The sequence below is a fragment of the Streptomyces sp. NPDC055955 genome (genome assembly GCF_042270245.1).
In the GTDB taxonomy this organism is placed as follows: Bacteria; Actinomycetota; Actinomycetes; order Streptomycetales; family Streptomycetaceae; genus Streptomyces.
In genome coordinates this window covers 347,847-402,890 of sequence record NZ_JBHJYS010000007.1, presented here as the reverse complement: position 1 = coordinate 402,890, position 55,044 = coordinate 347,847, and the positions used below count along the sequence as shown (strand labels likewise).

The 55,044-nt window shown below is 70.4% G+C and carries 43 protein-coding genes, 2 tRNA genes, 2 pseudogenes and 1 riboswitch (1 of these 48 cut by a window edge); of the genes and pseudogenes, 23 read left to right on the top strand and 24 right to left on the bottom strand.

Going from position 1 to position 55,044, the window contains the following annotated elements; translation table 11 throughout:
* Nucleotides 1–393: 393 nt before the first annotated feature.
* Nucleotides 394–942, bottom strand: coding sequence for a MarR family winged helix-turn-helix transcriptional regulator (locus tag ACFC96_RS17655; protein WP_376613011.1), 549 nt, complete (start codon nt 940–942; stop codon nt 394–396).
* Between the two features lie 110 nt (nt 943–1,052).
* Here ACFC96_RS17655 and ACFC96_RS17650 point away from each other — a divergent pair, with 110 nt between their 5' ends.
* Complete coding sequence (locus ACFC96_RS17650) at nt 1,053–2,348, top strand: MFS transporter (RefSeq protein ID WP_376613010.1); 1,296 nt, start codon at nt 1,053–1,055, stop codon at nt 2,346–2,348.
* Nucleotides 2,349–2,361: 13 nt separating this feature from the next.
* Here the strand turns inward: ACFC96_RS17650 and ACFC96_RS17645 are convergent, their stop codons facing one another.
* Nucleotides 2,362–4,044 carry a SpoIIE family protein phosphatase gene (locus ACFC96_RS17645; protein WP_376255070.1) on the bottom strand — a complete coding sequence of 561 codons (1,683 nt, stop codon included), beginning with the start codon at nt 4,042–4,044 and terminating at the stop codon, nt 2,362–2,364.
* Nucleotides 4,045–4,231: 187 nt separating this feature from the next.
* Nucleotides 4,232–5,656: an NAD(P)/FAD-dependent oxidoreductase gene (locus ACFC96_RS17640; RefSeq protein WP_376613008.1), complete on the bottom strand. Its 1,425-nt coding sequence runs from the start codon at nt 5,654–5,656 to the stop codon at nt 4,232–4,234.
* A gap of 382 nt (nt 5,657–6,038) precedes the next feature.
* Between ACFC96_RS17640 and ACFC96_RS17635 the strand changes: the two genes are divergently transcribed.
* Both ACFC96_RS17635 and ACFC96_RS17630 read left to right on the top strand, forming a co-directional pair.
* The gene (locus ACFC96_RS17635; protein WP_376255074.1) at nt 6,039–6,830 is read left to right on the top strand and encodes a TetR/AcrR family transcriptional regulator; all 792 of its coding nucleotides are present in this window, start codon (nt 6,039–6,041) and stop codon (nt 6,828–6,830) included.
* A 280-nt stretch (nt 6,831–7,110) separates the two neighbouring features.
* Nucleotides 7,111–9,072, top strand: a complete 1,962-nt coding sequence (locus tag ACFC96_RS17630) for a sigma-70 family RNA polymerase sigma factor (RefSeq protein ID WP_376613007.1) — start codon at nt 7,111–7,113, stop codon at nt 9,070–9,072.
* A gap of 25 nt (nt 9,073–9,097) precedes the next feature.
* Here ACFC96_RS17630 and ACFC96_RS17625 read toward each other — a convergent pair whose 3' ends face one another.
* Together ACFC96_RS17625 and ACFC96_RS17620 are read right to left on the bottom strand one after the other, a co-directional pair.
* Nucleotides 9,098–12,370: a BTAD domain-containing putative transcriptional regulator gene (locus ACFC96_RS17625; protein WP_376613005.1), complete on the bottom strand. Its 3,273-nt coding sequence runs from the start codon at nt 12,368–12,370 to the stop codon at nt 9,098–9,100.
* A gap of 71 nt (nt 12,371–12,441) precedes the next feature.
* Nucleotides 12,442–14,547 (bottom strand): asparagine synthase-related protein, encoded by a 2,106-nt coding sequence (locus tag ACFC96_RS17620; protein WP_376613004.1) that lies wholly within the window; start codon nt 14,545–14,547, stop codon nt 12,442–12,444.
* Nucleotides 14,548–15,160: 613 nt separating this feature from the next.
* On the opposite strand from ACFC96_RS17620, the gene ACFC96_RS17615 reads away from it, so the two are divergent.
* From ACFC96_RS17615 to ACFC96_RS17600, 4 genes are all read left to right on the top strand, one after another.
* A complete protein-coding gene (locus ACFC96_RS17615) occupies nt 15,161–16,588 on the top strand; it encodes an MFS transporter (protein ID WP_376255082.1) in 1,428 nt (475 codons plus the stop codon).
* Between the two features lie 107 nt (nt 16,589–16,695).
* Nucleotides 16,696–17,898 (top strand): L-2-hydroxyglutarate oxidase, encoded by a 1,203-nt coding sequence (gene lhgO, locus ACFC96_RS17610; protein WP_376613002.1) that lies wholly within the window; start codon nt 16,696–16,698, stop codon nt 17,896–17,898.
* 420 nt (nt 17,899–18,318) lie between these two features.
* Nucleotides 18,319–19,143, top strand: coding sequence for a tRNA (guanosine(46)-N7)-methyltransferase TrmB (trmB, locus tag ACFC96_RS17605; RefSeq protein WP_376613000.1), 825 nt, complete (start codon nt 18,319–18,321; stop codon nt 19,141–19,143).
* A gap of 66 nt (nt 19,144–19,209) precedes the next feature.
* Nucleotides 19,210–20,556: a PrsW family intramembrane metalloprotease gene (locus ACFC96_RS17600; protein WP_376255088.1), complete on the top strand. Its 1,347-nt coding sequence runs from the start codon at nt 19,210–19,212 to the stop codon at nt 20,554–20,556.
* 13 nt (nt 20,557–20,569) lie between these two features.
* Here the strand turns inward: ACFC96_RS17600 and ACFC96_RS17595 are convergent, their stop codons facing one another.
* From ACFC96_RS17595 to ACFC96_RS17585, 3 genes are all read right to left on the bottom strand, one after another.
* A complete protein-coding gene (locus ACFC96_RS17595) occupies nt 20,570–21,514 on the bottom strand; it encodes an aldo/keto reductase (RefSeq protein WP_376612998.1) in 945 nt (314 codons plus the stop codon).
* Nucleotides 21,515–21,630: 116 nt separating this feature from the next.
* Nucleotides 21,631–22,686, bottom strand: a complete 1,056-nt coding sequence (locus tag ACFC96_RS17590; RefSeq protein WP_376255092.1) for a M23 family metallopeptidase — start codon at nt 22,684–22,686, stop codon at nt 21,631–21,633.
* Between the two features lie 11 nt (nt 22,687–22,697).
* Nucleotides 22,698–22,843, bottom strand: a riboswitch (cyclic di-AMP (ydaO/yuaA leader).
* Nucleotides 22,844–23,102: 259 nt separating this feature from the next.
* The gene (locus ACFC96_RS17585) at nt 23,103–24,209 is read right to left on the bottom strand and encodes a PP2C family protein-serine/threonine phosphatase (RefSeq protein ID WP_376612996.1); all 1,107 of its coding nucleotides are present in this window, start codon (nt 24,207–24,209) and stop codon (nt 23,103–23,105) included.
* Nucleotides 24,210–24,408: 199 nt separating this feature from the next.
* Between ACFC96_RS17585 and ACFC96_RS17580 the strand changes: the two genes are divergently transcribed.
* A tRNA-Met gene (locus ACFC96_RS17580) sits at nt 24,409–24,482 on the top strand.
* Between the two features lie 51 nt (nt 24,483–24,533).
* Here the strand turns inward: ACFC96_RS17580 and ACFC96_RS17575 are convergent.
* Complete coding sequence (locus tag ACFC96_RS17575) at nt 24,534–24,989, bottom strand: tellurite resistance TerB family protein (protein WP_376255096.1); 456 nt, start codon at nt 24,987–24,989, stop codon at nt 24,534–24,536.
* Nucleotides 24,990–25,167: 178 nt separating this feature from the next.
* On the opposite strand from ACFC96_RS17575, the gene mgtA reads away from it, so the two are divergent.
* From mgtA to ACFC96_RS17540, 7 genes and pseudogenes are all read left to right on the top strand, one after another.
* Entirely contained in the window at nt 25,168–27,768 is a 2,601-nt protein-coding gene (mgtA, locus tag ACFC96_RS17570) for a magnesium-translocating P-type ATPase (protein WP_376612994.1), read from the top strand.
* 360 nt (nt 27,769–28,128) lie between these two features.
* A pseudogene (locus ACFC96_RS17565) lies at nt 28,129–28,593 on the top strand (transposase); the annotation flags it as partial.
* 530 nt (nt 28,594–29,123) lie between these two features.
* On the top strand, nt 29,124–29,783 hold the full coding sequence (locus tag ACFC96_RS17560) for a hypothetical protein (protein WP_376229249.1): 660 nt from the start codon (nt 29,124–29,126) through the stop codon (nt 29,781–29,783).
* A 115-nt stretch (nt 29,784–29,898) separates the two neighbouring features.
* On the top strand, nt 29,899–30,117 hold the full coding sequence (locus ACFC96_RS17555; protein WP_376229242.1) for a hypothetical protein: 219 nt from the start codon (nt 29,899–29,901) through the stop codon (nt 30,115–30,117).
* Between the two features lie 120 nt (nt 30,118–30,237).
* Nucleotides 30,238–30,783 carry an RNA polymerase sigma factor gene (locus ACFC96_RS17550; RefSeq protein ID WP_376229240.1) on the top strand — a complete coding sequence of 182 codons (546 nt, stop codon included), beginning with the start codon at nt 30,238–30,240 and terminating at the stop codon, nt 30,781–30,783.
* Nucleotides 30,776–31,771, top strand: a complete 996-nt coding sequence (locus ACFC96_RS17545; protein WP_376229239.1) for a CU044_5270 family protein — start codon at nt 30,776–30,778, stop codon at nt 31,769–31,771. The genes ACFC96_RS17550 and ACFC96_RS17545 overlap by 8 nt, the downstream gene beginning before the upstream one ends.
* 314 nt (nt 31,772–32,085) lie before the next feature.
* Nucleotides 32,086–32,265: pseudogene (locus ACFC96_RS17540) on the top strand (IS5/IS1182 family transposase); the annotation flags it as partial.
* Nucleotides 32,266–32,469: 204 nt separating this feature from the next.
* Here the strand turns inward: ACFC96_RS17540 and ACFC96_RS17535 are convergent.
* The 3 genes from ACFC96_RS17535 to ACFC96_RS17525 all read right to left on the bottom strand — a co-directional run bounded on the left by ACFC96_RS17535 (nt 32,470) and on the right by ACFC96_RS17525 (nt 34,811).
* A complete protein-coding gene (locus ACFC96_RS17535; protein WP_376229238.1) occupies nt 32,470–33,189 on the bottom strand; it encodes a hypothetical protein in 720 nt (239 codons plus the stop codon).
* An 86-nt stretch (nt 33,190–33,275) separates the two neighbouring features.
* Nucleotides 33,276–33,944 carry a hypothetical protein gene (locus tag ACFC96_RS17530; protein ID WP_376229237.1) on the bottom strand — a complete coding sequence of 223 codons (669 nt, stop codon included), beginning with the start codon at nt 33,942–33,944 and terminating at the stop codon, nt 33,276–33,278.
* A gap of 345 nt (nt 33,945–34,289) precedes the next feature.
* Nucleotides 34,290–34,811 (bottom strand): Tn3 family transposase, encoded by a 522-nt coding sequence (locus tag ACFC96_RS17525; protein ID WP_376229235.1) that lies wholly within the window; start codon nt 34,809–34,811, stop codon nt 34,290–34,292.
* A gap of 199 nt (nt 34,812–35,010) precedes the next feature.
* On the opposite strand from ACFC96_RS17525, the gene ACFC96_RS17520 reads away from it, so the two are divergent.
* Nucleotides 35,011–35,664 carry a hypothetical protein gene (locus tag ACFC96_RS17520; protein ID WP_376229234.1) on the top strand — a complete coding sequence of 218 codons (654 nt, stop codon included), beginning with the start codon at nt 35,011–35,013 and terminating at the stop codon, nt 35,662–35,664.
* A gap of 34 nt (nt 35,665–35,698) precedes the next feature.
* Nucleotides 35,699–36,853, top strand: coding sequence for a helix-turn-helix domain-containing protein (locus tag ACFC96_RS17515; protein ID WP_376229233.1), 1,155 nt, complete (start codon nt 35,699–35,701; stop codon nt 36,851–36,853).
* 135 nt (nt 36,854–36,988) lie between these two features.
* Here the strand turns inward: ACFC96_RS17515 and ACFC96_RS17510 are convergent, their stop codons facing one another.
* Together ACFC96_RS17510 and ACFC96_RS17505 are read right to left on the bottom strand one after the other, a co-directional pair.
* Nucleotides 36,989–37,525: an NUDIX domain-containing protein gene (locus tag ACFC96_RS17510; protein ID WP_376229232.1), complete on the bottom strand. Its 537-nt coding sequence runs from the start codon at nt 37,523–37,525 to the stop codon at nt 36,989–36,991.
* 1 nt (nt 37,526) lies between these two features.
* Nucleotides 37,527–38,882, bottom strand: coding sequence for a helix-turn-helix domain-containing protein (locus ACFC96_RS17505; RefSeq protein WP_376229231.1), 1,356 nt, complete (start codon nt 38,880–38,882; stop codon nt 37,527–37,529).
* 231 nt (nt 38,883–39,113) lie between these two features.
* Here ACFC96_RS17505 and ACFC96_RS17500 point away from each other — a divergent pair, with 231 nt between their 5' ends.
* From ACFC96_RS17500 to ACFC96_RS17485, 4 genes are all read left to right on the top strand, one after another.
* Nucleotides 39,114–39,872 (top strand): hypothetical protein, encoded by a 759-nt coding sequence (locus tag ACFC96_RS17500; RefSeq protein WP_376229230.1) that lies wholly within the window; start codon nt 39,114–39,116, stop codon nt 39,870–39,872.
* Nucleotides 39,873–39,947: 75 nt separating this feature from the next.
* Complete coding sequence (locus ACFC96_RS17495) at nt 39,948–40,859, top strand: phosphotransferase family protein (RefSeq protein WP_376229228.1); 912 nt, start codon at nt 39,948–39,950, stop codon at nt 40,857–40,859.
* Entirely contained in the window at nt 40,860–41,552 is a 693-nt protein-coding gene (locus ACFC96_RS17490) for a class I SAM-dependent methyltransferase (protein ID WP_376229227.1), read from the top strand.
* 29 nt (nt 41,553–41,581) lie between these two features.
* The gene (locus ACFC96_RS17485; RefSeq protein ID WP_376229225.1) at nt 41,582–42,160 is read left to right on the top strand and encodes an HAD domain-containing protein; all 579 of its coding nucleotides are present in this window, start codon (nt 41,582–41,584) and stop codon (nt 42,158–42,160) included.
* A gap of 33 nt (nt 42,161–42,193) precedes the next feature.
* Here the strand turns inward: ACFC96_RS17485 and ACFC96_RS17480 are convergent, their stop codons facing one another.
* From ACFC96_RS17480 to ACFC96_RS17460, 5 genes are all read right to left on the bottom strand, one after another.
* On the bottom strand, nt 42,194–43,888 hold the full coding sequence (locus ACFC96_RS17480) for a relaxase/mobilization nuclease domain-containing protein (RefSeq protein WP_376229223.1): 1,695 nt from the start codon (nt 43,886–43,888) through the stop codon (nt 42,194–42,196).
* A complete protein-coding gene (locus ACFC96_RS17475) occupies nt 43,885–44,415 on the bottom strand; it encodes a plasmid mobilization relaxosome protein MobC (protein ID WP_376229222.1) in 531 nt (176 codons plus the stop codon). Before ACFC96_RS17475 ends, ACFC96_RS17480 begins: the two co-directional genes overlap by 4 nt.
* 257 nt (nt 44,416–44,672) lie before the next feature.
* Entirely contained in the window at nt 44,673–45,485 is an 813-nt protein-coding gene (locus tag ACFC96_RS17470) for a DUF2637 domain-containing protein (RefSeq protein ID WP_376229221.1), read from the bottom strand.
* Nucleotides 45,486–45,693: 208 nt separating this feature from the next.
* Nucleotides 45,694–46,980: a DUF3631 domain-containing protein gene (locus ACFC96_RS17465; RefSeq protein ID WP_376229219.1), complete on the bottom strand. Its 1,287-nt coding sequence runs from the start codon at nt 46,978–46,980 to the stop codon at nt 45,694–45,696.
* Between the two features lie 152 nt (nt 46,981–47,132).
* Nucleotides 47,133–47,327: a hypothetical protein gene (locus ACFC96_RS17460; protein WP_376229248.1), complete on the bottom strand. Its 195-nt coding sequence runs from the start codon at nt 47,325–47,327 to the stop codon at nt 47,133–47,135.
* A 131-nt stretch (nt 47,328–47,458) separates the two neighbouring features.
* On the opposite strand from ACFC96_RS17460, the gene ACFC96_RS17455 reads away from it, so the two are divergent.
* Together ACFC96_RS17455 and xerC are read left to right on the top strand one after the other, a co-directional pair.
* Nucleotides 47,459–48,142 carry a helix-turn-helix domain-containing protein gene (locus tag ACFC96_RS17455; RefSeq protein WP_376229217.1) on the top strand — a complete coding sequence of 228 codons (684 nt, stop codon included), beginning with the start codon at nt 47,459–47,461 and terminating at the stop codon, nt 48,140–48,142.
* Complete coding sequence (gene xerC, locus ACFC96_RS17450; RefSeq protein ID WP_376229216.1) at nt 48,139–49,770, top strand: tyrosine recombinase XerC; 1,632 nt, start codon at nt 48,139–48,141, stop codon at nt 49,768–49,770. The genes ACFC96_RS17455 and xerC overlap by 4 nt, the downstream gene beginning before the upstream one ends.
* A gap of 34 nt (nt 49,771–49,804) precedes the next feature.
* Here the strand turns inward: xerC and ACFC96_RS17445 are convergent.
* The 5 genes from ACFC96_RS17445 to ACFC96_RS17425 form a co-directional block, all read right to left on the bottom strand.
* Nucleotides 49,805–49,877 (bottom strand) — tRNA-Lys (locus ACFC96_RS17445).
* Between the two features lie 121 nt (nt 49,878–49,998).
* Nucleotides 49,999–51,543 (bottom strand): amino acid permease, encoded by a 1,545-nt coding sequence (locus ACFC96_RS17440; RefSeq protein WP_376612988.1) that lies wholly within the window; start codon nt 51,541–51,543, stop codon nt 49,999–50,001.
* Between the two features lie 167 nt (nt 51,544–51,710).
* The gene (locus tag ACFC96_RS17435) at nt 51,711–53,942 is read right to left on the bottom strand and encodes a DEAD/DEAH box helicase (protein WP_376612986.1); all 2,232 of its coding nucleotides are present in this window, start codon (nt 53,940–53,942) and stop codon (nt 51,711–51,713) included.
* A gap of 232 nt (nt 53,943–54,174) precedes the next feature.
* The gene (locus tag ACFC96_RS17430) at nt 54,175–54,699 is read right to left on the bottom strand and encodes a hypothetical protein (RefSeq protein WP_376612984.1); all 525 of its coding nucleotides are present in this window, start codon (nt 54,697–54,699) and stop codon (nt 54,175–54,177) included.
* A gap of 132 nt (nt 54,700–54,831) precedes the next feature.
* A protein-coding gene (locus tag ACFC96_RS17425) for a metallopeptidase family protein (protein ID WP_376612982.1) crosses the window boundary here: on the bottom strand, nt 54,832–55,044 show its 3' portion. Its footprint extends 138 nt past the window's final position; only the last 213 of its 351 coding nucleotides appear in the window; its start codon lies beyond the right edge, outside the window; its stop codon occupies nt 54,832–54,834.

Genomic DNA, 55,044 nt, shown 5'->3' with positions numbered 1-55,044 from the left:
TATCAGACTCTTTCGTGTCCGATTTCCTCGGTGCCTTTCAGGTTTCCGCTCCGGCCTTTCGGCTTTCCGCGTTTCCCTTTCCGGCGGTTCCGACTCTATCAGATCCTTTCGGGCCTGACTCCCAGTCAGCGGGGCTTGTCTTCTCGGCTGTTGGGCCGTTCCGACGTCCCAAACTTTAGCGGATTCCCCCGGCGGTTCCTAATCGGGCCGCCGCACCGAAATCGAATTGAATTCGGGCATGCCGAATTCGATCCCGGAGGGAGATCGTGCTGGTGGTTGGGTTGCCGCTTCAGCGGCGGAGGTGCTGTCGCAGAACCGTTACGGCTCCGTGGCAACTCGAAGAACCTTACGTATCGAGGAGGGGCATGTCAACACCCTCCTGGCAACTTCTTTTCAGTCGAGGTCCGTGAGGCGGCCGCCGGCGTCCGGCTGGGCGTCCTCCACGCGGCGCAGCAGCCGGGTCAGGACCTCGCCGAGGACTCCTCGCTCGTCGGCGGAGAGGTCCTGGAGAAGGTCCTCCTCGAACCCGGAGGCGAGGCGCATCGCCTCGAGCCACTTGGCGCGGCCCTCGGTGGTGAGCTCGACGATGACGCGTACCCGGTTCGACTCGTCGCGGTCGCGGGTGACCAGACCTTCGCCGACCATGCGGTCGATGCGGTGGGTCATGGCGGCCGGCGTGAGGCCCAGGCGCTTCGCCAGGTCGCCGGGGCCCATGCGGTACGGGGCGCCGGAGAGTACGAGGGCCTTGAGGACCTCCCACTCGGCGTTGGTGATGCCGAGGTTCGCGGTCTGACGGCCGTAGGCGACGTTCATGCGCCTGTTGAGGCGGCCGAGCGCGGAGACGATCTGCTCGACCTGGGGGTCGAGGTCCTGGAACTCGCGCTGGTACGCGGCGATCTGCTCGTCGAGGGTCGGCTCACTGTCGCCGGGGTTGTCGCCCATGGCCCGCAGTATGGCACGGGCGGCTTGGCGTTGAAGTCCTTCGGTGTGTATTGTTTAGATCCTAACTTTAGCTTCGAAGTCTTCACTTCTAACTCCTAAGGCAGGTGAAAGTGACCAGGGCGATGGGCGCAGCGATGCGTCGGATCCAGGTGGGCAGCGCGCTGAGTTCGTTCGGCGTCGGGTTCACGGTCCCGTTCCTCTATGTGTACGTCGCTGAGGTGCGAGGTCTGGGGGCTGGAGCGGCGGGGATCGTGCTCGCCGCCTTCGCCATGGCCGCTCTGGTCGTCCTGCCGTTCACGGGGCGGGCCATCGACCGCCGCGGTCCGGTGCCCGTCCTGGTCGTCGCCACGCTGGTGGCGGCGGTCGGTGCTCTCGGGCTCGGGCTCGCCGGCGGTCGGACGAGCGCGATCCTGTCGGCGGCGGTGCTCGGTGCCGGCACCGCGGTGATCCAGCCGGCGCTCGCCACGATGATCGTGTGGACGTCCACGCCGGACACCCGTACGCGCGCCTTCGCCATGCAGTTCTTCCTGCAGAACCTCGGCCTGGGCATCGGCGGGCTCATCGGCGGCCAGATCGTCGACGAGAGCCGCCCGTCGAGCTTCACGCTGCTCTTCGGCGTCGAGGCCGTGATGTTCCTGGTGCTCGCCGGGATCGTGGGCTTCGTGCGGATGCCGTACGCGCCGACGATCGGCGGTGCGGTGCCGAAGGATGGCTCCGGGACGGGTGGCGGGCTGCGGGCGCTGCTGCGGCACCGGGCGATGGTGCAGCTGTGTGTCCTCGGGTTCGTGCTGTTCTTCGCCTGCTACGGGCAGTTCGAGTCGGGCCTGAGCGCGTACGGCGTGGAAGCGGCCGGGATCTCCCCGTCGACGCTGGGCATCGCGCTCGCCGCCAACACCGCGATGATCGTGGTCGCGCAGTTCGCGGTCCTGAAGTTCGTCGAGCGGCGCAGGCGGTCCCGGGTGATCGCCGCGGTCGGGCTCGTGTGGGCGATCGCCTGGCTCGCGGCCGGGTACGCGGGTGTGGGGCACGGCAGCCAGGCCATGGCGACGGCGGCGTTCATCTCGACGTACGCGCTGTTCGGTCTCGGTGAGGCGATGCTGTCGCCGACCGTGGCCCCGCTGGTCGCCGATCTGGCGCCGGCCGGGACGGTCGGGCAGTACAACTCGGCGTTCGCGCTGGTCAAGCAGCTCGCTCTGGCCGTCGGTCCGGCGGTCGGCGGGCCCATGGGAGCCGCGCTGCACGGTCCCTACATCGTGACGTTCGTGCTGTTCTCGCTGGGGATCACGTTCCTCGCGGTGCGGCTCGGGCGGCATCTGTCGCCCGAGCAGGACCAGCCGTCACTGGCGAAGAGCCGGATCGTGGCGGAGGGCGGGGCGTCGGCAGAGCCGGTGCCCGCGGCCGTCTGAGGCTCCGTCCCGTTCACGAGGTTCGCGGCAGGGCGAATTCGCACCAGACCGCCTTGCCGCCGCCCGGCGTGCGCCGGGAGCCCCAGTTCGAGGCGATCGTGGCGACGATGGCGATGCCCCGGCCCGCCTCGTCGGCGGGTTCGGCGCGGCGGCGGCGCGGGAGGTGATCGTCGCCGTCGGTGACCTCGATGATCAGTCGGCGGTCGGTGCGGCGGAGTCTGAGGCGCATGGGCGGGGTGCCGTGCTGGAGCGAGTTGGCGACGAGTTCGCTGGCGGCCAGGACGCCCAGGTCGTGCAGTTCGGTCGAGAAGCGCCAGCTGGCCAGTACCCCGGAGGCGAAGGCACGCGCGCGGGGGGCCGCTTCGACCCCACCGAGGAGTTCCAGGGCGGCGTTGCGGAACAGTTCTCCGTCGGTTCCCGTGCGCGCCGGGTGCTGGAGGACGAGGACGGCCACGTCGTCGTCGTGGTCCGCGGTGACGCCTGCCGCGCGGATGAGGCGGTCGCACACGACCTGGGGTGTTCCGGTGGCGCCGGCGAGCGCGTGCTCCAGGGCCGCGACGCCCTCGTCGATGTCCTCGTCCCGGCGTTCGACCAGGCCGTCGGTGTACATGACGGCGGTCGATCCGGGGCCGAGCGGCACCGATCCCGAGGCGTGCAGCCAGCCGCCGGTGCCGAGCGGGGGCCCGGTGGGCTCTTCCGCGCGGTGGATCGTGCCGCTCTCGTCGCGTACGAGGATGGGGAGATGGCCGGCCGACGCGTACACGAGGCGGCCCTCGTTCGGGTCGTGGACCGCGTAGACGCAGGTGGCGATCTGGTTGGCGTCGATCTCGATGGCGAGGCCGTCGAGGAGCTGGAGCACCTCGTGCGGCGGCAGGTCGAGGCGGGCGTAGGCGCGGACGGCGGTGCGCAGCTGGCCCATGACGGCGGCGGCGCGCACCCCGCGGCCCATGACGTCGCCGATGACGAGGGCGGTGCGGCCGCCGCCGAGGGTGATCACGTCGTACCAGTCGCCGCCGACCGCGGCCTCGGTGCCACCCGGCTGGTAGGTGGCCGCGATGCGCAGGTCGTCGGGCTGTTCCAGCTCCTGGGGCAGGAGGGAGCGCTGGAGGGTGACGGCCGTCTCGCGCTGGCGGCGCTCGCTGGCGCGCAGCCGCTCGGCGGCCTCGGCGTGGTCGGTGACGTCCGCCGCGAAGACCAGCACACCGGAGCCGCCCGCTCCTTCGTGTGCGCCTTCTGCGTCGTCGGCCGGGACCGTCACGGGTGTGCAGGTGAACGTGTAGGAGCGGCCGCCGGCCACCTTGCGGGACTTGACCGTGCGCGGCTTGGCGCTGCGCAGGACCTGGTCGAGCAGGGGCAGCAGGCCGAGTTCCTCCAGCTCGGGCAGCGCCTCGCGCGCGGGTGCGCCGGCGGGGCGGTCGCCGAAGGCCGCGACGTAGGCGTCGTTCACGTACGCGACGCGGTGGTCGGGGCCGTGGAGGAGGGCGACGAGGGCGGGGATGCGGTCGAGGACCTCGCGCGCGGGCAGTTCGTCGATGCCGACGGCGAGCGTGGGCGTGTCGCCGTCGGACGCGTGTTCGTGGCGGGCGGCGGGCACGGCGCCTTCCCCTCGCTGGCTTTGTGGGACGCCATGGTCGGACCGCGCTGCCGCGCGGCGCTGCGTTCCGGGGAGCCGGGCGCTCCAGCGCGTGAAGTTCACTGTGGGGAAAGCCTCGTGAGGTCGGGTGGGGGCTCCCCTGCCCGGCCGGGGCCGGGAGCAGCGGGGAAGGGCAACGTGGCGGTCGGTCCGCCCACGGTCTGGGGCCGGCCAAGGTCGTGGACCAGTCTGACCGACCGGACTGACATCCGTCAGACGCCGGTCCTCGAGGGGGAGTTCCCCGGTCCGGTCAGGTCGACCCCTTCGGGTCCCGCGGCGGGTGAGACGGGGGGCTGCCGGGCGGGTTTCCCCCGGCCGCGAGTTCGAACTCCGCACGCGGGCGTTCGAGCGAGCCGAGGGAGACGATCTCGCGCTTGAAGAGCCCGGAGAGTATCCATTCGCTCAGGACACGGGCCTTCCGGTTCACGGTCGGCACCCGGCTCAGGTGGTAGACGCGGTGCATGAACCAGGCAGGGTAGCCCTTCAGCCTGCGCCCGTAGACGTGGGCGACGCCCTTGTGCAGGCCGAGCGAGGCGACGGAGCCGACGTACGCGTGCTCGTAGTCCGTCAGGGGCTCGCCGCGCAGGGAGGCGACGACGTTGTCGCCGAGGACTTTGGCCTGGCGCACCGCGTGCTGGGCGTTGGGCGCGCATTCCTTGCCCTCCTCGCCGGCCGTGATGTCGGGGACCGCTGCCGCGTCGCCCGCGCCCCACGCGTGCGGGGCGCCGTCGACGGCGAGCCGGGCGGTGCAGGTGAGGCGGCCGCGTTCGTTGCGCGGCAGGTCGGTCGCGGCGAGCAGGGGGTGCGGTTTGACGCCCGCGGTCCACACGACGGTGCGGGTCGGGAAGCGGGAGCCGTCGTCGAGGACGGCGATCCGGTCCTCGCAGGATTCGAGCCGCGTGCGCAGGCGTACGTCGATGTTGCGGCGGCGCAGTTCGCTGACGGTGTAGCGGCCCATCTCCTCGCCGACCTCGGGGAGGATGCGGTCGCTGGCCTCGACGAGGATCCATTTCAGGTCGTCCGCGGTGACGTTGTGGTAGTAACCCGCGGCGTAGCGGGCCATGTCCTCGAGTTCGCCGAGTGCTTCCACACCGGCGTAACCGCCCCCTACGAAGACGAAGGTGAGGGCCGCGTCGCGGACGGCGGGGTCGCGGGTCGAGGAGGCGATGTCCAGCTGTTCGATGACGTGGTTGCGCAGTCCGATGGCCTCTTCGACGGTCTTGAAGCCGATGCCGTGGTCGGCGAGTCCCGGCACGGGCAGGGTGCGCGAGACGGAGCCGGGGGCCATGACGAGTTCGTCGTACGTGATCTCGACGGCGCCCGTGCCCTCCTCCTCGGTGGCCAGGGTGGTGAACGTGGCGGTGCGCTTGCCGTGGTCGACGGACGTGACCTCGCCGACGATGACGCGACAGCGGCCGAGGACACGCCGCAGCGGCACGACGACGTGGCGCGGCGAGATCGATCCGGCGGCGGCCTCGGGCAGGAACGGCTGGTAGGTCATGTACGGGTCGGGGGTGACGACGACGATCTCGGTCCGGCCGCTTCTCAGTTCCGGTTTGAGCTTCTGCTGGAGGCGCAGGGCGGTGTACATCCCGACATAGCCGCCCCCTACGACGAGGACGCGTGTACGCGGGACTTCCGGGGCCGTCCCCCGGGAAGAAGCAGTCTTCGGCATCGGCACCACCCCATGACGCATCGGCCACTGGAGTTTGTCCACAGCCTCGGCAAATTGTGTGACCGGCGCTTACGCCGGCCGCCGGGTGGGCGAATTGCCGGAGTACGGGACATAGCCGCAGGTCAACACACATGTGGCGGGTGAGGTGCGGGGGTGCAATCGGGGTGGAATCGCCGCGTACTCCGTTCGGGGGGCGCTCCGTGCGGAACCTGCCCCTTCTGAATTGACTCCGGCTCAACTATGTTCGTGTGCTGTCGGGGTGTCGGGGGATGCGCTGACGGATCCGTCGGACGGATCCGTGGAACTGGTCCGTTCCTCACGCTCCGGCTGCCGATGGCGGGGAGAGTCTCCGGGGGGAGACGTCATTACCGGGGGAACACATATGCACATTCAGGACTCTCAATGGACTTCGACGGCTTCCGCTTCGGCCGTGGCCGGCGGACCGGCCGCCACGGGCGGTAACGGTCGCGGCGCGGGCGACAGTTCGCGCGCGGCGCCGCTCCGGGTGGACGCCCAGCGCAATCTGGAGCACGTCCTGCGCGCGGCGCGCGAGGTCTTCGGTGAGCTGGGGTACGGCGCGCCGATGGAGGACGTGGCGCGGCGGGCCCGGGTCGGTGTCGGCACGGTGTACCGGCGCTTCCCGAGCAAGGACGTACTGGTGCGGCGCATAGCCGAGGAGGAGACCTCCCGGCTGACCGACCAGGCGCGGGCCGCTCTCGGCCAGGAGGACGAGCCGTGGTCGGCGCTGTCGCGCTTCCTGCGCACGTCCGTCGCCTCCGGTGCGGGGCGGCTGCTGCCCCCGCAGGTGCTGCGCGTCGGCGTCGCCGACGAGCGGGCCGACACGGCGGGCGCGGTACGGGACGAGACGCGGGTTCCGCAGCAGCGGCTCGGCGCGGCCCCGCCCGACCTGCGTCTCGTGGAGCAGCGCACGTCCCCGGCCGCCGAGGCCGTACCGGCTGACGACGCGGGGGCCGCCGAGCTGCTCGACGTCGTCGGGCAACTCGTGGACCGGGCGCGCGCCGCGTCGGAGCTCCGCGAGGACGTGACGGTGGCGGACGTGCTGCTGGTCATCGCCACGGCGGCGCCTTCGCTGCCGGACGCCGCACAGCAGGCCGCGGCGTCGTCGCGGCTGCTGGACATCCTGCTGGAGGGGCTGCGGTCGCGGCCCTCGTAGGGGCGGCCGACACCGCGTGGGCGCGGAAGCGGCACCGCGTGGGGCTGGGCTCCGCGACGGACGTGGGACGGCCGTGGGTGACGCATGTGCGTCGCGCGCGGCCAACTCCCGTTTTGGGCACGCTCGTTGACCCCTACCCGTACGAGTGAAAGCCAGTACTTCGTTGTACGAGGTTTCCACGGATGAGTGGTTGACGAGTGCTGGCAGGCGGTGCGGGCCACCCGTGTGGCACTCTTTCCCGCGTGTTCGGGTCTGAGTGTGCGGTCGGGGGCTTTCCGCGATGAGCGTTGACGGGCGGGACGAGCCACTCGAGAGCAGTGGTGCGGGCGGCACCGAGACCGGTGGGCTGCCCGCGCGGCAGGTGCCGAGCCAGAAGGGTCCGCCCCGGGACGGAGCGTCGGACTCCGCGCCCACCGGGCCCGCAGTCCCCGCGGCTCCCTCCGCCGCCCCGGGTGAGAAGCTCTCCGACCCGAGCGTGCCGCAGCAGCGGGAGCCCGGCGTGGTCGCGGGAACGCCCGCCCCGCCGCCCGCGCGGGAGACGGCTCCGGCGGACGCCGATCTGATCGCCCGTATGCGGTCCGGCGACGACACCGCGTACGAGGAGCTGTACCGCCGGCACTCGACCGCCGTCCACCGTTACGCACGCACCTGCTGCCGGGACGCGCACACCGCCGACGACCTCACGGCCGAGGTGTTCGCGCGCATGCTTCAGGCCGTGCGCGGCGGCAGCGGACCCGAGCACGCGGTGCGCGCCTATCTGCTGACCACCGTGCGCCGCGTCGCCGCGGGCTGGACGAAGTCGGCGAAGCGTGAGCACCTGGTCGAGGACTTCGCGGTGTTCGCCCAGCAGGCCGCCCGCTCCAGCGAGGTCTCCGACGACGACACGCTGGATCTCGGCGCCGACGTCCGCGCGATGCACGAGGCCGAGCAGTCCATGGCCATGCAGGCCTTCCGGTCCCTGCCCGAGCGCTGGCAGGCCGTCCTGTGGCACACGGAGGTCGAGGACGAGTCGCCCAGCGAGGTCGCGACACTCTTCGGGCTCGACGCCAACGGCACGCGCGTGCTGGCCAAGCGCGCCCGCGAGGGCCTCAAGGAGGCGTACCTCCAGGCCCATGTGAGTACCACTCTCACCCAGGACGAGGGGTGCGCGCGCTACGCCGACCGGCTCGGCGCGTACGCCCGCGGCAGCCTGCGCACCCGGGCCGAACGCGGTCTGCGCAAGCACCTGGAGGAGTGCGCCAGGTGCCGGCTCGCCGCCGGTCAGATCAAGGAAGTGGCCGGCGGGATCCCTGGTGTCGTGCCGGTCGCGGTCATCGGCTGGTTCGGTGCCGCCGGGTACGCGAAGGTGGTCGCGCTCATCGGGGGCGGCGCCGCGAGTGCGGCGGGCGCCGGTGCGGCGGCCGCGGCGGGCGGCAGCTCCGGAGGGGCCGCGGGCGGTGGCGCCGCGGCGTCCGAGGGGCTCGGCGCGCCCGTGAAGGCGGGTATCGCGGCCGGTGTGGTCGCGGCGGGCGTGGCCGTGGCGGTGGCGATCGCCCTCGCGGGCGACCCGCAGAAGCCCGAGCCGGAGGCGCACAAGGAGAAGCCGGCGGTCACGCAGCCCCTCACCCCGCCGAAGCCGACGCCTCCCCCCGAGCCGAAGCCCGAGCCGCCGGCCCCGAAGCCGAAGCCTCCGCCCGAGCCCGCGCCGAAGCCGACCCCCACCCCGAAGCCGGCGCCGAAGCCCACGCCCGAGCCGACGCCACCCCCGAAGCCGACGCCCGACCCCACCCCGAAGCCCACGCCTCCCGCCCCTCCCCCGCCGCCCGCCCCGGCCGTCTACCAGCTGAACCAGCTGACGTACGGCGGGCTCGGCGACGGCACCGAGCCGGAGATCCGGCCCGGCGAGAGCAGCTGGGTGTGGCAGCGGTGGGGCCTGCGCGTCGCGGACAAGGAGTACGCGAACGGGGTCACCGTCCACGCGCACTCCTCCGTGACCGTCGACCTCAACCGCAGCTGCACCGCGTACGACGCCTTCGCCGGTGTCGACGACATGACGCTCGGGACGGGCGCGATGCGGTTCTCCGTGTACGCGGACGGGGTGCGGCTGTGGAAGTCACCGGTCCTCAGGGGCGGGGACCCGGCCGTTCCGGTTCACCTGAACCTCGCGGGACGCGCGACGATCCGGCTGGTCACGGAGCCGCAGACGAACTTCGGCTCCCTCGCGGTCGGGGACTGGGCGGAGTCCCGTTTCACCTGCCGGTGAGCGTCCCCGGTCGAAGCGCGCGGCCCTAGTCGAAGTGGCGGACGCGTTCCGTCAGGAACGTGACCGTCTCGGCCGCCGTGCGACCCGCCCCCGCGGCGCGCGCTTCGGCGTACCGGGTGGCGCCCAGCGCGGCGGCCGCCGCCGCCTCCAGCGCCTCGATCTCGGCGCGTTCGGGCTGGGGCCGCTCGGCGACACCGCGCCAGCCGTCGGACGCGGCCACCACCCGTACCGCGCCCTCCGTGTCGCCCAGCTGGGCCAGGAAGAGCGCCCCGCGGCCCGCGAGTCCCGCGTTGACGCTCTCCGCGCAGCGGTGCTCGACCGCGTACCGCAGGGCCTCGGTGAGGACCGCGAGGCCGCGCGCGGGCCCCGACTCGGCCGCCGTGATCCGCGCGTCGACGCCGCCGACGAGCGCGGTGAACTGCGGTGGCGGGGTGCCTCGCGACGACTCCGCGGCCGCGTCGTCGCACAGCGCGCGGGCCCGCGCCACCTCGCCGTCCTCCACCGCCATCAGGGCGTTCAGGAGCAGCACGTACGCGTGGGGATCCGGCACCCCGTACCGGTCGGCCTCCCCGATCGCCTCGGTCAGGAGCCCCCGCGCCGCGTCGCGTTCGCCGGAGCGGTAGGCGATCTCGCCGAGCCGGGCGATGAGGAACGGCGCCTCCGCGTACGCGCCGACCTCGTAGGCGAGGCGCAGTGCCTCCTCGAACTCGCCCTTCGCCTCGTCGAACCGGCTGCGCGCGATGGCCGCCTCACCGGCCGCGCTGCACACCTGGGCGCGCATCCACCGGTCCCCGACGCGGCGGCTGATGATCCGCAGCTCGGCGACGTCGTCGTCGACGCCCGTGAGGTTGCCCGGCCCGTCGACGGCCGTGTGCGTACGGAACATCAGGGTGACGCCGATCTCCCACTCGCCGCCGTACACACGGCAGTTGGCGACGGCCTGGTCGAGGGCGGTCCTGACGTTCTCCGGGTTGTCCAGGAAGTGCACGGTGAACGGCCAGATGATGCCGGGGAAGCGTGCTCCCGCGGGCCCGGGCCGAGCGAAGGCGTCGCGCACCCGCATGAGGTACTCCCGGTCGGCCTCGCCCCGCAGGGCGCTCTCCGCCCTGGACTGGGCCACGAAGAAGATGTGCAGGAGGCGCAGCTCCATGAGCGGCCAGTACAACGGGTCGTTCTCGCCCGCCAGGTCGTCCGCGGCGGGGAACGTCCGCCCTTCGCGCGGGGGGACCCGGCAGCCGGACGGGGCCGGGCGGTCCGGGGGGTCCGGGCGGTGCGCCGGAAGCAGCTGCTCCAGGATGTGGCCGACCCACTCGGCGCCCTCCCTGCGGTAGTTGCGCAGCCACCAGAACCAGCCGGTGGAGAGGGCGAGCGCGACCGCGGACTCCGTGTCGCCGGTCACCGTGGAGCGGTGGAGCGCGGCGCGGAGGTTGTCGAGCTCCGCCTCCAGGCGGTCGATCCACGGGAGTTGCTCGGCGGAGCGCAGAAGCGGGTCGGCCTTCTCGACGAGGGCGCGGAAGTAGGTGACGTGGCGGCGCTCGGCCTCGGTACGCAGCTGTGGTGTCTCGGCGGCGCGTTCGCTCGCGTACTCGTGGATCGTCTCCAGCATCCGGTACCGCATGCTGCCGTCGCCCGGAGCGGCCACCAGGAGGGACTTGTCGACGAGCGCGCCGATCAGGTCGGATGCGGGGCCGGTGCAGACGGCCTCCGCGGCCTCCAGGTCCCAGCCGCCGGCGAAGACGGACGCCTCCCGCAGGACCGTGCGCTCCTGTTCGTCGAGGAGGTCCCAGGACCAGTCGACGACGGCGCGCAGGGTCTGCTGGCGGGGCAGTACGGTGCGACTGCCGCTGGTCAGCAGGCGGAAGCGGTCGTCGAGCCGGTCCGCGATCTGGCGGGGGGTGAGCAGTCTGAGGCGGGCCGCGGCCAGCTCGATGGCGAGCGGCAGGCCGTCGAGGCGGCGGCAGATCTCGGCCACGGCCCCGGGGTCGCCATGGACGTCGAAGTCGGGGCGCACGGCCCGGGCGCGCTCCGCGAACAGGCGGTGCGCGGGGTCGGGCGGCAGGGGTTCGACGGGGCGCACGGACTCGCCGGGCACGCCCAGGGGTTCGCGGCTGGTGGCGAGGACCGTGAGGCCGGGGCAGTGGGTGAGGAGGGTCTCGGCCAGCGCCGCCGCCGCGCCGATGACGTGTTCGCAGTTGTCGAGGATCAGGAGCAGGCTGCGCGCGGCGCAGTGTTCGACGAGCAGCGCCACGGGGTCGTCCTGCGGCGCCGTGTGCTCGCTGGTCATCAGGACGGTCTCGCGCAGGCCGAGGGCGCTGACGACGGCGCCGGCCACGGCCTCGGGCTGGTCCAGCGGGGCGAGCTCGGCGAGCCAGGCGCGGGGGTGTTCGGCGGCGGCCTCCTCGGCGAGGCGGGTCTTGCCGGAGCCGCCGGGGCCGGTGAGGGTGACGAGGCGGGCCGCCCGCAAGTCGGAACGGATGGCTTCGAGTTCGGGTTCCCGGCCGACGAACGAATTGAGGCGCGGCCGCAGATTGCCGTCGCGCTGCGGCTGCCGGGACGGCGCCGGGCGGCCGTGGGCGCGGGTGGGGTCGAGCAAGTCGGCGTGCAGGGCGGCGAGTTCGGGTCCGGGGTCCGCGCCGAGGCCGTCGGCGAGGGTGCGCCGGGCGGTCTCGTAGGCGGCGAGCGCGTCGGCGCCGCGGCCCGCGTCACGCAGGGAGCGGATGAGCAGGGCGTGCAGCGGCTCGTCGTACGGGTGGGCGTGCGTGAGTTCGGTCAGCTCCGGTACGACGTCCGCGGCGCGGCCGAGTTGCAGATCGGCCGCCACGCGCGCGCGTGCCGCGTCGAGGCGCTGGGCCTCGGGGCGGGTCGCGGCGGTGCGGTCGGCGAGGTCGGCGAGTGCGGGTCCGCGCCACAGGGCGAGCGCGTCGCCCAGGGAGCGGGAGGCGGTCGCCGGGTCGTGTGCCGTGAGAGCGGCCGTGCCCTCACGGACGAGGCGCTCGAAGACGTACAGGTCCACGTCCTCGGGGCGGGCGGCGAGGCGGTAGCCGCCGCCCGCCTCCGATGTGACGGCGTCCTTGCCGAGGGCGCGGCGGAGCCGGCCGACGAGGGCCTGGAGGGCGGCGGTCGCGTCGGCCGGTGGCTCGTCGGCCCACACGTCGTCGATGAGCGCGTCCGCGGGAGCGGTTCGGCCGGCGTGCAGCGCGAGCGACGTGAGCAGGGCGCGCAGCCGCTGTCCGCCCACGGGCAGGGGTGTGCCTTGATCGTCGTACGCCTCGGTGACGCCCAGAATTCGGTACCGCACGGGTCCATTCTCACGGGTCGGGGCGGCCTCAGTCGCGCGGATTCCGGTTCGGGGGATCGGGGTGCGGCTCTTCAGCGCCCGGCGCCCAGCGCGCCCCGCTGCGGTGCGACGCTCCCCGTGGGGACGGCGCGCTGGCGGGCCGGGGTGCCGGTCCAGCAGGTGCCGCGGCGGGCGATGAGGCGACGCAGCCAGAGTTCGAGGGAGACCAGGTCGGCGAGGCCGTCCAGCGGCAGGACTTCGCCGTCGGCCGCCGCGCGCAGGGCCTTGCGGACGACGCGGGCCTCGATCAGGCCGGTCTGGGCGAGGAGCGGGGTGTCGAAGAGCTGGATGAGGTGGTCGGCAGAGACGCGCAGGCCGGTGCGGGCCGCCGCGGCGGACGACGCGTGCGAGGGCGCGCCCCAGCCGGCGGGGAGTTCGCTGACGCCGGCGCCTTCGAGGACGGCGCGCAGGATGTCGGCGCGGGCACCCGGCCGCACGCGGAGCGCCTCGGGCAGGGCGCGGGAGGCGCGGACGACCTGGTTGTCCAGGAAGGGGGCGTGCAGGCGCTGGAAGCGGACCTCGGCGGCCTGTTCGAGGACGCGCAGGTCGGCCGCGTGGCGGGCGAGGGCGGCGCGGGCCCGGAACGCGCCCGGACGCTGCCCCGGTCCCGGCCCCGGACGCGTCGCGCCGTCCTGGAGGCGAACCGATACTTCGGCGAGGGCCTCGCCCGTCAGCCAGCGCGCGGCGGGCCCCGGTCTCGCCCATGCGAGAGCCGCGAGCGAGGCGCCGACGGCGCCCGCCTCGCCGCCCGGGTCCTCGAAGTTCCGCTGCAAAAGACTCTCCGCAAGGCTTTCGACGCCCGCCCGGTACGGCGTGCGGGCCAGCTTGCGCGCCGCGCCGTACACGCGCGCGGGCACCAGCACGGAGCCGCCGTCCGCCTTGGCGAGCGCGGCGACGGGCTTGACCATGTGGCGTCGGCGCCGGTCCATGAGGAGGTCGGCGAGGCGGGCCGGGTGCGCGTCGAGGACCTGGCGGGCGCCGTAGCCGGTGAAGTGGTCGGCGCTGCCCGACAGGAGACGCGCGCGGTGGCGGGCGGCGGTGATCAGGGAGGGGCCGGGCTCGTCGGTGAGCGGGCCGTCCAACTCGGCGTAGGGGAGGGCCTCTTCGGCCGCGGCGACGACGACGTGGTGCAGCCGCGGGTTCGCGGCGATGGCGCCCGCGCGCTGGAGTTCGGCCTCACGTCCTTCGGCGCCCGCGGACAGGTCGTTGAAGGTGACGGCGAGGAGGCGCTCGCCCGCGCCCGTGCCGTGGCCGAGGACCGTGCCGGGCAGCCCGGGCAGTCCGGCCGCGAGCAGCGCGAGTGTCCCGGACGCGGGCCCTCCGGAGAGGTCGGCGCCGATGCCGGGCACGGGCATGCCGCGGGCGGCGCGCCGCTCGGCGGGGCCCATGCCGGGGACGGGCCCCGGGTCGATGTCGGCTCCGGGGACGTGCCGGGGCGCGGCGAGCCGGGCGCGTACGGCCTCGACGAGCGCGTCGCGCAGGGCGTCCACCGCGCCGGCCGGGTCGGCGGAGGGGGCGGCGACGGCGAGCGAGGCGACCGGTTCGTAGCCGGCGATCTCACGGGCACCGGCGCGCAGGATCAGCGCGTGGCCCGGCGGGATGCGGCGGACGCCCTGGTACGGCGTCGAGTCGTGCAGGGCCTCGGGCACGTCGGGGGCGGCGAGCAGAGCGGCGAGGTGGCCGATGTCGAGGTGGGCCTCGATGAGGTCGGCGAGCGGCAGTGCGGCCGTCGCGTACGCGGTGCCGCCGGCCCAGGGCGTGTAGAACACGGGGCGCGCGCCCGCGAGATCACCGGCGACCATGAGGCGCCTGCCGACCTGGACGACGGCGGTGTAGCTGCCGGACCAGGCGGTGAGGTGACGCAGGGCGCCCCCGCGCGCGGCGAACAGGCCCACCCGCAGCTGCTCGTCGGTGGCGCCGCAGGTGCCGAGTACGGCGATACGGGTCTGCTCGTCGGCGCTGACGATCCTGACCTCGTCCGGGCGCCAGTCGCCGACCGCCCACAGCGGGTCGGGGTCACCCCACAGGAGCTGGGAGCCCACGGGGTGGACGGTCTCCCCGTCGGGGCCGGTCGAACCCGCGGACCCGAGCCGCACGGACCCGGCGGCGGTACTGCTCCACCCCACCAACCACCGCATCGCCGCCTCCACAGGCTGTGGACAGAACCTCGTCAGAAGGAATCAGAGGAAATCACAGGAACAGAGTCCCCATGCTGCCACGAAGGAGGCGTACGAGAGAGGCGACGGGGCGGCACGCGCGCCACCGAATGCGCCCCTTTCGAGCGGCAGTTGAACCCCCCGGGAGCCGCTCGGGACCACCTGCGGCGCCGTGCGGCACCGTCGATATTCGGCCAAATCGGCTGTGGATGGCCAGACCTGTGCACACCACATCGGCCACGGCGCGCGACGCACAGTCCGGGAGGCGCCCTTCACCTCCCGGACCGGTCCGCCGCCCGCGGGGATGAAGGCGGCGGTATCCCCCAGCCCGCTGGATCCAGTACAGCGGGCCGACCCACGCACCATCATGGAAGCGCTCACCCCATGGCCGCAGAAGAGCGCACGTACAGGCGCACGGCCACACGGGCGGAGCACACCGTGACGGCACCGCCCCGGGCACGCACTCCCGTACGGACAATATTCCCGCCATCCGGAACTATGCCCCTTAACGCTTGGGATCCGGCGAACTACGCTGGGTGTACGAATGCCGCGCAGTTATGCCACCGCGGCAGCCGGCTGTGTCGAGGGGTGGCGCATGTCCAGGGAGCAACGCGGGCCGAACGAGAAACTCGGCACCGTTCTCGCCCTCGCGGGAATCAGCAACGCAGGCCTGGCGCGGCGCGTCAACGACCTCGGCGCGCAACGCGGTCTGACGCTTCGCTACGACAAGACCTCGGTGGCCCGCTGGGTCTCCAAGGGCATGGTGCCGCAGGGCGCGGCGCCGCACCTCATCGCCGCCGCCATCGGCCAGAAGCTGGGCCGCCCCGTGCCGCTGCACGAGATCGGCCTGGCGGACGCGGACCCCGCGCCCGAAGTGGGCCTCGCCTTCCCGCGCGACGTGGGGGCGGCGGTGAAGTCGGCGACGGAGCTGTACCGCCTCGACCTGGCGGGCCGCCGCACGGGCGGCGGCATCTGGCAGTCGCTGGCCGGATCCTTCGCGGTGAGCGCGTACGCGACGCCCGCGTCGAGATGGCTGATAACGCCGGCCGACTCGTCCGTCGCGCGCGAGGCGCAGCCGCTGGAGAGCGGCGGGGACAACACACCTCAGAAGGTCGGCCACAGCGACGTCCGGAAGCTGCGCGAGGCGGCCGAGGACGCGCGGCGCTGGGACTCCAAGTACGGCGGCGGTGACTGGCGTTCGTCGATGGTCCCCGAGTGCCTGCGGGTCGAGGCGGCCCCGCTGCTGCTCGGCGCCTACTCGGACGACGTGGGGCGGGCCCTGTTCGGGGCGAGCGCCGAACTGACGCGCCTGGCCGGGTGGATGGCCTTCGACACGGGCCAGCAGGAGGCGGCACAGCGCTACTACATCCAGGCGCTGCGGCTCGCGCGCGCGGCGGCGGACGTGCCCCTGGGGGGCTACGTACTGGCGTCGATGTCGCTCCAGGCGACGTACCGCGGGTTCGGCGACGAGGGGGTGGACCTGGCGCAGGCAGCCCTGGAGCGCAATCGCGGGCTCGCCACCGCCAGGACGATGAGCTTCTTCCGGCTCGTGGAAGCCCGCGCGCACGCGCGCGCCGGTGACGCGCACGCCGCGGGGGCCGCGCTGCGGGCCGCGGAGGGCTGGCTGGAGCGGGCCCGCGACGGGGACCACGACCCGTCGTGGCTCGGCTTCTACTCGTACGACCGCTTCGCCGCCGACGCCGCCGAGTGCTACCGCGATCTGAAGGCACCCCGCCAGGTGCGGCGCTTCACGGAGCAGGCCCTGTCGAAGCCCACGGAGGAGTTCGTGCGCTCGCACGGGTTACGCCTCGTGGTGTCCGCGGTCGCCGAGCTGGAGTCGGGGAACCTGGACGCGGCGTGCGAACAGGGCACGCGCGCGCTGGAGGTGGCGGGGCGCATCTCGTCGGCCCGGACCACCGAGTACGTGAAGGACCTGCTGCACCGCCTGGAGCCGTACGGGGACGAACCGCGCGTGGTGGAACTGCGGGAGCGGGCGAGGCCGCTCCTCATGGCGCCGGCGTAGGGCAGCGGCGTGAAGGTGCCGGTGCAGCAGAACACGCCTACCGCCCGGGTTTGAACGCGTTGTCAGTGGCGCAGTGCAGTATCGGGGGCGGGAGGTGAGGCACGGTGATGACGAGCGGGTACGACTGCGATGTGCTGGTGATCGGTGGCGGGATCGTCGGTCTGTCGACGGCGTACGCCCTCACGCGCGCGGCTCCGGGCACCCATGTGACCGTCCTGGAGAAGGAGCACGGCCCCGCCAGGCACCAGACAGGGCGTAACAGCGGGGTCATCCACAGCGGCGTGTACTACCGCCCGGGCTCGCTCAAGGCCCGCTTCGCGGTGCGGGGCGCGGCCGAGATGGTCAAGTTCTGCGCGGAGTACGGCATCGCGCACGCGGTCACCGGCAAGCTGATCGTGGCCACCGAGCGCGACGAGCTGCCCCGCCTGCACGCCCTGGTCCAGCGCGGCCGGGAGAACGGGATTCCGGTGCGGGAGCTCGGCCCCGCCCAGATCGGCGAGTACGAGCCGTATGTGCGCGGCCTCGCCGCGATCCACGTGGGCACGACGGGCGTCGCCGACTACGTCTCCGTGGCGCGGCATTTCGCCGAGACCTCGGGCGCGGAGATCCGGTACGGCGCGGAGGTGGTGCAGATCGACCGCCGCGCGGAGCGTGGCGTCGCGGTGCGCACGGCCGCCGGGGACATCGTCCGCGGGCGCGTCCTGGTGAACTGCGCGGGGCTGCACTGCGACCGGATCGCCCGGCTCGCGGGGGACGACCCCGCCATGCGGATCGTCCCCTTCCGGGGGGAGTACTTCGAGCTGGCCCGCCCCGAGCTGGTGCGCGGCCTGGTCTATCCGGTGCCGGACCCGGCGTTCCCCTTCCTCGGCGTCCATCTCACGCGCGGCATCGACAAGAGCGTGCACGTCGGACCGAACGCGGTGCCCGCGCTGGCCCTCGAGGGCTACGACTGGTCGACGGTCAGACCGCGCGAGCTCGGCGCCACGCTGGCCTGGCCCGGCTCCTGGCGGATCGCACGCCGGCACTGGAGGTACGGGGCCGGGGAGCTGCGCCGCTCGGTGTCCCGGGACGCTTTCACATCGGCGGTGCGCAGGCTGCTGCCCGCGGTGACCGCGGACGACCTGGTGCCCGCGCCCGCCGGTGTCCGGGCGCAGGCGGTCCTGCGGGACGGGACCCTGGTGGACGACTTCCTGATCCGCGAGGCCCCGCGCACGGTGCATGTGCTGAACGCGCCGTCCCCTGCGGCGACGGCCTCGCTCCCGATCGGCCGCGAGGTCGCCCGACGAGCCCTGGCCGCGCTCGGGTCGTGAGCGCTCGGGGCCGGAGCCTGGGCCCCGACCTCCGGGACCTGAACTTTGGCCCTGGGCCCCGGGTCGTGAGCCTGGGCTCTGAGCTCTTGGTACTGGGCTCCGAGTCCTGGGCTCGGGTCTTGAGCTCGGGTCCTGGCCCCAGGTCTTGAGCTCGGGTCCTGGGCTCGGGCCCCGGGCTCAAGGACCTGAACCTTGGGCCCTGACCTACGGGTCGTGAGCCTGGACCCCGACCCCCGAGACCTGGTCTCGGGCCCTGGGCTCGGGGACATGACCTCCCGCCCTCACCTCCGGGCCCTGACCTCCGGGCCCTGAGCCAGGGCCAAGGCCAAGGCCAAGGCCTTCAGGTCCTGGGCCTCGGCCCTGGCCTGCGGGTCCCGAGCTTGGGTCCCCGCCGGGTCCGGCGTCTAAAATCGCCTCACTGTGTCTGAGTCACCCCGCACCCCCGAAGCCCACACCCATGAGGCCCCCGGTCACGAAGCCTCCGGTCCCGTACGCGCCAAGGGCGAGCCCCGCTTTCCCGACGGGCCCGCGCCGGACCCCGCCGGTTCGCACTTCGAGCGGCGCATCCGCAGCTTCCAGCCCCGCCGCAGCCGCGTCACGGCCGGCCAGGCGGACGCCCTCCAGCGGCTGTGGCCCCTGTGGGGTCTCGACATCGACGGGCAGCGCGTCCTCGACCTCGACGAGCTGTTCGACGGCAGGAAGCGCGTCGTCCTGGAGATCGGCTTCGGCATGGGCGAGGCGACGGCGCAGATGGCCGCCGACGACCCCGACACCGGCATCCTCGCGGTCGACGTGCACACCCCGGGCCAGGGCAACCTCCTGGGCCTCGCGGAGCGGAACGGCCTGACGAACGTACGGGTGGCGAACGGCGACGCGATCATCCTGCTCCGCGAGATGCTCCCCGCGTCCTCCCTCGACGGGCTGCGCGTCTACTTCCCCGACCCCTGGCCGAAGAAGCGCCACCACAAGCGGCGCCTGATCCAGCCGGAGTTCCTCAGCCTCGCCAAGGTCCCCCTCAAGCCGGGCGCGCTGGTGCACTGCGCGACCGACTGGGAGCCGTACGCCGAGCAGATGCTGGAAGTCCTGACCGAACACCCGGACTACGAGAACACGCAGGCCGACGGCGGATACGCGCCCAGGCCCGCCTTCCGCCCCCTCACGCGCTTCGAGGGCCAGGGCCTGGACAAGGGCCATGTGGTCCACGACCTGCTCTTCCTGCGCGCGGAGCACGCACCGCGGTCCTGACCGGTCACCGCCGCGGACCGGCACACCCCGTCGCGGCCGGGCCCGTCGCTCGTTAGGGTCAACGCTGTGGCGACCTATCCCTCGTATCCGAATGCGTATCCGCACGCGCAGCCCGGAGCAGGCGCTCCCGGGCCCGGCACGCTGCGGCATCCACGCTGGTGGGAGCGGAAGGCCGTGCACGCCTGGGCGCTCGCCTCGCTCCTCGCGCTCTCCGGCCTGGTGATCCTCGCCCTCGTGCGCGAACAGACCGGCACCGAGGGATTCCTGGTCGGGATCTGCCTCGCGGTCCTGCCCGTCCCGCTGCTGATAGCCGCGTTCCGCTGGCTGGACCGGGTCGCGCCCGGCCCTTGGCGGAACCTGCTGTTCTCGTTCGCCTGGGGCGCCTGCGCCGCCGCGCTCATCGCGATCGTCGCCAACAGCTTCGCGACCCAGTGGATCGCCACGAACTCGGCCGACCCCTCGAACGCCGACACCCTCGGCGCGACGGTCATAGCGCCCATCGTCGAGGAGTCCGCGAAGGCCTGCGCCGTCCTGCTCATCTTCCTGTTCCGCAGACGGGACTTCACCGGGATCGTCGACGGCGTCGTGATCGCCGGGGTCACCGCCACCGGCTTCGCGTTCACCGAGAACATCCTCTATCTGGGCAACGCGTTCGGCACCGACCGGCTGAACAACGGCACCGGCATCGCCTCGGTGACCGCCGCCACCTTCTTCGTACGCATCGTCATGTCGCCGTTCGCGCACCCCCTGTTCACGGTGCTCACCGGCATCGGCTTCGGCCTCGCCGCGTGGACCGCGCCCGGCCGCGGTCCGGTGCGGCGCGTCCTGCTGCCCATCGGCGGACTGCTGCTCGCCATGGGCATGCACGCCACGTGGAACAGCTCTTCGGCGTTCGGCCAGTTCGGGTTCTTCGGGGTCTACGCGCTGTTCATGATGCCGGCGTTCGGGCTGCTGACCTGGCTCGCTATCGGGACCCGCCAGCGCGAACTGCGCACCGTGCGCTCCGAGCTGCCCGCGTACGTGGTGGCCGGCTGGGTCGGCCCGGACGAGCCGTTCGCCCTCGGTTCGATGCGCGCCCGCCGCCTGGCCCGCGAGTTCGCGCAGCACCACGGCGGCAAGGAGACGGCCAAGGCCGTCGCCCAGTACCAGCAGTACGCGACGTCACTCGCGCTCCTGCGCCATCGCGGCCGGCGCGGCCGGGCCGGTACGGACTACGTCGTACGGGAGCGGGAGCTCCTCGACGAGCTGTGGGCGCGGCGCCACGCGGCCCGCCCCGCCCTCGCCTACGCGTCCCACGCGACCGCGCCTCCCGTGTGGGTGCCGCCCATGTACGCGGGGCCGGTGTACGCGGGTCCGGTCGCCCGGTTCCCCGCGCACAACGCCCACAACGCCCACAACCCGTACCGCTACTGAGAGCGCCTCCGGATCAGGCGGACGCCTCCGTGAGCTTCGAGAGCTCCGCGTCCGTCAGCTCCAGGTCGGCCACGGCCACCAGGGCCGGCAGCTGCTCCACGGTGCGGGCGGACGCGATCGGGGCGGCCACCGTCGGCCGGGACGCGAGCCAGGCGAGGGCGACCGTCGCGACCTCGGCGCCGTGCGCCTGCGCCACCTCGTCGAGTGCCTTGAGGACGCGCACACCGCGCTCGGTCTCCAGGTGCCGGCCCGCGCCCGCGGCCCGCGCGCTGTCGACCTCGGTGCCCGGCCGGTACTTGCCCGTCAGGAACCCGGCGGCGAGGGCGTAGTACGGGACGGCCGCGAGACCGTTGCGCGAGGCGACCTCCTGGAGCCGGCCCTCGTAGGTGTCGCGCGAGACAAGGTTGTAGTGCGGCTGGAGCGCCGTGTAGCGGGCGAGGCCCTCACGGTCGGAGAAGTCCAGGGACTCCTGCAGGCGCTCCGGGGTCAGGTTCGACGCGGCGATGGCGCGCACCTTGCCGGCCGTCACCAGGTCGTCGAGGGCGGTGATGATCTCCTCGACCGGCACGGACGTGTCGTCGAAGTGCGTGTAGTAGAGGTCGATGTAGTCGGTGCCGAGGCGGCGCAGGGACTCCTCGGCGGCGGACTTGATGGTGCTCGCGGACAGGCCCTTGAAGTCGGGGTGGGCGCCGACCTTGGTGGCGATGACGACATCGGAGCGGTTGCCGCGTGCGGCCAGCCAATTGCCGAGGACGGTCTCGGACTCGCCGCCCTTGTTGCCCGGGACCCACGCCGAGTACGCGTCGGCCGTGTCGACGAAGTTGCCGCCCGCGGCGACATACGCGTCGAGCACGGCGAAGGACTGCGCCTCGTCGGCGGTCCAGCCGAACACATTGCCGCCGAGGGAGAGCGGGAACACCTCGAGGTCTGACGCGCCAAGCTTGCGAAGAGAAGTCATGGCGTGCCAGAACACCGATATGGATCAAGATATTCCGGGACCGGGCACGGCGGACCGGCAGCCCTGACGTCGGGGGGTTGCCGTCAGGACCGCCGGGGTTCGGAGGGTCGCGAGCCTCAGATCGTCAGGCCGTTGGAGCGCAGCCACGGCGCGGGGTCGACCCCGGTCGCCTGGCCGCCGGGGTGGACCTCCAGGTGGAGGTGCGGTCCTGTCACGTTCCCGGTGGCGCCGACACGGCCGATGACGTCGCCGCTGGTCACCTTCTGGCCCGCGCTGACGTTGAGGGACGACTGGTGGCAGTACCAGAGCTCCGTGCCGTCCGGCAGCTCCAGGACGGTGCGGTAGCCGTACGCGCCCGCCCAGCCGGCCTCCTTGACGGTGCCGGAGTGGATCGCCTTCAGCGGCGTACCGGTCGGAGCGGCGAAGTCGAGACCCGTGTGGTAGCCGGAGGACCACATCGAGCCGGGCTGACCGAAGGTGCCGGTGATCGTGTAGGAGGCGACCGGCAGCGTGAAGCTCTTGGCGAGCTTGGCGAGGCGCTCGGCCTCGGCCTTCTTCTTCGCGGCCTCCTCCGCCGCCTTCTTGTCGGCGGCGGCCTTGGCCGTGGCGGCGTCCTGCTCCTTGGCGGCGTCCTCGGCGGCCTTCTTCGCGGCGGCCTCCTCGGCGGCCGCGGCCTCGGCGTCGGCGGCCTGGTCCTGCTGCTGCTCGGCCTGCTGCATGATGCGGGCGCGCAGGGCCTCGCCCGCGGTCGTGCCCTGCTGGGCGTCCGCGGTGGTGATGCCGGCGCCGGTCAGCGGCGTCGCGCCGGTGCCGGACTCGTCGTCGTCTCCGGAGACATCGGCTATCAGCGCGCCCACGCCGGGCAGGGACTTGGCGTCGGGCAGCGAGTCCTTGACGGACGAGAGGTCGGGCATCGAGATGTGTACGGGAGGCTTGCCGCCCTGCGCGGTGGCGATGCCGCCCGCGCCGACGGCCGCGATCACGCCGACCCCGAGAACGGTGGAGCTGCGCGCGAGACCGCCGCGCTGCTTGGCTACGCGGTGCCTGCCGCGTACGGGACGGACGGAATCCTCGGTGGGGTTCCACTCCTCCCAGGTCCGCTCGTCCGTTTCGCCGAACTCTTCGTCGATCGGCGCGTAGGAGAACTCTGGGGCAGGCCGGTTGGACGCCACTGGGGCGCGCTCCTTTCCTTCCTTCTCGCCTACCGGGTTAGCTGACGGGTTCGGAGCAGGAAGGTCTCCTACCGACGCCTTCCGCAAGGAAAGACGTCCGATTCACCCCAAGTTGGTGGTTCCCCGGCTCCCTTGCGGGATTAGGCGCGTGCGCACGGAGCCGTCTCTTGTGACGGCTGGGACGACCGCGCTGCGTTATCGAACGTTAATAGACACCGGGGCCCGATTCCAAGCCGTTCCGACTGATCGTTAACGCCTCTGGCCTGGACTTAACGGGGCACGAGCGGGCGGAATCGGGCGAGTTGACCCGCCACTGAAACAGCTTGCCGATCTGACGGTTTGTCAAATGTTATGCGCAGCGACGCCGTTCGGCTACACAAGGTGATGACGGCACTCACCGCTGCTTCACGGCTGCTTCACGGCCGCCTCACCGCGAGCAGCGCCATGTCGTCCGTCGTGCCGCCCCCGGTGTGCCGGCGGACCTCGGCGGTGAGCGCGCCCAGCAGCGGATCGGGCCCCGAGAACATCCGCCCCGCGAGCCGGGCCGCCGGATCGTAGAAGGTGCCCTGCGCGTCGCGCGCCTCCGAGAGGCCGTCGGTGTGGAGCAGCAGCGTCGCCCCACTCGGGAACTCCGTCTCGGACGCGCGGTCGGGCCAGGTCCCGAGGTCCCCCATCCCGAGCGGCAGCGCGGGCTCCGGCGCCGACAGGACCTTGAGCGCCCCGTCACCGCCCAGGAGCAGGGGTTCGGGGTGGCCGCGGTTGATGACGCGTACGAGGCCGTTGCCGTGCGGGATCTCGGCGAGCACGGCCGTGGTGAAGCCCTCGAACTCGTCGAGGCCGTTGCGCCGCAGCCCCTCCCGCGCGAGCGCCCTCTCCAGGCGCTGCGCGACCGCCTCCAGGGTCGCCTCCTGCTCGGCCGCCTCCCGGAAGGCGCCGATGACCACGGCCACGGCGGACACCGCGCCCATGCCCTTCCCGCGCACGTCGCCCACGACGAGCCGTACACCGTGCGGGGTGTCCTGCACCGCGTACAGATCGCCCCCGATGAAGGCCCCCGCCTGGGCGGCCTCGTAGCGGGCCGCGACCTCCAGCCCGCCGATGCGCTCGGCGGGCTCGGGCAGGACGGCGCGCTGGGCCGCCTCGGCGATCTGACGCACGGAGGTGAGCTGCTCGCTGCCGCGCCGCACGACGCGGTTCATGACACAGGCGAGTACGGCGACGGTGACGACGGTGACGAGTTCGGTGATGGCGTCGCCTTCGTAGCTGCGCGTGTACCTGAGGTGCACCCCGAGTACGACGGCGACCGTCGCGAGGCCGGTCAGGAGAGTGCCGCGGGGCGAGAAGAACGGGGCCGCGACGAGCGGGGCGGCGGTGAACAGGGGCACGCCGGTGAACGTCGACGGCGTGACGTAGTCGTAGATCGCCCCGGCGACGATGAGCAGCACCGGCACCAGACGTACGAAGAACCGGGCCCGGGACAGGCTCTGCCCCGCCTCTCGCCCGTGCCCTCCTCGCTGCCCCACCAGTCGTCTCCCGCCACCGTCCGCGTCGGTCCCGCGTCTGCGCACGCCGTCGGGCCCCACCTCAGGGTTCACCCCGGACCGGCGGCGGGCGACCTGGCGGGACCGACCGGGTGAAAGGGGTTCCGGGCGGCGGATCACACAACCCTGGGCAACCGATTCGCGTTCTGTCGCCGCAATGGCGTAGAGTCGTGTTTACCGACGCGGGGTGGAGCAGCTCGGTAGCTCGCTGGGCTCATAACCCAGAGGTCGCAGGTTCAAATCCTGTCCCCGCTACTGAAGGCCGAAGGCCCGGAACCAATGGTTCCGGGCCTTCGGCCTGTTCCCCTACAGGTCGAACTCGTGCGGCGGCAGGTCCAGCATCAGGCAGGCCTCACGGACGACGGCCTGCTCGGTCTTGTCGAAGTCGCCGTCGGCGCCGCCGATGACGATGCCGATCTGGATGACCGCGCGCGCCTCGGCGGGCTTCTTCTTCGCCTTGGCGATCTCCTGGAGGACGCTGACCTTGCCGAAGTCGAAGTCGGCGGTCAGCTTGTTCAGGTTCGCGTCGAACCGGCTCTGGAGCTGGTCCGCCGGGAAGTTCTGCAGCACCTCGTTCGTGGAGATGAGCTGGGCCACGCGGCTGCGCTCGGCCGGGTCGACGTGCCTGTCGGCGGCGGCGACCAGCGCGCACATCGCCATGCTCGCGTCACGGAAGGCGCCGCTCTTCAGGTCGTTCTTCTTCGCCATGAGCTGCGTCTGCATCGTCGACGCGGACTCCTTGAAGCGATCCCACAGGGCCATGACTCTCCTCGTTCGGCGTGTACTGATCTTCTACAGCTCTGTAGAAACTAGCGGGGAGCGGCAAAAGTTCCGCCTCTAGACTGAAGACCTGAACTCTCTGCTGGGGAGCCTTTCGTGGTCCGATGAACGGGAGAAGACGACGGTGCCGACACCCGAGAAGCCCTGACGGCGCCCGAAAGTGACCGACACCGCCCCGGCCGACGTCGCCTCCCCGTCCTCAGGCCGTACGACCCTCCAGCTCCTGCGCTCCCTCGACAGCGGCCCACGCGGCCTCACCGAGGCGGAGGCCGAGCGGCGCCTGGCCCGGCACGGCGAGAACGTCCTGCCGGGTACGCGCCCCCTGTCCTGGCCCCTGCTCGCCGCCCGCAGCCTGCGCGACCCGTTCACCGTCGTCCTGCTCTGCCTCGGCCTCGTCTCCGCGACCGTCGCGGCCTGGGGCACCGCCTGCGTGATCCTCGCCCTGGTCGCCGTCAGCTGCGGCCTGCGCTCCGCGGGCGAGCGCCGCGCGGACAGCGCCATGGCGGGCCTGCGCGAGCTGGTGGCGACGACGGCGACCGTGCTGCGCCGCCCCGGCGACGACGCGACCGCCTCACCGGCCGAACACGAGCTCCCCGTGAGCCAGTTGGTACCCGGCGACGTGGTGCGGCTCGGCCCCGGCGACCTGATCCCCGCCGACGTACGCCTTCTGCGGGCGCAGGGCCTGACCGTGCAACAGGCGGCGTTCACCGGGGAGTCCGTGCCGGCCGACAAGCGTCCCGTGGACCTGCCCGCGGACGGCGAGTCGGCGCATCTGTGCTTCCAGGGCGGCAGCGTGGCCTCCGGGAGCGCGAGCGCCGTGGTGCTCGCGACGGGCGCCGACACCCGCTTCGCCGCCGCCCACCGCACGGTCGGCGCGGAGCGCGGGGCGAGCGCGTTCGACCGCTCGGTGCACGGCATCTCCTGGACCCTGATCCGCTTCATGCTGCTGACGCCTCCGCTGGTCCTGATGGCCGGCGCCGCGCTGCGCGGCCGCGGCCTGGAGACCCTGCCGTTCGCCGTCGCGGTGGCCGTCGGGCTCACCCCGGAGATGCTGCCGGTCATCGTCACGACGGCGCTCGCCCGCGGCTCCGCGCGGCTCGCCCGCGCCCACGGCGTCATCGTCAAACGGCTCCCCGCGCTGCACGACATCGGCGCCGTCGACATCCTCTGCGTCGACAAGACGGGCACGCTCACCCAGGACCGCCCGGCCGTCGACCCGGCCCGCACCGACCCCGAAGCCCTGCACTGGGCGGCCGTCTCCGCCTGGTGGACGCTGCAGCTCGCCGACCTGCCGACCGCGGACGCGCTCGACGAGGCGGTCATCACGCAGGCGCTCGCACAAGACCCGGCCCTCACCGAGGCGTACGACGGCGTCACCGCCGTGCCCTTCGACCCCGTACGCCGCCTCGCCACCGCCGTCGTCCGGCGGCCCGGCACGCTCGGCACCGTCACGATCGCCGTCAAGGGCTCCGTGGAGAACGTCCTGGAACGGTGTGCCCTCGACGACACCGAGCGCGCGAACCTGCTCGCCCGGGCCGCGGGATTGTCCGGCGACGGGCTGCGGCTCCTCGCGGTGGCAACCGCCGAACGCCCCGCCCGGCACCGCCGGGAGGTCCTCCCTCGCCCATCGGACGGTGCGGGAAGCACCGCCGACGAACACGGCCTCACCTTCGCCGGCTTCGTCGCCTTCACCGACGCCCTCGTGCCGACCGCCGCGCAGGCCCTGCGCGACCTGGGCGAGCGCGGCGTCACGGTCAAGGTCGTCACCGGCGACCACCCCGGCACCGCGGCCCGCGCCCTGCGCGACCTGGGCCTCGCCCCCGGCGACATACGGACCGCTGAGACCCTCGACGCGCTCACGGACGAGGAAGTGGCCCACCTCGCCCGCCGCACCACCGTCTTCGCCCGCTGCACCCCCGCCCACAAGGCGCGCATCGTCACCGCTCTGCGCGCCGGCGGGGAGACGACCGTCGGCTTCCTGGGCGACGGCGTGAACGACCTGCCCGCGCTGCGCGCCGCCGACGTCGGGATCTGCCCGCGCGACGCGGTCGCGGTGGCGCGCGACGCGGCGGACATCGTGCTCGCGCAGCCCGCGGACCGGCCGGGCAAGGACCTCACCGCGATCGGCCACGCGATCACCGCGGGCCGTCACAGCAGCGGCAACATCGCCACGTATCTGCGCGTCACGCTCTCCTCGAACCTCGGCAACGTGATCGCGATGCTGTCGGCCGGCCTGCTGCTGCCGTTCCTGCCGATGCTCCCGGCGCAGGTGCTCGCCCAGAACCTGTGCTTCGACGCGGCCCAGTTGTCGTTCGCCTTCGACCGCCCGGCGGCCGACGCCCTGCGCCGCCCCACCACACTGCGCCCGCGCGACTTCCTGCGCTTCATCACCGGGTTCGGCGTCCTCAACGCCGCCGCCGACCTCGCGACCTTCGGCGTCCTCGCGCTCGCCCTGCACTCCACCGCGGGCCCGGCCGACGAGGCGGCGTTCCACTCGGGCTGGTTCACCGAGAACCTCCTGACGCAGGCTCTGGTGATGCTGCTCCTGCGCACCGGCCGCGCCCCGCGCACCCCGGGCCCGGTCCGCTGGGCGGTCGCGTCCCTGGCCGTCGCCGGCGTCGTGCTGCCCCTGACCCCCGCGGCCCACCCGCTCGGCATGACTCCCCTGCCACCCGTGTACTACGCGCTCCTCGCGGCGGTCCTCGCCCTGTACGCGGTCGCGCTGACGGCGGTGAAGAGGCGGTACGTACGGCAGGCCTGAGGGGCAACGGAGTTCGCCGGGAACAGCACAGCGGCCCGGCCGGCCGAAGCCGTCCGGGCCGCTGCTCACGCGGTAGACCCTGTGGGACTCGAACCCACAACCAATGGATTAAAAGTCCCCGTGATCTTGTGGTGGGTGATCACGGGGACCGCCCCGTTGTCCGGAAATACCAGGTCAGAGCAAGTGGCTCTGGATGCACAGTCCGGTCCGTACCGAGCCGTGGGGACACGTCCGCTCACGCGTCGCTCACGCAACCATCGGGATCCGATGCGTGGTGCAACCCGTACAACAGGAGACGGCAGCGGTGCCCACGCCTGCGTCTACTACAGATTAGGAACGCTGGGGTGGTCTGACCGGGACTGGCCCAAGGGGATGCGACTGATCGTGCACAAGGAACGACCCCACCCCGGGGCCCAGTTGCCCCTCACCGACGTCGGACTGAGGATGACCTACTTCGCCACCAACACCAAGGGCGGCCGGCTCGCCGACCTTGAACTGCGTCACCGAGGGCGGGCCTGCTGCCAGGACCGGATCCGAAACGCCCGCGACACCGGCCTGCGCAACATGCCCCCCCGACACCGCCCAGAACTGGATCTGGCTCGAGATCGTCTCCATCGCGCTCGACCTGCCGGGATGCCGATGCTCGCGCTCACCGGTGACACCCGCCGCTGGGAACCCAAACGACTCCGGCTCCACCTGCTCTCCGCTGCCGCCAGGCTCGTGAACACCGGCCGCCGTCGCTGGCTCCGCTTCGCCCGATGGCCCTGGAGCGACACCAACACCCAGCCAATCGATCGGCTCCAGGCCCGGCCGAACCCCGGCTGACCAGCTACTTCGACCGTCCCAACAACCGCACCACCCCCGGAGAGTGGAACCCGGCGCCCATCCGACGCGACAACCGGGCCCTCACCCTTGCCCCACCGCCGGAAAACCGTCACTCCACAAATTCAGAGCCCCGTCAACGAACCGACGAGGCCCCAGAACGATCGCGGTTAACCTCGGGCTTTCACCGCGAGTGCTATTTGCAGTAGAGACGATTTGCGGAGCAGATCGCGGGGCCGTTTCACCTCGCGGGCACTTCTTCGACGTCGAGGCGCCCACCCGATTAGCTTGGTTCGCCCACTGATAGGCGCAATGACCCGCTTCGGGCGCCGATCAATTAGGTCAAAGAAACGGAGTCATGAATTCCAATAATGTCGATGTCGTGTACATTGCAACTTCTTCTTGGAGGGGTGCATATCTCTATGGCAATGTCCGCCGCCCGGTTACACAAGTAACCACCGAAACCCCTGGGGGGATATATGGCATCGCGCGGGATTCGCGTAGCGGGAGCTGCCGCGTCCGCAGTGCTGTTCATGCTGGGGCTGTCCACCAACGTCAGTGCCGCAGACGCTCCTGACGCTCTGCAGCAGCAGATCGACAAGGTTTTGGCCGCCACGGAAGGGGGTGTCCAGATCAGTAGATACGAGATCGCCTGGAACAACGGCGAGGCCGTGATGGCGTTCCCTCTGCCTGGCGAGACGTACGCACCGCCCGCCAGCCCTGCGGCAGTGAAGCTCGAAGCCGAGTTCGCGGGGGTACCGACGGCTAAAACCGCGGCGGCAGTCGCAGAGGCCTCAGAAGAGCTTCCTGGGACCCCGGCACCCGAGGATGTCCCGGCGGACGAGGCCGAGCCGGGAGGGACGGTGGAGGCGGGCCCCGACTGCCCGACCGAAGCCATCGGTAACGACTGGTACTGCTTCTACCAGTACAAGAGCTATGCGGGTAGACGGCTCGCGTGGAACGCCGCGCACACCAGCTACATGTACTTCTCCGCGTACGACTTCGTGAACCGGACGTCCTCCTGGTCCAACAAGGGCGGAAAGACGATCTACGTCAGGGGCCGCACGGAGAGCGGGAATGATGGCTCCTGCAACCAGTACTCCAACAACGGTTGGAACGAAGCGAACCACACAGACAGTTCCGCACTGTCTTCCGGGCTGGACAACACTGCAGACTGCTTCTGGACTTCCTGAACCCAGTAGCTGATGTGGAGCGGGGCGAGAGTTGCCGGCTCTCGCCCCGCTCATATTGTTCTGCACCGCTAATGCGGGTGCGTGTGCATTTGCGATGGAAAGGAAGTGTGGAAATATGCATGAAGGTGAGCGGGAAGTCGACGCTGAGGTAGTGGAGACGCCGTTGGCCGCATTGCTCGAATCTGTCGCGGACCGACTGGAAGAGCAGACGTCCGAGGCCCTCGCCGCTTTGAGGCAAGAAGTCGCCCGTCTGCGCGAGGAGACAGCCACCTCGGTCGCTGCGCTGCGCAACCAAGCTGCCCGACTGCGGGACGAGCAGGACTTCAAGCCTTAGCGCTGAGCGGCTGTGGGCCGCGGACTCATCCAGCGCAGCGCTTGGGGCGCATCTCAAAGTTTCCTTCACGGCGCCTGTAAGGACCGGGGATTGCTCGACACATACACAGCTGGAGGGGATGTGGACACACGACATGAGCAAGACTTCACCGTGCTCTACCGCACGCACCATCCGGCCGTGGACGCGTACGTACGGCGACGTCTGAGCGCCACCGAGGACAGCGATGACGTGGTCGCCGAAGTCTTCCTCACCGCCTGGCGTCGGCTGGATGAGCTGCCGCGCGACGCCGCACTTCCCTGGCTGTACGCCACCGCGCGCAAGATCCTTGCGAACACGCGTCGTGCTGAACAGCGACGCCAGGCGTTGGCGGAGACTGCGGCGCGGGAGCGACAGAGCATCTCGTCCGATCCGGCTGAAGATGTCGTTGGGATGCAGGCGGTTGCCATGGCATTCGACGCCCTCAGCGAGAGCGACAGGGAGGTCCTTCGTCTCGCACTGTGGGAGGAGTTGTCGGCCCGTCAGGCGGCTGCCGTGATCGGCTGTACAAGTGCGACGTTCCATGTGCGGCTTCATCGTGCTCGCAAACGGCTTCGGGAGCACCTCAACCGCACAGCCTCCAACTCGTCACAGCGGACATCGTCAATTCTTGGAGGAGTAGATGCGTGACATCGACCGAACGTTGCAACGGCTCAACCCGGTAGAGGACGGAGCTCCGGCTGACGCTGGAAGGCTGGAGACCTTGCTCGCCACGCCACGCATTGGCGCGCCCGTGATGCGTCAACGACCGCGTAGGTGGTGGCCGGCTATGGCGTTGGCGACAGCTACGGCTGCAGCCGTGGTGTACACCGTTGTCGATCCCTTCGGAGCGGCGACACAACCTGCTCTCGCTGCGACCCCACGGCCGTTGGCCTATCACCCTGGTAGTCCTGCCGCCGCGAAGGTCTTGCAGGGCATTGCCTCCCGTGTGGAAAAGCTGCCCGATGACCGTCCGGCCGCGTGGAAGACCGAGCATTTCGTCTGGAACTCGTGGTCTCTTTCGACCCGCATCAATGGTACGAACGTCACCTCTGCTGTCGTCCCCGAGCACCGTGAAACATGGCAGAACCATGACGGCTCGGCCCGCTGGAAGACGCGGACACTCCCGCCGGTGTTCCAGAACGAAGCGCAGCGCAAGGTGTGGGAGAACGCGGGATCTGTCGGCGCCAAATCGATCCGGTCCCAGGATTCCAGTGAACCGGATGCCCAGCACGCAGCCACCGAACCTCCCACCACCGTGGACGGGATGAAGAAGTGGCTGGCCAACGGCCAAGCTGACCTCGGGCCGGGTCTCTTGTACGAGGTTGTGTCTGAGCGGGTCCAGGATCACGTCTTCTCGCCGGCCCAGCGCGCCGCGCTGCTGCGTGTCCTCGCAGAGGTCAACTCAGTGCACTACATGGGCACAGTCAAAGACCGGGCTGGCCGCACGGGGGAGGCATTCGCCCTCTCGGACCGGTCAGGTGGCCTGCCCAGCAAGCGCACGCTCATCTTTGATCCGAATACCGGAAAACTCCTCGCCGACGAGGAGCAGATTCTGGATGACCCGGGCAAGCTCAACGTCGCCCCGAACTCCGTGATCGGCTACGCCACGTTCCTCACTGCAGAGCGCCTGCCGTGACTAGCCTGGACGTCGTGGTCTTCCGGGTCGGACAGTTCGATGCCCCTATGGATGTCAACCGGCGGGGACTTGTACCGGGGAATGCTTTCTGGGTGTGAGGAGGGCTTGGTAGATCTCGCGGGCCACGTAGCGTTTGAGGCATCGGATGGCTTCGCGTCGTGTCCTGCCCTCGGCGACTCGTCGTTCCACATAAGTACGGGTGCGGGTGTCCCAGCACAAGCGGGCGATGGCGATGGTGTAAGGCGCTGAATTGGCCTGGCGGTCGCCGCCCCGGTTGAGTCGTAACGCGTGGCCACAGCCCTGAACTGCTTCAACTCGTTCACCGCCGCTGGAAAGTCGAACGAACCCTGGGCTGGATGATGAAAGCCCGCCGCAACGTCCGAGACTACGAGCGTCTCCCGCAGCACTCAGAAGCACATCTGACCTGGTCACTCATCACCCTGATGACCCGACGCATCACTCGCAAAGGCCCTCACACCAGCTGGTCGAAGAAGACCTGACCCGCCGGCCCTCACTCCACCTCGGGCCCCGGCCATCATTCCCCTGAGCTTCAACCCACCGCGCAAAAACATGCCCGCCCACGCCCACAGAACATCAACGAGCCGGGATCTCACACTCACGAGGTTCTGAGAACAAGTATGGCCTGGATTGCCAACGTATCCAGGCCATACAAGAGAATGCCACATCTATCTGTAGAGCTAGTTCATGGGCGTGGCCGTGTTCAGGATTCGCTTAACGGTGTCCGCGTCCTTGCCGTATGCCTCCGTCTCCAGCCCCTCCGGCTCGCCCGTTTCGCTGGCGGCTTCGGTCGCTCTTGAGGCACTGGCAGTGCCGACCGTCCCCGCCACCTCACCGGCGCCGACCGTCTGGTCGTCGTAGGGCATCGCGTGCAGAGTGGCTTTCCACTTGCCGTCGTCGCCCTTTACCAGCAGGGAGATGTATTTGTGCCCCTCCTCGTAGCGGGGCTCGCCCTTCCAGGCGAACTCCCGCTCACTGTCGCCTTCCCACCACCAGCCCAGGAGATCTGCCTCGTAGGTCTGCGGTGCGGCCTCCGCGCCCGACTTGGACCACAAGACCTCGTCGACTTTCATCGTCGCGGTTCGCGGGATAAAGCCTTCACCATTGTCCTTTTTATCCTCGGGTATCGCGCCCCTGCGTTCACTTCCGGGCATCACCTCGACCACGACCGCATGGTCGCCATGGGTGACCCAGTCAGAAGCTGTGAGGGTTGGGTACAGCTCGGAAAACTGGGCTGCGACCACGCGTGGCTTCGCGTCGCCGCGGCTGGCGGCAGCTCCGGCTATCGTGCCGCCGGCCACGACCGCCGCAGCGATAGCCAGGGTGGTCAAACGCCCGCGACGAGTTGCGGGCAGCCAGGACCGGCCCGCAGTGCCCTGTTCAGGGTGCTTACGGAGCATGAGAGATGTCCCCTCCGGAGTGGTCTGGTGCGGCCTTCCTCTTATACGGCCGCTCAGCGGGATCTGTTCACCTGACACTGTTCCGGTCATGGTTTGGTGTAGGTTCCGTTGATCTGGCCGACGTTGTGAGACCCCAGGTTCGTCCAGGAGAGCTGTTCGTCCGTGGTCATCGCGTGCGTACGCATGCATCCCAGGGCGGGGTCGTCCTGGAAGTGGAACGGCGAACTTTCGTACCCGTGGGTGAGGCCGACGGCGTGCCCGGTCTCGTGACAAACAACGGCCTTCCAGGGGTTCGCAGAGCCCCCGCCCATGTTGTCGAAGCTGATGTAATGCTGGTCGCACTCGTAGGCGCTTGCCGCGTCGTTGCACCAGGTGCTGCCGGTAACACCAGCTGGGAGATTTGGGTCCTCCCAGTCGTAGATGATGTCCGTCTCGGTTGAGCCGTTGTACTCGACCTCGCTGCCTGTTTGCTCGTGCCGTTCGAGATCGGTGGGGCCGTACTCGTCCCGCAGCACTTCGCGGACATCAGAGTCTCCGGCATCTGTCATGCCTGGCTCGATGGCGAAGGTGAGGTAGCCGTTGTCGGTCCGGCAGAAGTAACTGTCGTCTGCGCAGCTCCAGTCGGTACGGTCGGTCTTGAACATGTTGTCGAAATCGGCTGCCTGGGCGCTCAGTGTGAAGCTAGCGAACAAAGCCCCCGCCATGGCCAGGGTGGTGAAGGTTCTTCTTGCGCTCCGTCGGAAACTTACTTGCACGCGTATGCCCCTCCCTGTGGTCCCCGGCCACCCCCCGGCCGGGTACGGAGGGTTGAACGTACAGTCACAACATCCCTTTTCAGGCCGGTAGATCAAACTCCAGATGTGAAAGTTCGTCGAGAGTCTGACGGTTCGCTTGCGGGAGGGTTGGAATTATGGATTCCACTGGTCAGGGTGTCGCCCAGGCGGCGTGGGCGGCTCAGCTAGTAGCTGAATTGGTCCGGACGCCGACGGTTCCGGCGGTGACCATCGACCTCTCGGGCATATCCGCAAAGCGGGTGTACTGACCGTCGGTGACTGCCGTCACTGTGACGCGTCCTAAAACTGCAACTCCTGCCTCACACGTCAGGCACCCTCTCTGACGTGCCCTTCCGAGGTAGCCAAACAGGCACTCAGGGCCAGGCCAAGGGCGCCGAGCTGGTCCTCCATGCCTTCGCGGTAGTGCGGACGTAGTTCGCCGCGCTGTCCGAAGAAGGTCTTCCGGGCGAGGCGGTGGCGGGCCTCGGTGACGTTGAGCTGGGCGCCGATCATTCGCCGGTTGCCCCCGTCGGAGACGAACTGGAGCAGGTGCAGGGTCTTGAAGATCCGTCCGTAGTGGGCGAACGCATCGCCCAGACCTGTCGGTTTGCCGTCCCGGGAGAGCATGCGGATCAGGTCGTGGCCGCGGACCTCGCCAAGGGTCAGCGAACCGGCCACGCGGAGCATGTCGCCCCAGTGGGCGCGTACCCGGTCCAGGCGGATCGTGTGGTTGAAGGGCACGACGTCGATGTCGATCTCCAAGCACTGGCGGAGAACGGCCTCGCCTACTTCGAGGAAATCGTTCGACTCCTCAAAGTCTTCGGCGTCACGGTCGTTCTCCAGTGACAAGGGCGCGATGCCCTGCGTCTGCTCGGACTCCCGCGTGATGGGGCAACGCGTATAGGCGCCCCCCTACCGACATGTTCCGCGACCTGGTCGCTTGCGGTTGCCTCCCATCACGGAGCATCGACCAGCCCTGTTTCTTGATTTCCAACCTCATTTGAGGGAGGATTTCCGGAAGTCGGGCTGGTGAGTCGAGAGGCTGGGCATGGCTGTCGTGTACGCGGAAAACCCGTCGGTTCGTGATCGGCTCGCTGAGCTGGGACTGTCGTCCGACGAGATCGAGAACGCACTGCGCCGAGCTGAAGCGGAGCGCAGCTTCTGCACACCGCTGGACCCGGTCTCGCTGCCCGGCAACATCTTCTGGGGCCGCACCGTCCGCTTCTTGCGGGAGGCGTACATCCCGAAGGGGTGGGCTAGCGCGAGCCCCAGTAACGTTCCGCTCCTCGTCGCGCCGTCCGGCACCTTCGCGATCACAGCCTCTAGCGGCAGTGCGGAGACCGGATACGCGGCGCTGACCCCCTCCACGCGCTATGCGAAGGGCAACGCGGTGATGAAGAGAGTGGAGGCCAACCGGCAACTGCTGCTCTTCGGCGAGCGGGATCCGGATCCCGAACAACAGGACGTCGGCGACGGGATTCCCACCTGGTTCCTGCTCTATCACCATACGAGGACCGACCAGGGAACACGGCTTCACGCCGAGCTTTCCTTTCCGAACGGTCCGGGCAGTCGTGGCAAGATCAGCAGCTGGCACGAGCGGATCATCCTCCCCTGGATCGACTTCGAAGGCTTCACTCCGTTCGTCGATGATGTCGGCGACGATCAGGGTGGTATCGACATCCCGATCGAGCGTCTGTCCTGACCACCCAGCACCACCACACCACTTGGCTCCTCCCATGACCACCGCATCCCGGCTGACCTTGGCGCGCAAGCGCCGAGGGCTGACCGTTACCCGCCTTGCTCAAATGGCTGGTCTGACTCCGCGCAGGTTGTCCGATTTCGAGAATGGACGGGCCACTCCCAGCCCGCAGTCTCTGGCGTCCATCGCAGCGGCCTTGGAGTTCCCGCAGTCCTTCTTCAGTGCCGAGGAGGTCGCCGAGCTGACAGTGGATTCGGTGAGCTTCCGTGCCTTGAGCAAGATGACGGCTTCTCGACGAGACGTTGCCCTCAGTTCGGGGCGGCTGGCGCGGGTCCTGCAGGACTGGATCAGCGGACACTTCCGCCTTCCCGCCCCCGATATCCCCTCACTCACGTCCTTCAGCCGACTTGGACCGGATGAAGAGCAGATTCCGCACCCAGGAGAAGCGGCGGGCGCAGATGTTGCAGCAGAGGAAGCCGCCATGCTGGTGCGAGCCCGCTGGGGCCTGGGCAATGCACCGGTCCTGAACGTCGTGCACCTGCTGGAGGCACACGGAGTGCGAGTCTTCTCGCTCTCGCGAGACTGTCCTGAGGTTGATGCGTTTTCCTTCTGGGATCGTGGCATTCCGTTCGTGCTGCTAAGCACTGAGAAGACCGCTGAGCGGGGGCGCTTCGACGCGGCCCACGAACTTGGACACCTCGTCCTCCATGGCGAAGAGCAAATGCCACATGGTCCGCAGGCCGAGGCGGAAGCTCATCGGTTCGCAGCCGCGCTGCTCATGCCGCGAGCAGATGTGCTCGCCCATGCTCCGCACGGTGCGAGCACCAACTGGATCCTCCAGGCCAAACACCGATGGAAGGTCGCTGCAATGGCTCTCGCCCATCGGCTGCATGAACTGGGTCTGACCACCGAGTGGCAGTACCGGACTCACTGCGTGGAACTCAGTCGCCTCGGCTATCGCAAGTCGGAGCCCCGCAGCGGCGTGGCCCGTGAGACATCGCAAGTCTTGGGCAAGGTGTTCACGGCCCTGCGAAGCGAAGGAACGCGACTTACTGATATTGCCCGTGAGCTGCACCTTCGTCCTGCTGATCTAAATGACCTCATCTTCGGGCTGGTTGTCACTTCGCAGGATGGCGATGGTCGAGGGCACGTTGGCAAAGCCGACCGTTCGCACCTGTCCGTCGTCCGCTGAACTGCTGATGGCTGGGCGCGGTACGGCAGCAGCGTCACGGAGCGGTTGTCCAGGGCCTCCGGGGGCACCGGCAATGATCCGGTGAATGCTGCTGCCTGCGTTCCCCGCCCGGAAATGAGCGCTGCCCTCCGGGCGTCACTGTCCCCAGCCATTGAGGGAGACCTCCGGGCCTGCGTTGAGGTAGCGGTTGAGGGCACTCGCGGTGGTGTCCACGAACTCCTCGGGGATGGCGGCGGCGTCGACCCAGCGGACCTGAGCGTGCTTGCGCGGCTCGCGGTTCTCGGGCTCGCCGGTCCACTCATGGGCAACGAAGACCACGGTAAGGAAGCCATTGGGGGCTTCAACTCCCCACGCTCCATGGATGATGTGGGCGACCTTCAGGGACTCGGCCTTCACCGTCAGGCCGGTCTCCTCGTACAGCTCGCGCACCGCGGTCTCGGTGATCGGCTCGCCAGGTTCGCTCTTGCCGACGGGCAGGTCCCACATCCCCTGGGCGAACTTCGCGCTCTCGCTGCGCTGGAGGAGCACGACACGGTTGGTGGCCTGGTCGTGGACGATGACGCCGGCGACCAGCAGGGTCATGGATTCGAGCGCGGGCTTGAGGGCTTTGGGCTGGTCGTCGGTGGTCGGTTGAGCCACGGTGCGTCCCTTCATCGGCCGGTTGCTGGGCATGTTAGGCGAGTGCTTCGCGTGCACGGCGGGCGAGTTCGGTAGCCCCGGGTACCTTGCGGCGTTGGTAGACCGCGAGGGTGGACCACAATGACGTGACCGCCTTGCGGGTTCGGTCGGAGGTCATGCCCTCCATGAGCGTCAGGGCTTGCGACCAGGCGGCGACAGCCTCGTCGGCGCGGGCCTGGGCGGCGAGGCTGTCTCCCAGGTCGGCGTAGGTCAGGGCATGGACGCGCCTGTATTTCACCGGATCCCAGCGGACCAGGGCGTCGCGGTGCTGTTGCTCGGTGCCGACGTGGTCGGCGAGGTCGGTCAGGGTGCGGGCGGTGTGGCTGGCCACAGTGCCGGCGGCCGGGCCGCTGACGCGGGAGTAGCTGGGCTGAGGGCCGTCGTCCCTCAGGAGAGCGTTTTCGGCGGCGAGCAGGGCGCGTGCGGCAGCGGGCCTCTCGTTGGTGGCCGCGTAGGCGCGGGCGTGCGTGATGTGGAGCAGAGCCTCGGTCTGGCCGTCGATGTGACCGGTGCCCTGACCGAGAGCTGCTTCGGCGAGGTCGACGCAGTGGTGGGGTTGCTTGAGGCTGAGCGCCTGGTGGGCGAGTGCGCGCATCATCCAGGCGGCGTGGCCGTGCGGGTCGGCCTCGCAGGCGAGCTGGTAGCCCACGCGGTAGTAGCGCTGTGCGGCGCCTTCCTGACCGAGGTCGTGGTGCTTCCAGCCTGCCAGGTAGGCAAGTTCGGCGACGGCGCCGAACGCTGCCTGGCGCAACGGCTCGGTGGTGAAGCGCCCGCGGAGCATAGGGGCGGCGGTGTCGGCGAGGTAGGCGGTGACGGTGGTTAGGCCGTGGCCGCCGCCGAGGCGTTCGTCGGCCGCGCTGAATGCGGCGGTGATCTGCCGTACGACGTCCACGTCCTCCGCACCGACCAGCGTGGTGCCGGTGCGGGCACGGAGCATGCGGGCGATGGCCTGGTGGTCGTAGGCGAGCGGCATGGCGACGCCCGCGGTGGTGAAGGTGGCAACCGCGAGGAAGCGTTGGCGCTCGACGTCCGCTCGGCCCAGATCGGTCACCGCCAGAACCGGGTCGCCCTCGTCCTCCTCGTTGCTGTCAGATGTGTCCAAGCCGATCTCGGCCAGGGTGACGATGCGGCCTGCTCGGCGGGTCAGGGCCTCGGCGAGGTACCGGCCAGTCCGGCCACTGGGCTGGCGGGTGCCGTTCACCCAGTGGGAGATGGCCGACTTGTTGGTCTGGGTGATCTCCCCGTTCTCGGCGGCGATGCGCCGCACGTCCTTCGCCAGGGCCTCGTACGTGCAGCCGATGGCGTCGATGACCTCGCGCAGGCGGGAGTTGGGGGCTCTCTGCGCTGCCACGATCGCCTCCGTGTCTGGGGCTGTAAACCGCGTATACCGCTTCAACTGCCCTTCACCGTACCCACTGTGCGTGATGGCGGGTTCACTAATCATCAGCCGCCCGGAACGGTTCCAGGTCTGACCGTGATTCCAGGCTCCCCACTTGGCCGGCCGGCTCCTAAGTTCCGTACACCCGCTTTGGGTTCGGGCATACCTGTGCCCGGGCCCGGCCGAACAGAGACGGAGACGCCGGTGACCACCACCGATATCGCAACCCGTACGGCCATCACGGTCGAACTCCCCGAGGCTTTCGACGAGCGCTGGAGCCGCCTGCCCGGCATCCAGGTCGAGGTCCGGCGTATCACCATCGACCCGGCGGAGTATTTCTTCCGCTTCGAGTCCAACAGCTGGCTCGTCGCCGACTGGGAGCTGGTTAAGTCCCAGCTCCTGGAGGTGGACGAGACGACTGAGAGCGCCGTCGAGCAGCTCGCGCTCGACTTCATCAAGCAGCACGGCGAGTCCACCTCCGACGCGGCCCGTGTGCTGGCCGTCGCGTACGAGGTGTACGCCTACCTGTTCCGCGAGGAGCACCTCGCCTCGCTCGGCCTGCCGCAGATCACCGCCGAGCACCTGCGGATGCTGCGTGAGGCGGCCACGCTCATGGCGCTCAACAAGATCGAGCTGGACGGGCACATCTCCAACGTCGGCCCGTGCTGGTTCTTCCCCGCCGCCACCTCCGTCGTTTTCGACCTGGACGATGAGATGGGCGGGATGCTCGACGAGGTCTACCACGGCGGCTGGTTCAACGAGCACCGCCGCATCGAGTCCATCAAGGCCCACGCCGCGCTCGGTGGCCGGCTCGTGCACGGCTGCCAGTCCGTGCCGGACCAGTCCGGCGGCGTGGTCGCGCCCTACGGTGCCTCGATGGCGAACTTCCGTGACGACCTCGCTGCGTTCAAGGCGGGCTGGACCGAGCAGGTCTACGCCCACCGCGTGAACCCCGCCGCGTAACCCACCCGATCAGGCTCCGGGGCGGGTCGGCATCTCCCGCCCGCCCCGGACGCCACCATCCCCCGGAGCGCTCACGTGACCGCGAACCCCAGCGTCGAACTCCTCGACAACCTGCTCACCGCGACCGGCCAGACCACCGCCGTACGGGAGGAGGTGCGCGTGTGGTCGATGTCTGGCGTCGAGCGCGTGGTCTTCCCCGATGGATCCACGGCCATCTTCAAGTACGCCAAGAAGCCGTTCGACTGCGAGGACCAGGCCCTCCGCCTGGCCCACACCCTCGGCGTACCCGTCCCCCAGGTCCACGCCTCCGCCGTCCTGGACGGCTGGCTCGGCATGCTCATGGAGGACCTCGGACCGTCCGCCCGCGAGGCAGACGACCTCGACGGCGTGGCCGCGGCCGTGGTCCTGCACGGCACCCGTACGGCTCCGCCCTTGCCCGTCCTTGACCAGGAGCGGCTGCGCACGCTGCCGGACCGGGCGCTGGAGCATCTCGAACGGCTGCGCAAGGCTGACCGGTGGCAGGACACAGACGACGTCGAGGAGGCGCTCGACCGGATCATTCGGGACGCCGAGGCCCGCTCGGCCGGAGCAACGATCGCTCCCTTCGGCTGGGTGCATTCCGAGTTCCACCCCACCAGCCTCCACATCAGCGAGCGCGGTTGGCGGCTGCTCGACTTCGCCCGCGCCTTCACCGGCCCCGGCCTGCTCGACCTCGCCAGCTGGCACGGCACCCTCGAGGAGCCTGATCCCGTACGCCTGCGTGCCTTCTTGGACACCTACGTCACCGAAGGCGGCACTCCCGACGCCCTCGCCGAGCGCGGTGGTCTCCCCGCTGAGAAGTGGGCGCTGGGCTGGCACCGCATGTGGGCCGTCGAGTGGTTCATGGAGCAGGCCATCCGCTGGATCAACAACCCGGCCACCGACCCCGCGTACACCAAGGCCGTCCGCCGCCACCTCACCGATGCCCTCCGGCTCCTGGAGGTCTAGATGCCGCTCGCTCAGGTGTCCCCGTGGCACGCACATGCGCTCCAGCGCACCGCTCGCCCTGCCGAAGCACTTCCCGTGCCGGCCCGTTTGGAATGGACCACCAGGCCCGGCAGCGGTCCGGGTGCCGAGATACTCGGCCCTGACCTGGCAGGGAGGAGGCTGCTCGAACTCGGCTGCGGACCCGGCCACAACGCCGCCCACCTCGCCACCCGGCACGGAGCGCACGTCACCGGCCTCGACCTCGTCGGCCTTCAAGTCCGGCGAGCGCGCTCCCATTACGGACGTCTCAGTAACCTCACCTTCGTAGCCGGCCACGCTCTGCACTACCTGCAAGCCAGCGGCGAGCAGTTCGACGCCATCTACTCGGTCTTCGGAGCCATCGGCCTGATAGCACCCGAACTCCTGCTCCCGGCGATAGTCCAGCACGTGAAGCCCGGCCGGATCCTGGCTTTCTCGGTGCCTCACCCCGAGCGGGGAGGCCGCCGTCCTTCAGCGGACGATCGACCACGCCGTGATCACGTAATGCTGCCGGACCACACCCGACTCCCCGTTGCTCGATGGGACTTCGACGCCAGTCGCTGGGAGACACACCTCGACCGTGCGGGCTTCTGGCTCACCTCAGCTCAGGAGTTCCACGACGCCCGCCACGGCCGCTGGCCCACCACCTTGCTCATCACCGCCCGCAAGCTCTGAACCCCGCTCCAGCTCTCCTGGAGGATTCGATGCGCCAGCCCTACCTGCTCCTCGACATAGACGGTGTCCTCATACCGTTCCCGAACGACGACGGGACCACTCCGGCCACTCACATCAGGCACGACGTGGCCCCCGCCGGCCGAAGCGCCGACGACTCCGTTGCAGTCTGGCTCAATCCCGACCACGGTCGCCTGCTCATGGGCGTGTTCCGAAACGGAATGGTCAGCCCGGTCTGGTGCACCAGCTGGCGCCGGGACGCCACCACTCTGATCGGCCCGCTCCTCGGCCTCCCGCCTCTGCCGTACGTCGACCTCCCGCGCCCGCAGATCACCACCAGCCATCCGAACGGCTACCTGTGGAAGCGGGATTACGTCGACACGTGGCTGGGCGATGCACCCGCGATCTGGATCGATGACGACTTCACCGGCCTCGACCACGCATGGGCCGCCGAACGCACCGCCCGTGGCATGGCGACCCTCCTCATCCAGCCCGACCCGCACGTCGGGCTACAGGTCGGGCACCTGTCCCAAGCCACCTTGTGGGTAGATGGGTTGTCCCAAGTCGCGACAGGCGCGCCCGGCACCGCACCGGGAGTCGAAGCCGCATAGCGCCGAGCCCAGGTGCGGCTCACGGCGGGAGTGTCAGCGTCGCCGCGCCTGCGGCCGCTGTGGCGGAGTGGCCGGAGCAGTGAGTGGTGATGGCACCGGTGTGTTCGGACGGCGTGCCGCGCTCTGCGCCTGTGCCGCACGTGCGCGGGCGCTGGGCACCGACCTTGTGCTGAGCCGTTCGACACGCCAAGTCAGGACCCGCGCGGGTCGGCGGGCATCATCGAGCGCACGTTGGTCGGCGGCCTGCTGCAGGAGCTGCTTCGGGTCGTGCCCGGCCTTCTCGGCGTCCGCCAGCACGGCAGCGAGTGCGTCGAAGGCCGGATCCTCCAGCACCTGTTCCGCGTGATCAAACACTGTCTGCCGGATGAGGAGGATGTGCCGCTCCACCACCTGTTGGGGTGGCCTGCGCTGGGCGAGCACAGTCAGCGGTGCGACGGCCGCCTGTTCATAGGCAGCCTGCAGATGGACCAGGGTCTGGTGGGCTGCCACCACCTGTTGGTCGTGATGTCGGAGCTGGTGCCAGCGGGCGGCGGCGATGACGACGAGGATCGCGGCGTCGAGGAACATCACCAGTAGGGCGCCGTCCTTGGGGTCGGGCTCGCGGACCATGGCTCGCACGGCGCCACGTAGGGCCCGGGCGTGCTGGTGCTCGGCCTGGATGCGGGATCGGGTGGCGCGCTCGAAAAGCTCCGCAGCCTGACGGAGTCGGGGCCGAACGGCCTGGGGCGCGAGAAGGGGCAGGGCGTCGAGGGCCTCGCCGAAGGCGGCCAGGTGGGCTTGAGCGGCTGTGTCGTCGCCGTGCTCAAGGCGGTGGGGAATGCGTTCCGCGGCGGCGGTGGCCTGGTGCCACGGGTTGGCCCTGCGGAGGCCTTGCTGCTGTTCGGCGGCGTCGAGGCGCTTTCGGATCTTGGGGAAGGACAGGTCCGGGGAGAGTTCGGAGCCTGAGTACCAGATCGGTTCCTGCTTGCTGTTGGTGTCGCCTTGGAGGGCGACGGTGTAGCCGCGCACGTCCCCGGAGGGGAAGTGCTTAACCTCGACGAGGATGCCGTCGGTGTGCTCCAGCAGACGGACGAACTCGTCGGTGCTGGTGGCAGCGGCCACGGCGACCCGCACCGTAGTGCGCAGCCGTTCACGGGCGGTGCGGTCGTGGCCGGCGCGCTTGGCCTTCTCCTGTTCGGCCCGGGTGGGTCGCTTGGCGGCGGTGCGATCTCCACGTACGACCTGGCGCAGGCCGTACTCCTTCTCGATGGCGGCGAGTTCGCGGTCAGCGGTGAGATAGTCGTTCCAGTGGCGTGCGGTGCGCAGGTCGGCGCGGACTTTGGTGGCGGCGATGTGGATGTGGTCGGGCGCGTGCCGTACGGCGACCCAGCGGCAGCCGTCGGGATCGCCGCCAGGGGCGATGCCGGTGGCGGCGACGACGCGGCGGGCGATGTCACCCCACTCCTCGTCGCTCAGGATGCGGTCGGTCTCGGCGGCGCGGATCGAGCAGTGCCACACGTGCTTCTCGGGGGCGCGGCCGAGCCGCTCAGCCTGCTTGACGTGCAGGTCGAGATCGGCGACGAGGCGCCTCTTGGCGGCGTCGAAGCCATCGGCGCGGCCGGGGTCGGGAGCGAAGCCATCCCAGGAGGCGACCAGGTGCGGGTCTGTGTGGTCCTTGGCCTTCTTCGTGTCGTAGAGGTAGCGGATCAAGTTGGCGGTGTCCTGGCCACCGCTGATCTTTGCGATCATCGAGCCGCCTTGTGGCTGACGGCCTGGTTCGCGGCTGCCGCGATGTGGCTCACAGCCGAACCGACGGCGTGCAGGGTCTGGTCGGTCTGGGCCAGCAGGGTGCTGTCCTCAGGGTGTGGATGGCCACCGGAGTTGAGTTTCTTGGCGATCTGGTTGACGTTGTGGCCGATGAAGGTGACCTGCCGGCGCAGGGCATTGAGTTCGTCGATGTAGTCGTCCAGCTGGGTGCGTTGGCCGGGCACGGTGAGGTCGCCGTGGACGTGGGCCAGAGTGACGACGGCGACGTAGTGGGCGCTGCTGACGTTCAGCGACTTGGCCTTAGCGAGGATGGCAGCCTTCTCCTCGACGCTGTAGCGGGCATCGACCCGCTTCTTGCGCTGGCCGTTGGGGTCGGGTTTGCGGCGGCGAGCGATGCGGTGCAGGGCAGCTGCTTCGACGGCGCGCGGCAGCGGCACAGCAGCAGTGGTGTCGGTGTCGGTGGGCTGTTCCTCCTCGGGCGCCCCCTGGCGCCCGAGTGGCTCCGCCACCCCCGGGGCGGAGGCTTCCCCGTGGGGCCGGCCTGTGGACGGTCCAGCGGGATACCTTGCTGGCGCTGTGGTGGCTGTTGTGGGCGTGGGTATCGCCTCGTGCATAGAAGACAGTTGATGGTTCGACTCGGGCACAGAGACCTACTCAGATGGGGTGGGGCGGGTTCGTGATGTCGGGTCGACGCGTCACGGAAGGAGGACTCGTCCCCGCGCTGACCTGCGCTGGGACGAGTGATGCGGGAGCTGGCAGCCGGAGGTCAGGAGGCGACAGCCGTGTGCGCGCCCTCACTCGACTCCCTTGCGGCGGCTTCGTCGAGTTCGGCCTGGAGCACGTCCTTGATGCGCTCAGCCTCATCCTTGCCAATCGGACGACCGGTGCTGCGGATCGCGTCCTCGATGTGGCGGCGCGAGGCTTTGCCGCCACGTCCACGTGACGCTCGGCGGGCGACAGCGAGCAGCTCAGGAGCGACGGCTTCCGGCTCTTCCTCTGAGGGCTCGGGCGAAGAGGCGGAGGAATCCGCCACGTCGGCGCCTTCCAACGCCACATCCGCCGGGGCATCCGCCACCTTGAGGGGAGTGGGCGGCTGCACGTCCAAGGTGGCGCCGTCGCCGGAGTCGGTGTCCTCCTGTTCGGTCGTCGGCTCGGGTTCACGCTGAACGATCTGGTAGAGGTGCACCGCGCCGGCCAGCGCGAGCGGCGGGAGGGCGGACAGGATGCCCACGGTCCAGTCGCCGAGGTGCAGACCGCTGTCGTGGCTCTGCTGGTTGAGGCGAACGGCGTGGAGCGCGTTGGCCCAGATGCTGATGACGGTGGCGAGGCCGACGAGCACCCACACGTACACGCGAGCGAGCGTCGACGCGGACCGTAGAAGCAGCAGGGTGCCGATGCCGATGCCGATGAACCCGTCGATCACGAGAGGGAAGCCGAAGGTGAACAGGGCGCGGATGTGGGCGGCAACGGCCATCTGCCGCAGGGCGTCGTAGGACAGGACGAAGCCGATGGCGCCGAGCACGACGATGCCGAAGCGGATGGCGCCGGTTTTGGGTGCGGTGAAGGTGCGCGGAGGCACGTGACGATCTCCGGTGGGTAGAAAGCACCTACGAGCGGGCAGCGAGGCAGGGCGCTGCGGCCGCGAGGTGCGGGGACTCGTACCACTCGTTGCATGCCTGGTCAGGGCAGGTACGGGTGGCGCGGTGATGTCGGGTCGACTCGTTGCGGGTCCCGCACTCGTCCCGCCGCTGACCTGGGCGGGGACGAGTGCGACGGGTCGAGTCGGGTCAGGCTGCGGTGCCGGGGAGCGGCTCGGCAACTGCCGTCTCCTCAGGCTCGGGTTGAGCGGCAGCAGTGCCCTCGGGGCAGTAGCGGGCCCAGGCGTCGAGGAACTGGTTCCGCGCGAAGCCCTTGGCCTGGGTGCCGTCACCGAAACGCCGGTTGGAGGAGCCGATGCCGTAGTCCTTCAGCAGGAGCTGCAGGCCGCGCGGAGTCAGACCGCCCGTGCCGTACTCGGCCCACGGCGCCTCCTTGTCCTCCCGAAGGAGCTGGAGCAGGCGACTGGTGCGCAGGACGGGCGGGTCGTTCTCGGCGGCGAAGGCGCGGCGGATGTCGATGAGGATGCGGGTGCGCAGTCCGCCCTCCTCGTCCTGCCCGGCCTCGTAGGCGGTCATGGTGCGGCAGGCGGCGCGGGCGAGCGCGGGCCAGTCTCCGCCGGCCAGGTCTGCGATGGCGACCAGGGGTTCCCAGGTGTCGGCGGCGCGGTCTTCCACCGGCATCGCGGGCTCGGCCGCCGCGGCCTCGGCGAGCAGAGGCCGCAACCAGGCGGCGAGCCGATCGCGCACCTCGTGCAGGGAGGGGGTGTCGCGGATCGTGCGGAAGGAAGCGACCGTCTCGCCCGGTCCGCGGCGGCGCATCCGGATCACGACCGCCCGGTCCTGGATGGTGTCGGGCAGGTCGCCGATCCCGGCGAGCGCCGCCATCGCGAACGTGGGGAACTTCTTGACCGTGTGGTCGGGCCCGGAGACCCGCAGCGTGGGCCGGTTGCGCTGATGCCCGGCGTTGAGAAGGCCACGCAGCTCCTCGTTCTTCTCCGCCGCCTTGATGGTGCTGAAGAGGGTGTCGGCCTCGTCGACCATGAGGGTGGGCGGATCCTCGTCGGTGATCGAGCGGAAGATCGCGGCCGGGCTCGCATTCACGGTGATCAGCGGGTTGTGCACCGTCTCGGTCACCACGTCCAGGAGCCGCGACTTACCGCACCGCTTGGCCGGTCCGACGATCGCCAGGCGGGGCGCGTGCTGCCAGGCGCGCTGGAGGTGCGTCGCCGCGATCCACAGCGTCACCGCGGTGAGCGCCTCCTCGCTCGGCATCACCACGAACTTGGCTATCTGCGCTCGTAGTTCATCCAGCACCTCGGCACCGCACGTCGGCGCAATCGGCTCTTCAGGCGTCTCCTCAGAGGCGGAATAGGACTCGGGATTCGGGGGTTGCACTGGGCAGCTCCTTGTCTGGCGGTGGCGGGCTCGCACGCCCTTGCCGCCGGGTCGGTTCGCTTCGGGCCACAGGGGAGCCATCGGGCCTCCGGCGTCGCACCGCCGGGGGCTCTCCCCTTTCTCGCGGACGCACGGCCACCGCGAGGGACCAGGAACGGTATGACCACACCCCGGCGAAGTCCAGCGCTTCTGTGTCAGCTCAGCGCAGAAGCGCTGTCGCCGCACACGGCCCTTCACGCAGCCAACCCCAGCAACTGCAACAGATCGGCCGTCACGACCCGGTAGGCATTACCGAGCCTCAGCACCTTGCAGGGATACTCACCACGCTTGGCCAGCTCGTACCCCTTGCTCCTCCCAAGCCCCAACGCCCGGTTGCCCGTCTCCAGGTCAACGGAGACCGGAAGGGCAAGCAACTCATCCCGGCTCATGCCGTCCGCCCACCCAACGGCTTCGTTCTCGCGCACACGCACTCCATCCACGACTGAGCCCTCGGCGAACACGTCGACCGCGTCCGTCTCCAGGCATCCAAAAACCAGGATGGTCGAGCTAATGTGTCTACATGACACAAAACCGTTCTGACCATGGAACCGGGAAGGAGAGGGACGGCGACGACGTCCTCGAATGGGAGGACCACGTCATGGCCACAGTGGCCGGCGCGGTCCGCAGACGGCGGAAGGAGCTGCGATGGAGCGCTCAGGACCTCGCCGACAAGTGTGAGGAGATCGGCTACCCGATCCCACGGAACGTGATCGCCAACATGGAGTCCGGCCGCCGCGCCACCCTGCCCCTGGTCGAGGTCATGGTGCTCGCCAGAGCCCTGCGCGTGACCCCCATCAGCCTCATCTACCCCGTCGGCTACGTCCCCGAGGTCCGACCGCTCCCCTACGAAGACCCCCGCTCGACCTGGGACGTATTGCAGTGGTTCACCGGTCAGTCCCCGGACTTCGGATCCGAGGACTCGATGCTGGATCACTTCCTCGCCCACGACCTTGAACTCCGCTCAGCCCTCGCCGCCGTGGAGAGCGAGGAGTACGAACGCTGGAAGGTCAAGACCGCCGCCAACCACATCCAACGGGGAGCCGCCGAGCGCGCGTTGGCCCGCTACACCGATCAGGCAGCCAAGGCCAAGCGCGCCCTCCGTGAGCACCGCGACTTGATCCGCGCTGAAGGCGGCACCCCTCCCGACCTCCCGCCCCAGCTCGACGACATCGACCCGAACCCCGCTGAGGAGAAGAGCCCTTGAAGGGATCCACCCACCGCCGCTGCTACTGCCGCACGCCCGAGACCGGCAAGCCGCTCGGCAGCAAGTGCCCCAAACTCACCAACCGCAAGCACGGCTCGTACTCGGTCCGCCAGGAACTCCCACCCCGCGAGGACGGCACCCGCCGCTCTTTCAGCCGCGCCGGCTACGAGACCCTCAAGGCCGCCCAGAACGACCTCGACCGCGTCCGCGCGCTCATCGGCCTCGCCGACAGCGACGACCCGGACAGCATCGAGCGGATCACGACCCTCCTGGAAGAACTCACCACCGACAAGGCACCGCTCCCCGACATCGAGGAGACCCGGCGCCGTCTGAAGGCCGGCATCGACCTGCGCGGCAGCATGCTCGTCGGCGAGTGGCTGGACCTGTGGTTCGCCTCGAAGAAGAGCCGCCGTACGACCCTCAACGGCTACGCCTCCCACATACGCGTCCACCTCAAGCCCCGCATCGGCCAGATACGCCTCGACCGCCTCAACGTCGGCCACCTGGTCGAGATGTTCGACGCCATCGCGGACGAGAACGAGGTGATCACGGCCGAGAACGCGGCTCGCCACGCGCAGATCGCCCGCACCAAGCCCACCAAGCCTGGCCGCCCCATCGCCTCCGAACGTGCACACCTCGCCGCCGAACGCGCCAAGCTCGCGGAGATGGAGCCGTTTCGGAAGCAGAACGGCCCCAGCACCTGGCAGGCCATCCGCCGCACCCTGCGCGCCGCGCTCAACTCCGCGATCTCGCAGCAGCTCATCACTTTCAACCCGGCGTCCCACGTCGAGCTGGCCTCGGGCAAGCGCCCCAAGCCTCTCCTCTGGACCGACGAGCGCGTACGCCGCTGGCGCCAGACCGGCGAGATCCCCGGCCCGGTGATGGTGTGGAAGCCCGCCCAGTTCGGCGAGTTCCTCGACGCGGCCGAGGATGACCGCCTCTACCCCGCTTTCCACCTCATGGGCACGCGCGGCCTCCGTCGCGGCGAGACGGTCGGCCAGGACTGGCACGACGTCGACCTCACCAGCGGGCAGATCACACCCGCCAAGGAGATCGTGGTCGACGGCTGGGACACGTATGAGTCGGAGCCCAAGACCGACGGCAGCGCCGACACCATCGCGCTCGACAGCATGAACATCCTCGTGCTGCGCGAGCACAAGGCCCGCCAGGACAAGGAACGCGAGAAGTGGGGCCCGGCCTGGCAGAACACCGGCAAGGTCTTCACTCAGGAAGACGGCTCCTGGCTGCACCCCGAGACGCTCTCCGCGACCTTCCGCCGCATCCTCGCCGCGACCGACCTGCCGCCCATCACCCTCCGGGACCTGCGGCACGTAGCCGCGACGCTCACGCACGGCGGAGGCGGCGACATCCACACGGTGAAGGCGACCTTGCGGCACTCCACCATCACGCTGACCTCGGACACGTACACGAGCCTGCTGCCTGAACTCGACCGGGAGATCGCAGAGAAGGCGGCGGGCCTGATCCCCCGCGCCCGTGTGCCGAAGCCTGCCGCTCCGGAGCCATCCGTCCGGCCCTGTGCCGCGCCATCCGCTCACGCATCGCTCACGCACGGACCTGCAAACGAAACAGCGCCCGAGCCAGCCGAAGCCGACCCGGACGCTGCCTAGCAGGTCAGAGGGGGTAACCCCTCCCCCACACTCGTAGACCCTGTGGGACTCGAACCCACAACCAATGGATTAAAAGTCCACTGCTCTGCCAATTGAGCTAAGGGTCCACACGCCGGACCGCGCCGACGCATCCCCGAGCATAGCCCGCCGGGACCGGGAGGCCGATCGGGTATCGGCCTCCACGGCCTGTCGGAGGTCACACGGGCGGCCGGACGGCGCGCCGACCGCTCACGGATCGACCGGTTCCGGCGCTCCCACACGCCCCGCCTCACGGGCGACGGTCCGCGCGTGCTCCGGGTTGAGGAACCAGTGCCGGGCCGACACCAGCCACCACACACCCGCGAAACCGAGGACCACGAGGACCGCGATCGGGGCGTAGTTGAACGTCTCCCACGTGACCGGCGCGACCTGCGGCAGCATGAACAGGACCGTGATGACGGCGACCCACACCACGGCCACGATCCCGATCGGCCGCGACCACCTGCCCAGGTGCCAGGGCCCGCGCTCGAAGGCGTCGCCCTTGCGCAGCCTCAGCAGGGTCGGCACGACGTACGCGATGTAGAGGCCGATGACGGCGATCGAGGTCACGGCCGCGTACGCCGTGACGTTGATGAGGTACGGCAGTCCGAGCACGAGGGCGCCGAGCGCGGCGAGCCACACCGCGGCCACAGGGGTGCGGGTGCGCGGGCTGACGGTGTGCCAGACGTGCGAGTACGGCAGCGCCCCGTCACGCGAGAAGGCGTAGATCATGCGGCTGTTGGCCGTGACGGAGGCCATGCCGCAGAAGAGCTGCGCGCCGATGACGACGAGCAGCAGCAGCTTCCCGGCCGTCGCCCCGAGAGCGTCGAGCAGGATCTGCGCGGGCGGCGCACCCGTCGCCGAGCCGAGGGCGCCCCGGTACGACTGGATGGCGAAGGTGAAGCCGAGCAGCAGCACGAACCCGGCGATCCACGACGTCCAGATGGAGCGCACGATGCCCTTCGGCCCCGCGGTGGACGCGTCGTGGGTCTCCTCGGTCATGTGCGCGGAGGCGTCGTAGCCGGTGAACGTGTACTGGGCCATCAGCAGTCCGATCAGGACGACGTAGAACCCGCTGCCCCAGCCGGTGTTGTTGACGAACTTCGTGAAGACGAACGACGCGGACTGGTGGCTGTCCGGCGCGAAGGCGAGGGCGCCGACGATGACGGCGACGCCGACGACGTGCCACCAGACGCTGACGCTGTTGAGCAGCCCGACGATGCGCACGCCGAAGGTGTTGAGGAGCCCGTGCAGCACGAGGATCGCCGCGAACAGCAGGATCGTCCGCCCCGGCGTCACCTCGAAGTCGAACTGGAGGTTCAGATACGCGCCGAGGAAGGACGCGGCGCCGAAGTCGATCCCTGCGGTCACCGCGACCTGTCCCAGGACGTTGAACCAGCCCGTGAACCACGCCCACGCGGCGGCCGTCCGCGCGGGTGCGAGCCGGTGCGCCCAGAAGTAGAGGCCGGCGGAGGTCGGGTACGCCGAGCAGATCTCCGCCATCGCGAGCCCGACGAACAGCGTCATCAGCCCGACCCCGACCCACCCCCAGGTGATCAGGGCGGGGCCGCCGGTGTTCATCCCGAACAGATACATCGTCAGGCACCCGGAGAGCACCGAGATGATCGTGAAGGAGACGGCGTAGTTGGAGAACGCCGACATCCTGCGAGCGAGGACCTGTGTGTAGCCGAGCTGAGCGAGACGTTCCTCGTCGGTCGAAGGCGGCGGTTGCTGCGCCGCTGGCTCACTTGTCATGCCCCCAGCGATTCCCGTACCGGGGGCGGGGCATGCGCGGGCCTTGGCCAAATAATGCCCGCGGGTGAACACCCGTACGGGGGCGGGAAGAAGGAAGGGCCCGGGAGACGTGATCGTCTCCCGGGCCCTTCTCAGCTCAGGCCGTCAGGCCATCAGCCCTGCGGCTGTCAGCCGTTGCGCTTCCAGCGCGGCTTCTCGTCGCGGCGGAACGAGGAACCACCGGTCGAGCCGGAGCCCGCACCACGGTGGTCGTCACGGCGGCCGTACGGACGGTCGTGGCCACCGGTGCGGAAGCCGCCGCCGGCGGGACGGTCGTCACGACGGTCACGGTTGAACGGACGGTCGCTGCCGCGGTGGCCGCCGGAGGGGCGGTCGTCACGCCGGAAGCCGCCGCCCGAGGGGCGGTCGTCACGACGGTCGCGGTTGAAGCCGCCCCGGTCGTCACGGCGGTCACGGTTGAAGCCGCCCGACGGACGGTCGTCGCGACGGAAGCCACCACGGTCGTTGTCACGACGCTCGAAGGAACGGCCACCGCGGTCGTCACGACGGTCGCGGTCGAAGCCGCCCCGGTCGTCACGGCGGTCACGGTTGAAGCCACCCGACGGACGGTCGTCGCGACGGAAGCCACCACGGTCGTTGTCACGACGGTCACGGTTGAAGCCACCCGACGGACGGTCGTCACGGCGGAAGCCACCACGGTCGTTGTCACGACGGTCACGGTTGAAGCCACCCGACGGACGGTCGTCACGACGGTCGCGCTTCTCGTAGTTGCCCCGCTCGTCACGGCGCTGCGGGCGCTGCTCGTACGAGGACGAACGCTCCTGGCGCTCGGCCGGCGCGGCGGCCTGCTCCGGGACGGACGCCTCGGCGGCCTTCTCGGCAGCGGCGGCGACGGCCGCGGCGACGCCCTCGGCGTCCTCGCCACGCTCACGGGCGGCACGCGCGGTGAGGCGGTCGGCCTCCTCGCGCAGCTCGCCGGCGCGGCGGGTGGCGCGCTCCAGCTCCTTGGTGAGGGAGGTGACCTCACGCTCGGCCTGCTGCGCGGCGTTGCCCGCGGACTCGGCCTGGACCTCGGTCATGGACCGGGCACCGGTGATCTCGGCGACCTCGGGGTCGAAGGCCGCGCCGCCCTGGATGATGTGGCGCGAGGCGTCGACGCCCGCGTCCTCCATGAGGCGGAAGATCTGGCGGCGCTGGTGCGGCAGCGACAGCGAGACGACGACACCGGACTTGCCGGCACGCGCGGTACGGCCCGAGCGGTGCAGGTAGTCCTTGTGGTCACCGGCCGGGTCCACGTTCAGAACCAGGTCGATGCCGTCGACGTGGATACCGCGGGCGGCGACGTCGGTGGCGACGAGCGTGTTGACGTAGCCGTCCTTGAAGTCGGCGAGGACGCGGGTACGGGACCCCTGCGTCATGCCACCGTGCAGCGCGTCGGCCTTCACACCGGCGTCCTGGAGCTGCTCGGCGATGCGGTCGGCGCCCAGCTGGGTGCGGACGAAGATGATCGTGCGGCCCTTGCGGGAGGCGATCGCGGCGGTGACCGGCGCCTTGTCCTTGGGCTTCACGATGAGGATGTGGTGGGTCATGGTCGTGACGGCGCCCTGGGCGGCGTCGACCTCGTGCGTGACCGGGTTGTTCAGGTAGCGCTTGACCAGCGTGGAGATCTCGTTCTCCATCGTGGCCGAGAACAGCATGCGCTGGCCGTCGGCCGGGACCTGGTCGAGCAGCTCGGTGACCTCGGGCAGGAAGCCCAGGTCGGACATCTGGTCGGCCTCGTCCAGAACGGCGATCTCGACGTTCTCCAGCGAGCAGGCGCCGCGGTTGATGATGTCGCGCAGACGGCCCGGGGTGGCGACGAGGACGTCGACGCCGCGCTCGAGGGCGTAGATCTGGTTGCCCATGGACGTACCGCCGCAGACGACCTTCATCTTCAGGCCGAGGACGTCGCCGTAGGGCTGGAGGGCGTCGGCGACCTGCATCGCCAGCTCGCGGGTCGGGGTCAGGATGACCGCGCGGGGCTTCTTCTTCTCGGTGTGACCGCCGGCGAGGCGCGCCAGGGTCGGCAGACCGAAGGAGAGGGTCTTGCCGGAGCCGGTGCGGCCACGGCCGAGGATGTCCTTGCCGGCCAGGGCGTCCGGGATGGTCGCGGCCTGGATCGGGAACGGCGCGGTCACGCCGTTCTGCGCGAGCTTGCGGACGATGCCCTCGGGCAGACCGAGGTCGCCGAAGGTCACGGTGGGCTCGGCAGGGGTGTCGTTGTCGGTGCCGGCGTCGGCCGAGGCGCTGTCAGCGGCCTCTCCGACGGCGACGGCCGTCACGTCCTCGTCGACGGCGAGAACCTGCACGGCCTCGTCGTTCTCGGGCATGACGGAGTGGTCAGAACTGGAAATGGACATGCGAAATGCGAAACCTTCCGGAGTCTCGGCACGCGCCCGTCAACTCCGTGAATTTCGCAATCGACCGCCTCAATGCGGTCCAGCCACGGCTGGGGAGAGAACGCGCCACGCGGCGCTCTCTTAACGGCGCCGGGCAAATGGGATCAAACGATCTACCACCATAGTCACCCACCACCCCCCAGCGCAAACCGATCCCCTGAGACCCCGCTCACATGGACCCCCGAGGCCGCTCCTACACAGGCGTCCCCGCCCGCGGCGCCGGCTCCCGGTCGATCCGCACCCGGGCCGACGCCTGCTCGTGCGCCGACGACGAGGGCTCCGCGGTGGTCGGGTCCGGCGTCGGCGTGGGGGTGTCCTGGGTCGGCGTGGGCGTGTCCGGCGGGGTGCGCGTCGGGGTCGGCCGGGACGGCGACGTGGTCCGCCCGCTCGCCGACGGCTTCCGCGGCCCCGTCGACCCGCCCTTGGTGGCGCTCGCGGAGGGCGAGGCGGTCCCCGAGGCCGCGTCGGACGGGGTGCCGCTCGACCCCGCCGCCGACGCCCCGTCCGCGCTCTCCCGGCCGCCCGCCCGCGCCCCGCCCTCGGGGACCACCGTGCCGCCGTCCGGGGCCGCCCGCCCGCCGTGCCGCCCCGCCGAGTGCGACGGGACGGGCCCGCCCCCCTCGTGGGCGACGCTCATGCAGCCGGTGGTCGCCGCCGTGACGGCCACCACCGTCGCGGCCAGTCGAACCAGACGAGGGGGTACGGACAGCTGGCGCACGGGCGAGCACCTCCGGGGCGCTGAAATGCTGGGGCTGAAGCGGAAACGGCTACGGGAACCGCCGGAAAATTTGCGTCACCGTTCCCAACTCCCGTCACCCGCAAGAGGACACGCCCGCTCCCGGCCCGGCCGTCACCCGTATCCGAGGGCGTGCAGCCGCGCGTCGTCGATCCCGAAGTGGTGGGCGATCTCGTGGACCACGGTGATCTCCGTCTCCCGGACGACGTCCTCGCGGGCCTCGCACATGCGCAGCGTGGGCCCCCGGAAGATGGTGATGCGGTCGGGCAGCACGCCCGCGTACCACTCGCCCCGGTCGGTCAGCGGCGTCCCTTCGTAGAGGCCGAG

Coding starts and splice junctions, on each gene's coding strand:
- ACFC96_RS17655 (WP_376613011.1), bottom strand. CDS start 942: ATGGGCGACAACCCCGGCGACAGTGAGCCGACCCTCGACGAGCAGATC.
- ACFC96_RS17640 (WP_376613008.1), bottom strand. CDS start 5,656: ATGCCGAAGACTGCTTCTTCCCGGGGGACGGCCCCGGAAGTCCCGCGT.
- ACFC96_RS17635 (WP_376255074.1), top strand. CDS start 6,039: ATGCACATTCAGGACTCTCAATGGACTTCGACGGCTTCCGCTTCGGCC.
- ACFC96_RS17630 (WP_376613007.1), top strand. CDS start 7,111: ATGAGCGTTGACGGGCGGGACGAGCCACTCGAGAGCAGTGGTGCGGGC.
- ACFC96_RS17620 (WP_376613004.1), bottom strand. CDS start 14,547: ATGCGGTGGTTGGTGGGGTGGAGCAGTACCGCCGCCGGGTCCGTGCGG.
- ACFC96_RS17615 (WP_376255082.1), top strand. CDS start 15,161: ATGTCCAGGGAGCAACGCGGGCCGAACGAGAAACTCGGCACCGTTCTC.
- lhgO (WP_376613002.1), top strand. CDS start 16,696: ATGACGAGCGGGTACGACTGCGATGTGCTGGTGATCGGTGGCGGGATC.
- ACFC96_RS17595 (WP_376612998.1), bottom strand. CDS start 21,514: ATGACTTCTCTTCGCAAGCTTGGCGCGTCAGACCTCGAGGTGTTCCCG.
- ACFC96_RS17575 (WP_376255096.1), bottom strand. CDS start 24,989: ATGGCCCTGTGGGATCGCTTCAAGGAGTCCGCGTCGACGATGCAGACG.
- ACFC96_RS17560 (WP_376229249.1), top strand. CDS start 29,124: ATGCTGGGGCTGTCCACCAACGTCAGTGCCGCAGACGCTCCTGACGCT.
- ACFC96_RS17555 (WP_376229242.1), top strand. CDS start 29,899: ATGCATGAAGGTGAGCGGGAAGTCGACGCTGAGGTAGTGGAGACGCCG.
- ACFC96_RS17545 (WP_376229239.1), top strand. CDS start 30,776: ATGCGTGACATCGACCGAACGTTGCAACGGCTCAACCCGGTAGAGGAC.
- ACFC96_RS17535 (WP_376229238.1), bottom strand. CDS start 33,189: ATGCTCCGTAAGCACCCTGAACAGGGCACTGCGGGCCGGTCCTGGCTG.
- ACFC96_RS17520 (WP_376229234.1), top strand. CDS start 35,011: ATGGCTGTCGTGTACGCGGAAAACCCGTCGGTTCGTGATCGGCTCGCT.
- ACFC96_RS17515 (WP_376229233.1), top strand. CDS start 35,699: ATGACCACCGCATCCCGGCTGACCTTGGCGCGCAAGCGCCGAGGGCTG.
- ACFC96_RS17510 (WP_376229232.1), bottom strand. CDS start 37,525: ATGCCCAGCAACCGGCCGATGAAGGGACGCACCGTGGCTCAACCGACC.
- ACFC96_RS17490 (WP_376229227.1), top strand. CDS start 40,860: ATGCCGCTCGCTCAGGTGTCCCCGTGGCACGCACATGCGCTCCAGCGC.
- ACFC96_RS17485 (WP_376229225.1), top strand. CDS start 41,582: ATGCGCCAGCCCTACCTGCTCCTCGACATAGACGGTGTCCTCATACCG.
- ACFC96_RS17480 (WP_376229223.1), bottom strand. CDS start 43,888: ATGATCGCAAAGATCAGCGGTGGCCAGGACACCGCCAACTTGATCCGC.
- ACFC96_RS17465 (WP_376229219.1), bottom strand. CDS start 46,980: ATGGCTCCCCTGTGGCCCGAAGCGAACCGACCCGGCGGCAAGGGCGTG.
- ACFC96_RS17460 (WP_376229248.1), bottom strand. CDS start 47,327: ATGAGCCGGGATGAGTTGCTTGCCCTTCCGGTCTCCGTTGACCTGGAG.
- ACFC96_RS17455 (WP_376229217.1), top strand. CDS start 47,459: ATGACACAAAACCGTTCTGACCATGGAACCGGGAAGGAGAGGGACGGC.
- ACFC96_RS17440 (WP_376612988.1), bottom strand. CDS start 51,543: ATGACAAGTGAGCCAGCGGCGCAGCAACCGCCGCCTTCGACCGACGAG.
- ACFC96_RS17435 (WP_376612986.1), bottom strand. CDS start 53,942: ATGTCCATTTCCAGTTCTGACCACTCCGTCATGCCCGAGAACGACGAG.